At 64.3% G+C, this 57671-nt stretch carries 56 protein-coding genes (1 of these 56 running past the window's edge); 41 read left to right on the top strand and 15 right to left on the bottom strand.

All coding sequences use genetic code 11. The features are described 5' to 3' along the window. The 16 genes from WEA80_05010 to WEA80_04935 form a co-directional block, all read left to right on the top strand. On the top strand, positions 1 to 169 hold the end of the coding sequence (locus WEA80_05010; GenBank protein ID MEX1185929.1) for a hypothetical protein. It extends 722 nt beyond the left edge of the window; 169 of the gene's 891 nt are visible here — the last part of the coding sequence; its start codon lies off the left edge, out of view; its stop codon occupies positions 167 to 169. 1001 nt (positions 170 to 1170) lie between these two features. Beyond that, on the top strand, positions 1171 to 2352 hold the full coding sequence (locus tag WEA80_05005) for an AIPR family protein (protein MEX1185928.1): 1182 nt from the start codon (positions 1171 to 1173) through the stop codon (positions 2350 to 2352). Positions 2353 to 2966: 614 nt separating this feature from the next. Further along, complete coding sequence (locus WEA80_05000) at positions 2967 to 3602, top strand: hypothetical protein (protein MEX1185927.1); 636 nt, start codon at positions 2967 to 2969, stop codon at positions 3600 to 3602. Then, positions 3599 to 5803: a hypothetical protein gene (locus WEA80_04995; GenBank protein ID MEX1185926.1), complete on the top strand. Its 2205-nt coding sequence runs from the start codon at positions 3599 to 3601 to the stop codon at positions 5801 to 5803. The genes WEA80_05000 and WEA80_04995 overlap by 4 nt, the downstream gene beginning before the upstream one ends. 257 nt (positions 5804 to 6060) lie before the next feature. Beyond that, positions 6061 to 7443, top strand: coding sequence for an Eco57I restriction-modification methylase domain-containing protein (locus WEA80_04990; GenBank protein ID MEX1185925.1), 1383 nt, complete (start codon positions 6061 to 6063; stop codon positions 7441 to 7443). After that, complete coding sequence (locus WEA80_04985; GenBank protein MEX1185924.1) at positions 7440 to 8219, top strand: hypothetical protein; 780 nt, start codon at positions 7440 to 7442, stop codon at positions 8217 to 8219. Before WEA80_04990 ends, WEA80_04985 begins: the two co-directional genes overlap by 4 nt. A 359-nt stretch (positions 8220 to 8578) precedes the next feature. Beyond that, on the top strand, positions 8579 to 9013 hold the full coding sequence (locus WEA80_04980) for a TIR domain-containing protein (protein MEX1185923.1): 435 nt from the start codon (positions 8579 to 8581) through the stop codon (positions 9011 to 9013). 560 nt (positions 9014 to 9573) lie between these two features. Then, entirely contained in the window at positions 9574 to 10923 is a 1350-nt protein-coding gene (locus WEA80_04975; GenBank protein MEX1185922.1) for a tetratricopeptide repeat protein, read from the top strand. 111 nt (positions 10924 to 11034) lie between these two features. After that, on the top strand, positions 11035 to 11445 hold the full coding sequence (locus WEA80_04970; GenBank protein ID MEX1185921.1) for a toll/interleukin-1 receptor domain-containing protein: 411 nt from the start codon (positions 11035 to 11037) through the stop codon (positions 11443 to 11445). Next, positions 11442 to 11834, top strand: a complete 393-nt coding sequence (locus WEA80_04965) for a toll/interleukin-1 receptor domain-containing protein (GenBank protein ID MEX1185920.1) — start codon at positions 11442 to 11444, stop codon at positions 11832 to 11834. The genes WEA80_04970 and WEA80_04965 overlap by 4 nt, the downstream gene beginning before the upstream one ends. A gap of 315 nt (positions 11835 to 12149) precedes the next feature. After that, a complete protein-coding gene (locus WEA80_04960; GenBank protein MEX1185919.1) occupies positions 12150 to 14234 on the top strand; it encodes a DUF4062 domain-containing protein in 2085 nt (694 codons plus the stop codon). Between the two features lie 406 nt (positions 14235 to 14640). After that, positions 14641 to 15210, top strand: a complete 570-nt coding sequence (locus tag WEA80_04955; GenBank protein MEX1185918.1) for a hypothetical protein — start codon at positions 14641 to 14643, stop codon at positions 15208 to 15210. A 202-nt stretch (positions 15211 to 15412) separates the two neighbouring features. Then, on the top strand, positions 15413 to 15931 hold the full coding sequence (locus WEA80_04950) for a hypothetical protein (protein ID MEX1185917.1): 519 nt from the start codon (positions 15413 to 15415) through the stop codon (positions 15929 to 15931). Positions 15932 to 16575: 644 nt separating this feature from the next. Further along, complete coding sequence (locus WEA80_04945; protein MEX1185916.1) at positions 16576 to 17631, top strand: hypothetical protein; 1056 nt, start codon at positions 16576 to 16578, stop codon at positions 17629 to 17631. A 409-nt stretch (positions 17632 to 18040) separates the two neighbouring features. Then, complete coding sequence (locus tag WEA80_04940; protein ID MEX1185915.1) at positions 18041 to 18319, top strand: DUF2283 domain-containing protein; 279 nt, start codon at positions 18041 to 18043, stop codon at positions 18317 to 18319. A gap of 34 nt (positions 18320 to 18353) precedes the next feature. Next, a complete protein-coding gene (locus WEA80_04935) occupies positions 18354 to 18569 on the top strand; it encodes a type II toxin-antitoxin system HicB family antitoxin (protein MEX1185914.1) in 216 nt (71 codons plus the stop codon). 63 nt (positions 18570 to 18632) lie between these two features. Here the strand turns inward: WEA80_04935 and WEA80_04930 are convergent, their stop codons facing one another. Further along, positions 18633 to 20258, bottom strand: a complete 1626-nt coding sequence (locus WEA80_04930) for a hypothetical protein (protein ID MEX1185913.1) — start codon at positions 20256 to 20258, stop codon at positions 18633 to 18635. 483 nt (positions 20259 to 20741) lie between these two features. On the opposite strand from WEA80_04930, the gene WEA80_04925 reads away from it, so the two are divergent. After that, positions 20742 to 20942 (top strand): hypothetical protein, encoded by a 201-nt coding sequence (locus WEA80_04925; protein MEX1185912.1) that lies wholly within the window; start codon positions 20742 to 20744, stop codon positions 20940 to 20942. Between the two features lie 124 nt (positions 20943 to 21066). Here the strand turns inward: WEA80_04925 and WEA80_04920 are convergent, their stop codons facing one another. Then, a complete protein-coding gene (locus WEA80_04920; GenBank protein MEX1185911.1) occupies positions 21067 to 21342 on the bottom strand; it encodes a DUF2442 domain-containing protein in 276 nt (91 codons plus the stop codon). Between the two features lie 225 nt (positions 21343 to 21567). Here WEA80_04920 and WEA80_04915 point away from each other — a divergent pair, with 225 nt between their 5' ends. Together WEA80_04915 and WEA80_04910 are read left to right on the top strand one after the other, a co-directional pair. Continuing rightward, a complete protein-coding gene (locus tag WEA80_04915; protein ID MEX1185910.1) occupies positions 21568 to 21789 on the top strand; it encodes a hypothetical protein in 222 nt (73 codons plus the stop codon). Next, a complete protein-coding gene (locus tag WEA80_04910; protein ID MEX1185909.1) occupies positions 21786 to 22364 on the top strand; it encodes a hypothetical protein in 579 nt (192 codons plus the stop codon). The genes WEA80_04915 and WEA80_04910 overlap by 4 nt, the downstream gene beginning before the upstream one ends. A 21-nt stretch (positions 22365 to 22385) precedes the next feature. On the opposite strand, the gene WEA80_04905 is transcribed toward WEA80_04910, so the two are convergent. Continuing rightward, a complete protein-coding gene (locus WEA80_04905) occupies positions 22386 to 22853 on the bottom strand; it encodes a hypothetical protein (GenBank protein MEX1185908.1) in 468 nt (155 codons plus the stop codon). Further along, positions 22850 to 23233, bottom strand: coding sequence for a ribbon-helix-helix protein, CopG family (locus WEA80_04900; GenBank protein ID MEX1185907.1), 384 nt, complete (start codon positions 23231 to 23233; stop codon positions 22850 to 22852). Before WEA80_04900 ends, WEA80_04905 begins: the two co-directional genes overlap by 4 nt. Before the next feature lie 313 nt (positions 23234 to 23546). Between WEA80_04900 and WEA80_04895 the strand changes: the two genes are divergently transcribed. The 5 genes from WEA80_04895 to WEA80_04875 all read left to right on the top strand — a co-directional run bounded on the left by WEA80_04895 (position 23547) and on the right by WEA80_04875 (position 27695). Continuing rightward, the gene (locus WEA80_04895; protein MEX1185906.1) at positions 23547 to 26066 is read left to right on the top strand and encodes a glycoside hydrolase family 9 protein; all 2520 of its coding nucleotides are present in this window, start codon (positions 23547 to 23549) and stop codon (positions 26064 to 26066) included. Positions 26067 to 26174: 108 nt separating this feature from the next. Beyond that, entirely contained in the window at positions 26175 to 26369 is a 195-nt protein-coding gene (locus WEA80_04890; GenBank protein ID MEX1185905.1) for a type II toxin-antitoxin system HicB family antitoxin, read from the top strand. 3 nt (positions 26370 to 26372) lie between these two features. Continuing rightward, positions 26373 to 26585 (top strand): type II toxin-antitoxin system HicA family toxin, encoded by a 213-nt coding sequence (locus WEA80_04885; GenBank protein ID MEX1185904.1) that lies wholly within the window; start codon positions 26373 to 26375, stop codon positions 26583 to 26585. Positions 26586 to 27087: 502 nt separating this feature from the next. Then, on the top strand, positions 27088 to 27387 hold the full coding sequence (locus tag WEA80_04880; GenBank protein MEX1185903.1) for a type II toxin-antitoxin system RelE/ParE family toxin: 300 nt from the start codon (positions 27088 to 27090) through the stop codon (positions 27385 to 27387). A gap of 2 nt (positions 27388 to 27389) precedes the next feature. Then, positions 27390 to 27695, top strand: coding sequence for a HigA family addiction module antitoxin (locus WEA80_04875; GenBank protein MEX1185902.1), 306 nt, complete (start codon positions 27390 to 27392; stop codon positions 27693 to 27695). 13 nt (positions 27696 to 27708) lie between these two features. Here the strand turns inward: WEA80_04875 and WEA80_04870 are convergent, their stop codons facing one another. Beyond that, positions 27709 to 28035, bottom strand: a complete 327-nt coding sequence (locus tag WEA80_04870; GenBank protein MEX1185901.1) for a hypothetical protein — start codon at positions 28033 to 28035, stop codon at positions 27709 to 27711. 67 nt (positions 28036 to 28102) lie between these two features. Beyond that, on the bottom strand, positions 28103 to 28786 hold the full coding sequence (locus WEA80_04865; GenBank protein MEX1185900.1) for a nucleotidyltransferase domain-containing protein: 684 nt from the start codon (positions 28784 to 28786) through the stop codon (positions 28103 to 28105). 195 nt (positions 28787 to 28981) lie between these two features. On the opposite strand from WEA80_04865, the gene WEA80_04860 reads away from it, so the two are divergent. The 7 genes from WEA80_04860 (at position 28982) to queD (ending at position 35321) form a co-directional block, all read left to right on the top strand. Then, a complete protein-coding gene (locus WEA80_04860; protein ID MEX1185899.1) occupies positions 28982 to 30928 on the top strand; it encodes a CocE/NonD family hydrolase in 1947 nt (648 codons plus the stop codon). 88 nt (positions 30929 to 31016) lie between these two features. After that, positions 31017 to 31499, top strand: coding sequence for a DUF4440 domain-containing protein (locus WEA80_04855; GenBank protein MEX1185898.1), 483 nt, complete (start codon positions 31017 to 31019; stop codon positions 31497 to 31499). Between the two features lie 101 nt (positions 31500 to 31600). Next, entirely contained in the window at positions 31601 to 31810 is a 210-nt protein-coding gene (locus WEA80_04850; GenBank protein MEX1185897.1) for a hypothetical protein, read from the top strand. Then, positions 31789 to 32355 carry a hypothetical protein gene (locus WEA80_04845; protein MEX1185896.1) on the top strand — a complete coding sequence of 189 codons (567 nt, stop codon included), beginning with the start codon at positions 31789 to 31791 and terminating at the stop codon, positions 32353 to 32355. The genes WEA80_04850 and WEA80_04845 overlap by 22 nt, the downstream gene beginning before the upstream one ends. A 62-nt stretch (positions 32356 to 32417) precedes the next feature. After that, positions 32418 to 34217, top strand: coding sequence for a gamma-glutamyltransferase (gene ggt / locus WEA80_04840; GenBank protein ID MEX1185895.1), 1800 nt, complete (start codon positions 32418 to 32420; stop codon positions 34215 to 34217). A gap of 7 nt (positions 34218 to 34224) precedes the next feature. Next, positions 34225 to 34944 (top strand): SDR family oxidoreductase, encoded by a 720-nt coding sequence (locus tag WEA80_04835; protein ID MEX1185894.1) that lies wholly within the window; start codon positions 34225 to 34227, stop codon positions 34942 to 34944. Positions 34945 to 34958: 14 nt separating this feature from the next. After that, the gene (gene queD / locus WEA80_04830) at positions 34959 to 35321 is read left to right on the top strand and encodes a 6-carboxytetrahydropterin synthase QueD (GenBank protein ID MEX1185893.1); all 363 of its coding nucleotides are present in this window, start codon (positions 34959 to 34961) and stop codon (positions 35319 to 35321) included. 51 nt (positions 35322 to 35372) lie between these two features. Here the strand turns inward: queD and WEA80_04825 are convergent, their stop codons facing one another. Genes WEA80_04825 through WEA80_04815 form a run of 3 tightly spaced genes read right to left on the bottom strand, consistent with a single transcriptional unit; the run spans position 35373 to position 39701 of the window. Next, on the bottom strand, positions 35373 to 35984 hold the full coding sequence (locus tag WEA80_04825; protein ID MEX1185892.1) for a hypothetical protein: 612 nt from the start codon (positions 35982 to 35984) through the stop codon (positions 35373 to 35375). An 11-nt stretch (positions 35985 to 35995) separates the two neighbouring features. Then, the gene (locus WEA80_04820) at positions 35996 to 36949 is read right to left on the bottom strand and encodes a DNA/RNA non-specific endonuclease (protein MEX1185891.1); all 954 of its coding nucleotides are present in this window, start codon (positions 36947 to 36949) and stop codon (positions 35996 to 35998) included. A 28-nt stretch (positions 36950 to 36977) separates the two neighbouring features. Continuing rightward, positions 36978 to 39701 (bottom strand): hypothetical protein, encoded by a 2724-nt coding sequence (locus WEA80_04815; GenBank protein ID MEX1185890.1) that lies wholly within the window; start codon positions 39699 to 39701, stop codon positions 36978 to 36980. Between the two features lie 177 nt (positions 39702 to 39878). Between WEA80_04815 and WEA80_04810 the strand changes: the two genes are divergently transcribed. The 4 genes from WEA80_04810 (at position 39879) to WEA80_04795 (ending at position 42208) form a co-directional block, all read left to right on the top strand. After that, on the top strand, positions 39879 to 40382 hold the full coding sequence (locus WEA80_04810; GenBank protein MEX1185889.1) for an HXXEE domain-containing protein: 504 nt from the start codon (positions 39879 to 39881) through the stop codon (positions 40380 to 40382). 5 nt (positions 40383 to 40387) lie between these two features. Then, on the top strand, positions 40388 to 40936 hold the full coding sequence (locus WEA80_04805; protein MEX1185888.1) for a GNAT family N-acetyltransferase: 549 nt from the start codon (positions 40388 to 40390) through the stop codon (positions 40934 to 40936). Positions 40937 to 41050: 114 nt separating this feature from the next. Then, a complete protein-coding gene (locus WEA80_04800) occupies positions 41051 to 41347 on the top strand; it encodes a DUF4286 family protein (protein MEX1185887.1) in 297 nt (98 codons plus the stop codon). A 42-nt stretch (positions 41348 to 41389) separates the two neighbouring features. After that, positions 41390 to 42208 carry a class I SAM-dependent methyltransferase gene (locus tag WEA80_04795; GenBank protein MEX1185886.1) on the top strand — a complete coding sequence of 273 codons (819 nt, stop codon included), beginning with the start codon at positions 41390 to 41392 and terminating at the stop codon, positions 42206 to 42208. A 12-nt stretch (positions 42209 to 42220) separates the two neighbouring features. Here the strand turns inward: WEA80_04795 and WEA80_04790 are convergent, their stop codons facing one another. Further along, positions 42221 to 43327 carry an alpha/beta hydrolase-fold protein gene (locus tag WEA80_04790; GenBank protein ID MEX1185885.1) on the bottom strand — a complete coding sequence of 369 codons (1107 nt, stop codon included), beginning with the start codon at positions 43325 to 43327 and terminating at the stop codon, positions 42221 to 42223. A 37-nt stretch (positions 43328 to 43364) separates the two neighbouring features. Here WEA80_04790 and WEA80_04785 point away from each other — a divergent pair, with 37 nt between their 5' ends. Genes WEA80_04785 through WEA80_04775 form a run of 3 tightly spaced genes read left to right on the top strand, consistent with a single transcriptional unit; the run spans position 43365 to position 45983 of the window. Continuing rightward, entirely contained in the window at positions 43365 to 43724 is a 360-nt protein-coding gene (locus WEA80_04785; protein ID MEX1185884.1) for a DUF1428 domain-containing protein, read from the top strand. Beyond that, positions 43675 to 45291, top strand: a complete 1617-nt coding sequence (locus WEA80_04780; GenBank protein ID MEX1185883.1) for a DEAD/DEAH box helicase — start codon at positions 43675 to 43677, stop codon at positions 45289 to 45291. Before WEA80_04785 ends, WEA80_04780 begins: the two co-directional genes overlap by 50 nt. Then, entirely contained in the window at positions 45288 to 45983 is a 696-nt protein-coding gene (locus tag WEA80_04775) for a hypothetical protein (protein MEX1185882.1), read from the top strand. Before WEA80_04780 ends, WEA80_04775 begins: the two co-directional genes overlap by 4 nt. Before the next feature lie 84 nt (positions 45984 to 46067). On the opposite strand, the gene ybaL is transcribed toward WEA80_04775, so the two are convergent. Next, a complete protein-coding gene (gene ybaL / locus WEA80_04770; GenBank protein MEX1185881.1) occupies positions 46068 to 47873 on the bottom strand; it encodes a YbaL family putative K(+) efflux transporter in 1806 nt (601 codons plus the stop codon). 209 nt (positions 47874 to 48082) lie between these two features. On the opposite strand from ybaL, the gene WEA80_04765 reads away from it, so the two are divergent. Beyond that, complete coding sequence (locus WEA80_04765) at positions 48083 to 50404, top strand: protein kinase (protein MEX1185880.1); 2322 nt, start codon at positions 48083 to 48085, stop codon at positions 50402 to 50404. Positions 50405 to 50462: 58 nt separating this feature from the next. Here WEA80_04765 and WEA80_04760 read toward each other — a convergent pair whose 3' ends face one another. After that, entirely contained in the window at positions 50463 to 50960 is a 498-nt protein-coding gene (locus tag WEA80_04760) for a DUF2231 domain-containing protein (protein MEX1185879.1), read from the bottom strand. Positions 50961 to 51177: 217 nt separating this feature from the next. On the opposite strand from WEA80_04760, the gene WEA80_04755 reads away from it, so the two are divergent. Beyond that, positions 51178 to 51720: a helix-turn-helix transcriptional regulator gene (locus WEA80_04755; protein MEX1185878.1), complete on the top strand. Its 543-nt coding sequence runs from the start codon at positions 51178 to 51180 to the stop codon at positions 51718 to 51720. 89 nt (positions 51721 to 51809) lie between these two features. On the opposite strand, the gene WEA80_04750 is transcribed toward WEA80_04755, so the two are convergent. After that, on the bottom strand, positions 51810 to 53945 hold the full coding sequence (locus tag WEA80_04750; GenBank protein ID MEX1185877.1) for an MMPL family transporter: 2136 nt from the start codon (positions 53943 to 53945) through the stop codon (positions 51810 to 51812). Between the two features lie 7 nt (positions 53946 to 53952). Then, positions 53953 to 55470, bottom strand: a complete 1518-nt coding sequence (locus tag WEA80_04745; protein ID MEX1185876.1) for a hypothetical protein — start codon at positions 55468 to 55470, stop codon at positions 53953 to 53955. A 124-nt stretch (positions 55471 to 55594) separates the two neighbouring features. Here WEA80_04745 and WEA80_04740 point away from each other — a divergent pair, with 124 nt between their 5' ends. Further along, on the top strand, positions 55595 to 56851 hold the full coding sequence (locus WEA80_04740) for a TCR/Tet family MFS transporter (protein MEX1185875.1): 1257 nt from the start codon (positions 55595 to 55597) through the stop codon (positions 56849 to 56851). A gap of 65 nt (positions 56852 to 56916) precedes the next feature. Here WEA80_04740 and WEA80_04735 read toward each other — a convergent pair whose 3' ends face one another. After that, the gene (locus WEA80_04735) at positions 56917 to 57465 is read right to left on the bottom strand and encodes a hypothetical protein (GenBank protein MEX1185874.1); all 549 of its coding nucleotides are present in this window, start codon (positions 57463 to 57465) and stop codon (positions 56917 to 56919) included. Positions 57466 to 57671 lie beyond the last annotated feature (206 nt).

The raw sequence follows: 57671 nt of genomic DNA, 5'->3' as shown, positions 1-57671 counted from the left end.
CATGTTCAGCGAAGAGGAGAGACATCGCGTCGATGGCGACGGCAGGATTTTCAAAAAGACAGGCATGTTTTCCGAGGAAGAAATGGGGCACGTCTCCCAGGATGGCAGCATCTTCAAGAAGACGGGCATGTTTTCGGAAGAGGAGATCGGCCGGGTCGAGGATGCTTGATTGGCCGCTCCCACCGGGCGACGTCAAACGGGGCGATGCACTTGAGCGCCGACGTTAGCCAGACCAGACACTCGGGGACTCCGGCAAACACGTCGCCAGCGAACCCGCGATCAATCTCGGAGGTAGTGATGTTGCTTAGAGGGTACGTTCTCGCAATGGCAGTAGTCATCCCGCTCGCTGCAGCGGATTGTTTAGCACAGATGCCGCCGCGAACCTTCCGTGAACGTCTCGCGCGCGCCATCACAGACACCACCGTAGAAACCCGCTCTCGTGTCGTCCTGGCCGCTTACTCTAGCGGCATTTGGCACGTGGATGGTGACTATCGCGATGAAGCGGGGCGCCTTTATCAACTCGGTGGGTACGCCTCCATGGTCATGGACCCTGACTCGCCCATTTCCGTCAGCGCCCCCGGCATGGTTGTCGCTTTTCGGCTACGGCCGCGGTCGGGCGGTCGTGAACTCTGGCTCGGTGGCCGGCTTATATGCTCGGCAGTCGTATCACCGTATCCAGGCGAGAGCGTAAACCGACGCTGTCACTTTTCAGAAGGTGCACCTTCGCTCCTGAACCTGAAGCTTGAGTTCCCCGCATCAACGATGGACGCCGCAGAAACAGCAGTCGTGAACATCTTCGCGCGCGACGACACTCCTACGGCACGTGCTTCAGAACCGCGCCCGCGGGGGCAGTTTAGCCTCGTCCCCGCGTGGCCTTAGCACCTGTTCGTCTGAAGCAGGATAGCAGCGATCACTGTACAGGCGTAGAAGTGGCTAGGCGCAATGATCAGTGTGCAGCACTCTCGCTATGAGACAGCCGGGTGAAATCCATATACACTGGCGCGACCAGAAGTAACCGGTTCTGACCAGAAGGGTTGACACATGGTCACCGATGATTTATCAGTTCACAGACCTCACTTCTGCGCTTGGTGCACTTCGGTACCAGCGAAAGATGTGTAGGTCGAGCAATCAGGCGGCCTTCTCATTGCGAGAGGTTTGCCGGGAGAAAACATGTCGACCCTTCGATTCCCCACCAAGCAGTTCCGCTCCATTCCGTCGCCGACCGGGATCTCCCGTGTCGGTGTTTTTTATGTCCCAGCTTCGAGTCTTCCCCGGGATCTTTGGAACTGGCGCGACGTGAACCCGCGCGAGGTCAATCGGCGGAGCGCCGTGTACAAGGCCATCATGCAAACGGTCACTCAGGAGCCGGAGCGTTTCCACGAGCGCAATCGCGGAATCACCATCGTCGCCGAGGACATTTCCTTCGACGACAAGCGCCATGAAGTTATCCTCACCCTCGATGACGCAAAGCTGCACGGAGTCGTGGACGGCGCGCACACCCTGGATGCGGTCCTGGAGGCGCAGGCGTCACCGCCAGAGAATGGCTGGCCGGCGTTCGTCTTTATCAAGGCTGTAGTCGGCGTGGAAGCCGACCAGATTGCCGAGATTGCTGGTGGCTTGAACACGAGCCAACAAGTTGATCTTAAAAGCCTCGAAAACTTACGGGAGCATTTTGAAGATCTTCAGAAGGCTATCGCCCGTGAGAGCTACGCCGATCAGATCGCGTATCGAATGAATGAGGACAAGCCCGTTGATGTCCGGGAGATTCTCTACTACCTCGCCGTTTTCGACTGCAGTGTGTACGATGACAAGCGGCACCCTGTTGCACTGTTCGGGCGAAAAGAAGGAATTGTACGACGATTTGCCGAGCAAGCAGCAGATGCCAAAGTCGGTGAGAGCTTTCGGATGCTTATCAGTCGTGCGCCCGAGATTTTGCGTCTGCGAGACTTGATCGAGAAAAAGGCTCTTGATCAGCCGATTGGGCGATACAAGGCTGGCAAAGCCGCCCGTGTCCGCAGCGAAAGCAACCGTGGAAACCAGCTCATCTTCTTGGGCGAAACTGTCGACGGAAGGATCCCGTTGGGTTGGGTGATGCCCCTCTTGGCGGGGTTTCGCGCCAACGTGATTTGGAACAAACCGAAAGGCAGCTTCTCTTGGAAGGTCCCAATAGATGAACTGTTGGACCTCTGCATCGAAGAACTCGTTCTCGGGATCAAGGAGGTGCATGAACGCGAGAACAGCCGTCCAGAGTATGTTGGCCGGAATGCAATTGCGTGGCGAATCAGCTACAACGCGGTTTCCCAGGCCATTCTTCAGTGGGAACTGACGAAGTCTCGCAGCCGTGTTGGCTAACTGACCGGCTCGGGGGTACCGCTTGCATCGCCTCGCCGGTTCACTGGAAAAAACTCCACGCCCTGTCTTGCCAGAACTTGAGAGAGATACTTGGAGGGCCTGATTATCTACCTGTTGCTGCTGGCAGAAGTGTCTGCAGCGACGCGATGGCGCGCCCCGTTGAGTTCGCCCTCCATTAGCATGGCCGGCCGGAGCTATCGGGTCGGCTCACGAACATGATCAACATTCACGATGGGAGGTACGAATGGCCGGAGAAATCAGTATAAAAGGTCAGAAGGCCCGGAAGGGTGAGCGAATGACAAGGGGCAAGGGATGGAGGCTCGCAACCGTGAGCGGGCGGAAACGCGTCTTCGTTGGTACCCTCCTGCAAACCATGAATTTCGGGAAGAAGCGCCTAGCCATCTTCAGCGTGCCGAAGTAACGGGCTACCCCGCCTTGGCGGCATTGGCGCCTTTGCTACTACCGGGATACGTCCACGATATCCACGACAACGAGATGATCCTGGAACTATGTCAGGGCACCGGGTCACGTACAAGTAAACCAACGATACAGGGTCGCTTATCGATGAATGCTGTCGCAACTGACTGAACATTCGCTGACTTAAAGACTTAGGAATGCCGGATTTCCCGAATCGAGAACTTGCCGTCTATGTCCTCAGCCTCTTGGGCGGAGAGTCTAAACGCGTCCACACAGAGGACATAGCCGCCAAGTGCCATGAACTGTTTCCGGCGTCGTTTTCCTGGACGAGATATACACATTTCCCGGATAAGGATATCGTTCGCGTAGCTCTAATCGACGCGCGGAAGGAACAATGGGGCGCATTGGTGGAGGGGCGCTCCGGAGAGGGGCGTGGGCACGCAACGAAGACAAACCGCGGTCCTCTGCTTGATGGCTGGATGCTCACCGAAACCGGCGTTCAATGGGTGCGCGACAACTCGAGTAAGTTCGAGTCTCTGGAGGAAAAGCCGCGGACCAAGCCACACCGTCAGAGAATTCTGAAGGAGTTGGCGCGGCTGCGTTCGCACCCGCTTTTCGGCACGTACTCATCGGAACCGAGCGCGTTCTCCCCCTCGCTCGGTGAGCTCGCGGAGTTTCTCCGTTGCCGCGTCGACGCTCCGGACGAGGTGTGGATGAACCGGTTCGACGGTCTCCGTGGGAAAGCGACCGTCGCCGACCAAACCGACGTCCTCGAATTCCTGCTCGCGTGCCGGAAAGCTTACGGGGCATCGCACACCAGGGCCGATAGGTGACCACAATACCCGAGCAAGGGAAATATGTCGTAGGCGATCGGCGCTCAGTGATGCAGCAGGCGCGTCTCGCTATTCGGGACGTTTACGACGCCATCGTCGAGCTCGTCACCAATGCAGATGACCGCTACCAGAAGCTTGGAACAGCGGGCCGGATCGAGATAGTGATTGAGCGAAGCAAATCACAGCGGCTGCTGCAAGTGCGCGATTTCGCTGATGGCATGACCCTGGTAGATATGGATAACAAGCTCTCCAGAACCGGAGGGCGGGTGAGCGGTCTTGAAGCAGGGCTCAGCGTTCGCGGCACGAATTCACGCGGAGCAAAAGATATCGCGGCGCTCGGCTCTGTACGATTCGAATCGATCGCGGCCGCCGACGGCAAGTTACATATTTCTGAAATCACCGACGGCTTTGTCTTCCGCACCCACGGGACGCACGAAGCCACACCCGTTCGCCGTTCAAGCGTGGGAATTACCGATGGATCGGGGACGGTTGTCTCCCTCAGCGTTGGACCGAATCACTCTCTCCCTCAGCACGAAACGCTGCGCGCTCGCATCCAACACATGGTGGCACTCCGAGACATCCTGAGCGATCCCAAACGCACCGTCGTTCTGCGAGACTCGAGTCGTCCAAAACCCGTGCAGTTGAGCGCACCGCAGATCGGTAGCACCGATCGCGTAAAGGAAACATTCTCGATACCTGGTTATACGGGCGCGCAAGCCAAACTTGTGATCGCTCGAGCACCGACGCCGTTTGAGCGTGAATCCAATCGTTTCCGCCTCGGCGGCATCCTGGTAAAATCCCGACACGGCGTACACGAGGCCACCTACTTTGATCCCGAACTCGAAACTGATCCACATGCGCTCTGGTTTCATGGAAGACTTACTTGCGCATACATCGACGACCTGTGGAACGAATTCGACGACCGCTTCGAGCAGGATCTTCAGCCGGATAGCGCTAACGCGATACCGATACTGGACCCCTCCCGGCAATCTGGATTAACTCGACAACATCCGTTCGTCCAGGCCCTGTTCCGCGAAGCGTTAAAACGGCTGCGCCCGCTTGTCGAAGAGGAGCGGCAACGAGAAGAGCGCCAGCGAGCCACGATAGAAAGCGATGCCACTCGCCGGCGTTTGAATGCGCTGGAAAAGGCGGCGGCAAAGTTCATGCAAGATTACGGCGACGACGAGGACGTCGCCCGGGACCCTGAGGGGTACCAAGCAGGAAGTCAATTCAGGACGCGGGGATACTTGCTCAGCCCGCCGTTCGCACAGATGGTCCTGGGACGTTCTCAAAGGTTCTGGCTGACCGTGAACCAAGAAGTGTTTCCAGAGATTGAAAGCGGCGCGAGTGTGCAGATCGAGTGCCTCACTGCGGACGTTCAGTCGCACCAACGGTTGGTCACATTGCATCCTCACCCGCAGCAGGACGGCGTCTTGAGGGCAATTTGGACCGTCAAGGCAGTTAACCAGACATCCGCATCCGGCGTGCGGGCTCGCATTGGGCCCGTTGTGGCTGAAAGCGTGATTGAAGTGTTCACAGAGGAAGCCGACAGATTCAGGGATGTCGACACTCTGCGCTTCGCGAACAAGCGATACCGTCTCCATACGGATGGCTCAAGAAAGCGGCTTCGTATTCTCGCGCCCATCAGTGCGTTTCCAGAGCCGGCGGAATTGCAGGTAGCGGTTTCAAGCCGTCATTTCAAGTTATCCGGTCCACGAATCATCCGTCCGAACGAAAAGCTGCGCATCGCCCAGGGCGAGCTCGTGTTGGTATCCGATGGCGTGCCCACCACGGGAACCATCACCGTCTCAGCTGCGGGAAGCGAAGCCATGGCCGAACTCGAAGCCGTGCACCCGCCCGGTGCGGAGCTGTCAATCCAGCTTGAGGACATTGATCTGAAACACCAGCGTTCCCGCTGGCGGAATAATGTGTTGGAAATCGCCGCGCGCCATCCGTCGCTGTCACGATACCTAGGTGCTAAGGCGGCAGGGTTCCCAGGCCAGGAGCAAAAGCACTTCCGTATTCTTGTCGCTGAGATCGTCGCTGATGCTGTGTGTTACCGATTGGTGCGGCAGAATATCATAGCAAATCCAGAAGATTACGAAAATGCAGACTGGGATCTCTACTACGCTGATTACACGAAGTTTTTCTCTTTGTTTCTGCCGATCGCACACAAGCTCCAGTGCCCCGAGGAATCGTGAGCGAGCGATAGGTGAGATAAGAGTGAGAAGCTGAGCAGTGCGATCCCAGGACCAGCGCCTCGTGCTTAAACGCGCGATGGTATCTACTGCGTAAAAGAAAGGGAGCGAACCGCCGTAACAGGCATTCGGCCGCGGTCGGCGCAAAACGATGGCTGCGCCGGAACGCGGCGACACCAGTATCATTGATGAATGATTTTTCGCTTGACGCCTGACGCACTCGCACTCTACAGGAATCCCCAGCGGACCCAGCCGTCCTCATGAAAGGCTACGCCCTAACTCCACCCGCAGTCGTCGACCTGATGGTCGAGAAGCTTTTTCGAAATGGGCCGCCATCGCCCGGCTCCACCGTCCTCGATCCCGGCTGCGGTACAGGCGTCTTCCTCGATGGCGTCGTCCGCTGGTGCGCGAGCCGCGAAGTTCCGCTCCCCCGTCTCATTGGCGTGGACTCTGACCCCGCCCGCGTTGCGTTCTCCCGGGATCGGTTCGCCGGAATTGATCAGATCGAGATTCACGAGGCCGATTTTCTTCTGACGGCAACAAATCCTTGCGACTACATCATCGGCAACCCACCTTACGTTGCCATCACCGGACTCTCCCCGGTCGAGCGCACCGAATACCGGAAGCGCTACGCGACAGCACAGGGCCGGTTCGATCTTTACCTGCTCTTTTTCGAACGCGCCTTGAGTCTGCTGAACCCGCGCGGCCGGCTTGTCTATATCACGCCCGAAAAATTCCTCTACGTCCGGACCGCGGCGCCGCTCCGGAGCCTTCTCCACGGCAACACTATAGAAGAGCTGCACTTCCTGGACGAAGCTACGTTCGGCAACCTTGTCACGTATCCGCTGGTATCCACCGTCGTCAAGGAGCGGCCGCGCGCCGAAACGCTGGTTCGTCTTCGGGATGACACCGCCCGCAGGGTGCGGCTACCGTCCGATTCAAGCTCCTGGCTGCCTGCCGTACTCGGCGCGGAGCATGACGCCGACACCCTTACGCTCGGCGACATCTGTCTTCGCATCAGCTGCGGCGTCGCGACCGGAGCGGATTCCGTTTTCGTCGTGCGGAATTCCGAGCTGGACGAAGGGCTTAAGGAATTCGCGTATCCCACGATTGCCGGGCGACATCTCGAGCCAGATCGCCCGCCGGTCGAAAGTCATTCGATGCTCGTGCCATACGACCGAAACGGGAAGCTGCTCCCCGAGCATAGGCTCGGCGAGCTGGGAGGTTATCTGGCGGAGCCCGCCCGCCGCGCACAGTTGCTCGCGCGCACCTGTGTCGAACGAAAGCCATGGTATGCGTTCCATGAGACGCCCCCGCTCGGGGACTTGCTCCGTCCCAAACTGCTCTGCAAGGATATTGGAGTCGCCCCGTATTTCGTCCCCGACGAACAAGGGCGGATCGTGCCCCGCCACTCGGTCTACTACATCGTCCCGGCCGATCCGAGCCGGATCACGGAGCTCGCGGCCTATCTCAATGCGCCCCCGGCACAGCAATGGCTCCGCGATCACTGCCAGCGCGCAGCGAAAGACTACCTCCGGATGCAGTCGCACATCCTCAAGCGCCTGCCCGTTCCGGAGACATTCGCGCCCGCAATCCAGGACGATCTCTTCGAGGCTGGCCCCGCCCACAAGCTTACCGCGTGACCACGCCGTTCGACGAGGCGATCGTCGCGGTTGCAGAAGCTGGCTACCACAACCACCGGCTCGAAGGGCATTCGGACGTCGTCAGCAATGCACTTTACAAGGATCTGTTGGAGCGCTGCGCGCCGCTGAAGTCGGACGTGGACGCCGGGATCGTGAAGGTGTGGATCAATGTTCGCTCGCCCGGCGACCGGCTGCGGAAGATTGACCTTTTCGTGGGAGAGCCCGGGCCGGCGGGAGAGCTGCACATCCCTGGCGTCAGAATCGCACTAGAAAATAAGTCGGTAATCACCGCGCACCGGAACCGGACCAACAGGTTCGACGACCTCAGCAAGGTACTCGGAGCCATTCACTCCGCTCGCCCCGAAGCGCTCCTTGTCGCCACTGTTCTGGTAGGTCTAGCCCAGCGGGTGCTGAACATCCCCGACCAGGTCCATCCGTTCTTCAGAGATCGCGAAGACGAATTTGTCGCGAAGGTTCTTCCCCGCCTCTCATCCGGCGATGAAACGCTATGGACCGAATTCTCCTGGGCGATTAGCCGGAATTCCGCGACCGACGCGGCAAAGACAATCTCCATGCTCCAGAAGCTTCCCACGCGAAAGCCAGGTCACACGCACGTCGCTGGATACGACTTTGTGCTGCTCGTGCCGGTGAACATAGACAACGTCAACCCGCCCTCGATTCCGCGTCCCAATACTTGCGGAATTGATGTGGACACGGAGTACGATCGCATGCTTAACCAGTTGTGTGCTGCGTACACGGCGCGCTGGCACATGTAACATCCTGATCTGTGCCGTGCGAGCGTGAACCCGACTCTTGGAATCATCGTCAACGAATAAACAAAATCCTTCCGGACATCGTGCCGGTCGAGATCGCGGCGAAGAAGCAGCGAACGGCGGCGAAGAAGTCGAGTCCGCCGCGGCGGAGGAAGGCGTCGGGGGAGTAGGCTAAGGCAGGACTACTACTATTAGTAGTTGACGACCGCCTGAAAGGGCGGTCGTTTTGTTTGGATGGCGATGGAGCAAGCGCCAGCGATGCGCCGAGTATACTCACAATTAGGATGCTTCGCCGCAGTTCATTGGTGCGGCGGCACGTCACACGGGCGAGGTATATCGATTTGCAGCACTAACATCTAACGGTGAACGAGGTGACTGAAATGGCAAAGCAAAAGGTATTCGTTAGCTACGACCACTCCGACGACGCTCACTACAAGCGGCTACTTCTGGCATGGAATGCGAACCCTGAGTTCGACTTCGAGTTCGACAGCCGCGGTCCGGATGTGGCTATCGACAGTACCGATGCCTCCGTCGTGAAGCAGTCGCTCACGCGCATGATGAAAACGTCGACACATTTGCTCGTACTTGTCGGAGAGAAGAGCCACAAAAGCAAGTGGATGACGTGGGAAATCGATCGATCTAAAGAGTCCGATATTAAGCTGAGACTGGCGGGCGTAAAGCTGGGAAAGGCGAACGTCACTCCGCCGGGTCTCCTCAATGTCGGCACCGCGTGGGCCACAAGCTTTGAAAGAGACCGCATCGTGGAAGCACTTCGCGCGGCGAAGAATACCTATTGATGTCCAGCGTAGTTGGCGTCGCTGGCCGCAGAATCGACGCCGAGGGCGCCCGCATCGCCCGGTTTCCTTTAAAATCCGTTCCGAAAGTAGAAACAAAACTGGAGCGGCACTTCGCTGCGTGGAAGCCGCATCGCCTAGTATCGTCAGCAGCCTGCGGAGCCGACCTCTTAGCTCTCACGCTAGCCGAACGACGGGGAATAGGGAGCACGATCGTTCTCCCATTTGCCCCAGCTCAATTCAAGAAGACTTCAGTAACTGACCGGCCGGACGCCCGATGGGGCCCGATGTTCGATAGCGTCATATCATCGGCGGAGGCAGCAGGACGGCTTCATGTTCTAAACTGCGAAGGCGACTCCGTCGCGGCTTATAGGGCTGTAAATGATGCTATTTGGCGCGAAGTGATGGCCTTCGCTCAAGTAAGTCAGGCCACACCGCTGGCAGTAATAATTTGGGAGGGCGCTAAGCGAGGAGATGAGGATCTCACCGCCGAGTTTGCCGACGCCGCCCAGCGCCTAGGTGTGCAAATCGAAGTAGTGAACACACTCTAACGGGGATCGCGCGTGGCGGCTGCGGATTACTCTCGCATTTGCTTCGTGGTGATGCCCTTCGGTAAGGTCGAGATGGGGGCAACTCTGCGGCGCTGGTATCGGCCTTGGCGCCGGCCTCATGTGGTCGACTTCGACTTCATCTACGAGAATGTGTTTCGGCCTGCTATCGGCGCGACGCCGCTCCCGGAACCAGGCGCGGGCTACCTCACGCCGCACAGATGTGACCAAGAATTTGTGAGTGGCATTATCACGGCGGAGATGTATCAGCTACTCGAGTACTCCCGGTTTACGCTAGTCGACATCACCGGACTAAGCTTCAACGTGGCATATGAGCTCGGCCATCGTCATCGAGCGCATGCAAGCGGCACAGCGATATTCCGGCAACCTGACACCGTAATTCCATTCGATATCGGACAAACCCGTGTATTTTCGTACGATTCTGAGCCGAGTGATCGAGCAGATGAGTCACGCCAACTAATTACCCGAGTTCTCACAGAATCTCTTCGAGAGAATCGGCTCGACAGCCCGGTGCAAGCCGCGTTGCGCCAACAGCAGGCCGCACCTGCGTTCGTCGAGAACGGTGTGAGAGACGCCGAGAATGCAATCCGTCAGCGCGACTGGGGCCTGGCACGAGTGAGACTTGAAGATGCGATTCGAGAGGTTCCTGATAACGCTTTCTTGTGTCTACGGCTAGGATTGGTGTTCAAAGAACAGGGCGATTGGACCGCCGCTCTTCAGATGTTCGAACGCGCTGTAACACTGGCACCCACGTATGCGGAGGCTTACAGAGAACTCGGGATCGCGGAAAACAAGCTACAGCGCGCTTCCGGTCCTGATCAGCTTCCTGGCGAACAGTCGCTGATGAGAGCGTTGGAGCATCGCCCATCAGACTTCGATGCACTTGCCTCACTCGGCGGGATTCTGAAGCGGGCGGAACGCTATGACGAGGCACTAGCCGCCTACACGGCCGCAAGCGACGCATCGTTCGGCCATGCGTACCCACTCATCAACCAAATAATCCTGCAAGCGCACATCGCAGGAGTTCTCAAATTGAGCGTGCAACAACTCTCGGCGCTACGTCGGGCTGACCGAGTCTCGGCAACACAAGCCTCGGCTCGCCCGCCATACAACGCTCCGTGGAGTCATTTTGACCTTGCCACCGCGCGGCTCCTGCAAGGCAATTACGTTGGGTTCGGGGAAGCCATAGAGAACGCCTTGGAGTGGTGTACAGCCGCATGGCACCCGATGACCTTCAGGAGGACGCTTGAGCTTCTGCCGCCCGAGCTGCTCCGCCAGAAGGAGGTGTCCGCGGCGCTCGCCAGCCTGGACGAATACGTCAGTACACTACCTCAAGACCGCTAGCGCTGAAAGTGTGGCGTAACGTGGATTTGCTGCTAACACGCGGGATCTTTGGTGCGCCTAGACAGGCGTGCAGCGAAACCCGCCGCGTCAAGGCAACTCAGCGGAGATCGTGTGCCATATAAGGTGTTTATCTCTCACGGGGCTGACGATACTTGGCTCGCCGCGCAGATGGGCCATTGCATCGAGGAGGCCGGCTGCACGACTTTCCTGGACGTCCGCGACATCGCCAAGGGAGCCGATTTCAAAGCGGTCGTGAAAGGGGAGCTTTCGCAAAGTGCCGAGCTCGTCGCTCTCTTCACACCCTGGTCTGCTAAGCGGTCGTGGGTCTGGATTGAGCTTGGCGCTGCATGGGTTCAGGGACAGCCTGTGGTCGCGGTTTTCCACGGAATGTGGATCTCCGACCTCAGGGCCGGCGAGCAAGGTGCGGCGATTCTCGAGGACATCAATGCCGTCCGTCTCAACGATTTCGATGCCTACCTAGAGCAACTTAAGGCGCGCGGTACCGCCGGAGGAATCGCGTGAAAAAAGTGTTTCTCTCCTACACTCTCGCGGACGCCGCGTTTGCGCATCAACTCGCAGCTTCCCTGCGACCAGACACAGATGTGATCGACCTGACATCTACCGCAGGCTCCGGGGAGCAGTGGTCGACGCTCCTCCGAGATGGTCTGTCTACCGCTGAGGCAATGGTTCTACTTGTTTCGCGCCGGGCACTGGAGAGTACGTGGCTAAACTTCGAGATCGGAGCTGCGGTGGGCATGGGGAAGCGCGTCGTGCCAGTGTTTCTCGATGACCCCAAGCATATCGACTGGGACCGTGCAGATTTCGTTCTGCGTGGTCTTCGATACGTCGACGTGCACGGAATGTCGGCTGCAGCGGCTGCGGATGCTATTCGCCAGGCAATCGCCGCCTAGCGAGTTGACTAGCGCGACTATATGAAAGTGAAGGTCATCGGTTCTCGCGGTGCGTCGCCGCGAGACGCCGCGAGACGCCCCTTCGCCGGGAACTCGTCCGGAGGCTCGCATGACCTTCGTTGGGCTGGACCTGCGCAAGCGCTATATCACGCTGTGGGCAATTACGAACGGGCACCGTGCTCGCCGAGCTGCGCCGGATGCCCGTCTCGATCGAGGCGCTCATCAATGTCCTGAACGCGCTGCCCGCGCATAACAGATTAAACTAAGCGACGGCACAGTCATTCGCTTGACTGGAAACTCCTACATCTGGGCTACATGAGCGCAACGAAAGTTCCACGCATTCGCGTTTTTATTAGCTCGACGATGGTCGACCTCGCCGCTGAACGAGCGGCTCTGGCTGATTCCCTCGAAAGATTTGACGTTTTCGAAGTATTGCGAGCTGAAACGCTTCCAGCGCTTGAAGATTCTAGTCAGATCGTTTGCCTCTACGAAGCGGAGGCGGCAGACGCGATGGTGCTCGTGATAGGAGATCGATATGGATACGTTCCGCCGGATAACAATCCAGAGGGGCTCAGCGTAACCCATCTGGAATACCGCCAAGCTCGTGCGGCGCACCGGCCGGTGTTCGTTTTCGTTCGGTCATCCGACACCCGAGAAATAGCTACGACCGGGTTTGTTGAAGAAGTTGGGTCGTTTACCCGAGGCGCTTTCTGGAAGGAATGGGAAACCACGGCGACTTTGGTAAACGAAGTAGAGCGAGCGCTGATCAACTGGTTGGCGCGATGTGCGCGTTCTGGTCTTGGACCTAAAATGGCCGCCGAGATGGAAGAAACTGTGCGGCACGTCGCTACAGCTCTCGCACCATTATGGGTGAGTTTCGCCGAAACGGAGAAACACGACGGTTCTGCATACGCGGCGTGGAAACAGACCTGCATAACTACCCTCGAGAGCTTTGCGCGTAGGCAAGTACTGCCGATCCGAATCGCAGCCGGTGACGGTTTTGATCCGCGAGAAGATGCACTCTTTTTGGTCGCAACGCCCAACGATTCGGGAAGTGTAGACTGTAGGATTGTGCCACCCCCAACGGCGGACGGCGCCCTCCCAGGCTTACCGATCGTGATTGACGTCCCAGCTAGCAACCGTGCCGCTATCGCGATTGCTCACATCGTGGCCATGTTCGGCCTATTCAACGCGGACGACGTGGCGCACGGCCTTGAACTTTCGTTGGCGCTTCTCGAGCACCCGGACTTGGATAAAGACGCCCGGACAGAACTGCTAATCCAGATGGCCTTTGCTTCAGTGCTCGAGGAAGGCGCAAGGGCAAGCGACATTGCCCGCGCTGCCATACACCAGTCTCTTGATGATGGCCCAGTCACAACCGCCGTAACCATGGCACTCGTTCAGGAGCGAGCGAGATACGGCCGCAACGGGGCACGCCATGCGGCCGAAGTGTCGCGCTCCGTAGCAGTTGAGCTACTGATACGAGCCCTTACAGCCGGTCGCCTCGCGCCCGATGTTTTGTATAACCTGGCCCGGCAGTTCGTCGACTCGCCTTATGCTCGCCGTTTTTACGACGTTCTCCTTGCAATGCACCCAGAGTATGAGGAGCGGTGGTATGTGCACCGAGATATCGGCCTAACTTTCTATCATGCCAGCGACTTTGCGGCGGCAGCTTTGGCATACGAACGAGCGGCTACCCTCAAACGCGACGACGCCGAATTGTTCCGCTGGGCAGGCGACGCGCTCTTCTACTCTGGGCAGTGGGCAAGATCGCACCCGCTATTCCAACGCGCCCTGTCCATGGACGACACCGAGATGTACTTCGTTGTGGACAAGATACGGTTCGTGGTGGAACGCCTCAGAGCTGGCGTAGCCGAGGAGAAGTACGTAGGCGTTCGGATGCAGGTTAACAGGTGGGTGACCGCGCTGCACAACAGAGCAAGTCAATGGGGACTCATGCTCCCGTCCTGGATTTACGAAAGGGCCCTAAGCGCCTGGTCTCTGACCCCCAGTGCCTCCACGGAGCTCGCCCTCCGTTCGAACAGCGTCGGTCGGTACGCTGCCGCGGTCACTTACCTTCGTCTTGAACTGGCAACAGTACCGGAAAACTGGAGCGCACGGCTCAACCTAGTAGCCAATCTTATTTTCCTAGCTGACGGAGCACTAACCGACGAAGCCAAGGAACACCTGCGAGTCGCCATCTTCCATGGTGGACCTCAAACGGAGCAGCATTTTCTCTCGCGTCTCGTTAATACCTCCACTGCCGAGGAAATAGCCGCGATGTTTCATCCCATTTTGGAGAGCGCCAGGAAGGCGTTCGAAGTCCGCCGCGAGCGCCGCAGTATGGTTAGAAAGCCAGAATATTTTGGAACGACGCTCCATGTTGAGTTGAGCGATTAGGAGTCCTGGGCGAAAACGCCATGCGTCGAGAGATGGCCGGTGCCATCGGATCGAGGTCTGCCACTGACATTCAGACTAGGAAGCGTGCCCCGCGCAAGATCGGGCGAATGTTTGAGCCGCAGGATCGGGACATGACGTCTACAGTTCAACACAAAATAAGTTCTTGACGAGCAGGGAACGTCTCTCACTAACGATTATGCTGGGTCTAGCGATAAGATGATCAAGGAGCTGAAAAACTCTCCAGCGTTCTCAATCCGAAACGCCTGGCACCGATGAGCACAGGCCGTATCCAGCCGACTGATTCGCCTGCGTGCTCTGTCCGAAAGGTAAGATGAATTCTTGGAGGTTAGCCGCGACACATGAACAGTTCACTGTTAGGCGGGACGACCCTGCGTTTCACCGTCTGTTGGTCCTCGCCCGGATCACCAATTCCATCCGCTTTTCCGTCGGCGCAGCCTTCGATAGGCACGGGGATCCCGCACCGGCCTCTAACCGCCAGCGAATCGGCTCGTTTCTATATCTCGGGGCATTGCTATATGAGGCGCTGCGCTTCGCTGACCGACTAGGCGAGCATTTCCGAGATCACGAAACCTTTAGAATTGACTTTGTCCCGCTATTAAACGATCAACGGGTGCAAGACCTTCGTGAAGGTGTACTAAAACGGCTGCGCAACCGAGCCATTTACCATCACGACGACGACGTCATGCCTGAAGGCCTACGCGATCTGGTGATGCCAGAGTACGTCTTCGCCCGCGGCCATGGCACCGGCTTCATGGATCTTGATTATATCCTTCCCGATATCCTGATCTCGAAGTTCGCCCTGCCTGAACTGGATGTGACCCGCGCCCTCACGGATCAGCTTGCGCCAGTCCTCCGGGACGTGTTAATGGTTGGACAGCGTTTCGCGCTGGCTGCAGACCGTCTCATAGACGAAAGCACTCGCAAGTGGGGATGGAAGGTCACATCCGAGTTCTAATTATTGCGCGACACGAGCGATGCGCCACTACCAAGTCGCGAAGGCGCCACTTGGCAAGGTTCCGAACTCTTGCTGGCGTTCGGGACGTGACCGGAAAATCAACCGGCCGGCGGCGATGAGTCTAGTGCTAATCGTGCAGAACTCATGCTTGGCCGTGGTGGCGTCAGACGGCAGGGTCTCGCAGCCTCAGCCCGACGAAACAGTGCTGATCGTCGCAGAGGACGTTCCGAAGTTTCTTGTTCTAGACGAGCGAACCGTCTTGGCAACGACGGGACGGAAAGACATCTGTGACGATGTCGACTGCATGGCAAAGCAACTAATCGCCGCCAAAGGACCCGTGAGTGGCCGTTTCGACCCCTTCGTGAATGAGCTCACGCGGATTATCCAAAAGGCGTTTCTGACGTATTCTGATCAGGGCCCACATCTTCGTTTTTCGGCGGCACTAGTAGCTGCGGATGACTCAGCACAGCGCCTGCGTACCGTCGGATGGACCGATGCTACTGGCTTGGCCCCGCTTGAAGACGCTGGTGATCGCTTGCAACTCTATGCCTACGGGCACGATGGGCAACCCGCTGTCGACAAGTTACAGCGAGTGTTGCTGACGTTGGTTCCGCTTGATGAAATCAGCATCACACATGCTATGAGGCAGGTTATATCGGATTGTGCCGTTAGCTGCCCAGGGATAAATGATCGCTGTTTTTTTCACACGATTCGCCTCTAAAGCTGGCGCCGCCCCAGCTGCGGAACCTGGACAAGCGACGTCGTGACGATGGAGCGCCAATCGCACGGATTTCGCGGCCGTGGCTGCAGTCCGGAGGGGAGCGTGAACGCCGCCCATCTTTCTGGCACCCGTATGGTCACAATAAGCGATGCAGTCAGGAGACACCTCGGTGGAGCTTGGGGGATGAAGTGTTTTTGATCGTAGATGCGTGCGTGTTGAGTCATTGAGATGCGTTCCCCAGGTCGCCTTCCTTGTTTGCGCCATTGCGCCGGCAGTCACGCTCGCGCAAGCCCCGCACCGGGCGCTCCTACCGATCGCCTTCGAGCACTCCGCCGAATGCACATGGCTTCGGAAACCGGTCCTCGCCAGCCGCACGCTCGACGGCATGACGCGACCCCACGCGTGGCGCTCGACGGGAACCGCCGCCGTCACGTTTCCCACCGAGGCACGCCTCAATGGCATGCGTGTGCTGCGTGTCGACATGCAGATGTTCCGCGACGCGCCCGCGCCGACGCGCAGCCATCCACTACGTCACGCTCGCCAACAATCAGTGGACGCAGGTGGTGTTGGAGATCGACGGATAGTCCAGCGACTACTACCATTAGTACTTGACGGCCGCCTAAAAGGGCGGTCGTTTGCTTGCGATGGCCGGCATTAGCCCAATCACCGGAATCGCGGCCGCGCTGCTGCTCGCGCCGGCTGCCTGGGCGCAGGACACGACCCGCCCGCCCCCGCTCGTCATTGCCGGTGTCACCGTCGTGGACGTGCGCGCCGGTGCCCTGTTGCCGTCGCGCACGGTCGTGGTCGAGGACGGCCGGATCGCCCGCGTAGTCCCGGCCGAAGCTGCAGTCGCGCCGCCGGGCGCGATCGTCGTGGACGGGACGGGACGATTTCTCATCCCCGGCCTCATAGACATGCACACCCATCCGCAGCCGCGCGACTTCCCACTGTACCTGGCGGCGGGAGTGACGACGCTCCGCGTGATGGCGGGCAACAGGCAGCAGCTCCGCCTGCGCGAAGAAGTGCGTACGGGCCGGCGTCTCGGACCCACCCTCGTCGTCGGCGGGCCCATCGTCGAGAGCCCGCCGCCCGCCGGCTACGGCTCGATAGTCACCGCGAGCCGCCGCCACGTAACGACCGCCGAAGAAGGCGCCCGCGAAGTCGAAGCGCAACGCGCCGCGGGCTTCGACTTCATCAAGATCTACAACCACCTTTCGGCCGATGCCTACGCCGGGATCGTGCTCGCCGCGCGTGAGCGCGGCATGGACGTCGTCGGGCACGTGCCCTTCGACGTGGGGATCGAAGGCGTCCTCTCCAACGGCATGCGCACGATCGAGCACGGCCGCGGCTACCTGCACATGCTGCTCCCGCGAGAGATCAACGCGGCGACGGGGCCCGACCTGCAGTCGCGCATCCTCGCCTGGCGCCACGCCGACACGCTGAAGATTCCGGAGATCGCGCGGCTCACCGCGGCGGCCGGCGTCTGGAATTGCCCGACGTTCGTCGTGGACCGGATGCTCTGGCCGTCGGAGCGCATGATCCCGTTCCTCGCCGGGCCCTACGCGCCTCTGCTGAATCGCCCGCGGCAGCAGATGCTGATGAACCGCTCGCGCGTCCAGTGGGCGTCCAACTTCAGCGAGGACGACTTCCGCGCGGCCGACCACGCCTACGCCGTCAATAGCCGCATCGAGCTGCAGTAGTTCATCCTCCTCCGCAGCAATGGAATGGCTGCCGAAGGGAGGCCTTGATTCCGCTTTCAGGGTCAATCGCTGTATTCTCCGGCATCCAGGAATCCGAGCTATACCGGCGTTAGAGAGGCTCGTGCTTGGCCCTACTCAGGAAACGCGAGATGTCCATGAATAGGCGGCTTGCCTGGCTGGCGTGGGAACTGGAGCTCAGCCCACACGCAGTCAAGCGCATGGCCGACCGCGACTTCACAGAACTCGATCTTCGTGGTATGCTCCAATCAGGGACCCGCGTCCGGAGAAGCCTCGAATCGGGTCGCTGGATCGTCTCTGCCCGACTCCGGCGCCGACGGTGGGAAGTCATCGTTGAGCCGGATGCGGAGCTGGAACGATTGGTCATCATCACCGCCTATCCTCTTACGCCATGAGCGCCACGAACGGATCGTACCTCGAAGTCACATTCCGGCATGGCCGGGCCTTGGCGGCGTATCTCTACCTGCCCCGACGAGCTCGCGACCGGAGCGCCAGGACGCGCCGCGTCGAGCCGGGCCTGGTGATAGACATGGCGGCTGACGGTCGCGCGATCGGGATCGAAATCACGGCGCCAACTCGTGTGACGGTCACCGCGCTCAACCGTGTCTTGCGCGGACTCGGCGCCGCGCCCGTGACGCGCGCGGACCTCGCACCCCTCCGCGCAGCGTAGAAAAATATTTCGAGATGCCCCGCTCCAGCCGATGATGCCTGAGCACCGGTACGAAGTGATTCTCTACTGGTCGGAGCCGGATCAGGCGATCATCGCCGAGGTACCGGAACTCGCCGGGTGCGCCGCTGACAGGCCGACTTATGAAGCGGCCTTGCAGGCCGGCGGGGTGGCGATCCGCGCGTGGATTGATTCGGCGCGCGAGCTGGGCCGCCCCATCCCCAAGCCGAAGGGTCGACTCCTCTTCGCGTAAGCTGCAAAAGGAGAGCGACCAAAAGGTTCAGCGCGGCGTAGGGCGCCTGACGTCCTCAGTCTGTCAGAACCTCGACCCAGCCAGCACCACGTCCGCCCCGCGCCACCCCGCGGCCAGCCGCGCGTCCACCGCGGCCGCTTCCGCTGCCTTGCCCTGCGCCCGCAGGCTCGCGGCCAGCCCGTGCAGCGACCAGCCGTTCTCCGGGAAACGCCGCAAGTCCTCCATGTAAACCCGCTCCGCGTCCGCCGGCCGGCCTGCCTTTAGCAGCGCGGCGCCAAGTGCTCGGCGGATCGGCGTCGCCCACTGCGGGGGCTCTACATAGTTGAAGCTGTCCTCCAGCTCCGCCGCCACCGTGAAGTGCGCGACCGCGTCCGCGAAATCGCCACGCTGATATGCGATCTCCGCAGTGAGCGCGTGCATCGCGATGTCCATGATGATCTTGTTCTCACCCGCGCCCGACGACATCGCCGTCCGGTCCGCCGGAGACGTGCCGCGGGCGATCGCCGTCACGGTGTCGAGCGCAGCGGCGGCGGACGCCCAGTCCCGTTTCGCGGCGAACGCGATTCCCCGCGCGTACTGGGCGAGCCCGAACGACAGGCGTAGATCCGCCGGCGGCACCGGCTCGCGCAGCACCTCGTCCCACATCCCGAACGTGGCGAGCATCTGGTGCGTGTACGGAATCAGCGGCTCCAGCGGCGGCACCGCGCGCGCGACGTCCACGGGCACCCGATCGCGGAGATTCCGCGCGGCCTCGATGGTCTGCGCGCTCCGCCCCGCCATCATCGCCGCCATGGCGAGAAAATGGTAGTTGTGCGGGTAGTATCCCACCGGGTAAATGCCCGACGGCTTCTCGCCGGCGATGTACGTCTCGTCGGCGTGCGTCGCGTGGATGTTGCTCTCGATCGCGTCGTTGTAGCGACCCACTCTGATATAGATGTGCGCGGGCATGTGCACGATGTGCCCCGCGCCCGGCATCAAGGACGCGAGCCGCTCTGCGCACTGCACGGCCTTCTCCGGCGCGACGGCCTCGACGGCATGGATATAGTAGTGGCACGCCCCGGGATGGTCCGGATTCCTCCTCATCACACGCTCGAGCTGCGCGAGAATCGTGGTGGTGCCCGGGTACGGCTCACCGTCTTTCGCCCAGTACGCCCACGGCCGCAGGTCCATCAGCGCCTCCGCGTACAGCGTCGCGACGTCGAGATCCTCCGGGTAGCGGGCCACCACTTCCGCCATTGCGCTGGCGTACGCCGAGTCGAGCGCGCCGCGGTCGGCGGGCGGCGGCGATGCGTACCTCCCGGCCAGTGCGTCTATCAGCGCGCGTTCGCGCGGAGACGCTTTGTCCTGGAGCGCGATGGCCATCTGGAGATGTGCCCACGCAGCCGCGCCGCCCGCGGAGTCCATCGGCGCGTTGATGTTCGGACCGTAAGCGAGCGCGGAGCCCCAGTGGCAGATCGCGCAGTCGGGATCCAGCCGGGCGGCCTCCTCGAACGCGCGGACGGCCTCGGCGTGGTTGAAGCCGTACACCAGGCGCATCCCCTGATCGAAGTACCGCTGCGCCGCGGGCACCTGCGTGCTGATGGGCATGTGGTGCGCGCCGAGGTCGGTGTACAGCGGGACCGAGTCGGCGTGGGGAGTCGTTGCGAGGACGGCGGGGAACAGCAGCGGCCAGATCGCGCTGGTAATCATGACGCACTTCCAGGGGGGCGGAGGGAGCCATCTCTTCCAGGGAATGCGACGAGATTATCGATTTCGGGTGTTCCGGTCAACCAGCCGGACCTGGCGTCAAAGTACGTACGATCGAAGTCGAACGCTTGTAGTAAATCGCCTGCAACAGCGCTTCTTGTCGGATGCTCCCGATAACTGCTTCGGGCTCCAGCATCCTGACTCTTCGATGAACGTTCGCTTCTACATCGATCCGGAAACGGGCCGGCCGCACATCCACCGCCACCACGTCCGTGAGACAGAGGCCGAAGATGTTCTCCGGCGGCCGATGGAGGACCGCCCGGGACGCGACGGCTCTCGGGTCGCAATCGGTCAAACGCGGGCCGGGCGGTATCTTCGAGTGATATACGTTGCGGACCCGGCGCCAGACTCCGTATTCTGTATCACCGCATTTGACCTCGGCGCAAAGGCCCTGCTGGCCCTAAGGCGCCGCCGCAGGAAAAAATCATGAGCGATTCCAGCTTTCCCAATGGATGGAATGCAGACCGGGTTCGCCGCGTGCTCCAGCACTACGAGGAGCAGTCGGCCGAAGAGGCGGTCGCCGAGGATGAGGCGGCATTCGAGCCCCCGACGCACACCGCGATGGAAGTCCCGGTGGAGCTCGTCCCCGCCGTTCGCGAGCTGATCGCAAAACGAAAGGCGGGGTGACGCACAACCATCAGCGCTCGACCCAGAATTGGCGGCGGAGTTTCCCGATTCGCGCTCGGTGAGTCGTGCGCTCAAAGCGTATCTCAAGATCAGGCCGAAGAAACGCACAGCGTAGCTTCGATGCTCATGACGCACTTCCAGATGGACGGTGGGCCGGCGTTCCTTCGAGCATCCCTCGGACGCTGATGTCCTCGTCGATCTCCGGCCAGCGTATTCCGTGGCCTTCGTCGAGAATCTCGTACTTGCGACGCTGCTCCGGGGTCGCGTCGGACAGGCGCCAGGACCAGGCGAGCGGCACACTGATCCTGCGGCCGTCCGCAAGCCGGGCGGTGATCAGCTCATCAGTCACTTCGACGGATTGAACAGCCGCGTCGCTACTTCGCTTTGTCGCAGTGCTCACGCCATGCCTCCACAATTCGGTCCCCAGGGATTCCCCGAATGGACGGCACAATGGACGATGCAAATCGCAGCCCCCATCTGCATAGCCGTTCTGCTTCATGCATTGTCTTGATTACGCAACGAAAGATGGTTCGCGTCCCGCTGCCGTATGGTGGCCGGGGACGCTGCGCCGGCATTCCTTCGAGCATGCCGCGGAAGCCGCTGGAAATGTTAGCTTAACGATATCATGCGCGCATTGGATACGTCCGTGGAAGCAGCGTCGCTGCAACACCACCTGCACCAGGCACTCGGAACCGAAGCCCGCTTCGCTCTCGCAATGAGCATGAGCGAGCTGGCGAGGGAGTTCGCCAAGGCGGGCCTGCGCGACCGACGCCCGGATCACTCGGAAGACGAGCTGCTCCGCGAGCTGACGCACAGACTGCACGGACGTTTGATCGGCCCCAGGTGACGGGCCACGATTTTCTGCGGCGGCTCGTCACCGCGTTCGATCAAATCCGGATCCCGTACATGGTGACCGGCTCCTTCGCCAGCTCAGCCCACGGCCGCGTCAGGGCGACAGAAGACATTGATGTCGTGATCGCCCCGACGCCGCAGCAGCTACTCGATCTGCTCGATGAATTCCCCGCAGACCGGTTCTACGCGGACAGGGACGCCGCACTGGCAGCCCTTCGACAGCAGTCGCAATTCAACATCATTGATGTCGAAACCGCATGGAAGGCCGACCTGATCATTCGCAAGGAGCGCGAGTTCAGCCGAACGGAGTTCCAGCGGCGGCATGCGTATTTGATCGATGGCCTGCGGGTCTACCTCGCAACGGCGGAAGATGTTCTGATCGCCAAGCTCGAGTGGGCTCGCGCGGGCGGCTCGGAACGCCAGATCGAGGACGCCGCCGGAATCATCGAAAGCCAGGGTGGCGGCCTGGATACCGCGTACGTCGAACGGTGGGTACGCGAGCTCCGGCTCGACGACGAGTGGCGGAAAGCACGCGAAAGCACGCGAGACGCTGGTCGGGGACTTTCCTGAACCGGCGTGTGAGCGAGTGGTTCAGCCGTTGCGCGCGCGCAAACGCTGGATCTCCTCGAGCACTTCTATATCGGCCGCGTCCTGTAGCCGCCCGGTACGCTTGGACGCGATCAGATGCTCGATGGAAGCGGCGGGGACTTTCACTCCCTCGATCTCGAATATCGCGGCGGTCAGTGCAGCCTCGGCATAGCTGACATTCCATGCGCGGGTCAGAATATCAACATTCGGCGAGTCGCCGATCATCGTAACCGGCCGGCTGGCAACCTCCTCGGCGAGCAGCTCACCGGCGAGACCGAAGCCGAGCGCGGCCAGCGCGCGAAGCACGCGGCGCGCATTGGCGACGGTCGGCTCGATCAGGATGTCCACATCACGGGTAGCACGGGTGCTGCCCCATAGCTGGAGCGCGGCCGCCCCGACCACGACGTATCGGGCCTTGGTCACGTTGAGCTGGTTGCAGACGAGCGCCAGCTGTGTGTCGTACCGCTTCATCCCAGTGCGCCCTCGACGCGCTTCCAGTCGAGATAGTCTTCGTAGCGATCGAACACGATTACGCGCCGTACCGCTGCGCGCCGTGGCCGCGGTACCGCCCGCGCAGTCCGCTCGGCGGCGCGGACCCGCTGTTCAGCGGTGAGCCGCAGGTCGGCAACGAGCTGGGCCCGGCGAGAGCTGCCCAGGCCCGCGGCCTCGGCCGGCGGAGCCGGCGCCAGCGAGTCACGGTCGGACGCCTGCACCTGGGCGTACCGGCGCACGGCTTCGGCGATGATCCAGCTCCGCGGCCGGTCCTGCTCGCGCGCTATGTCGTCCGCGGCAGCTAGATCGGGCGCGGGCAGCGTAATCGCGATCCTGGCATAACGCGGGCGCTTGGGCATATTCAATAATACTGGATATGCCATCGACCACAACCGATGCCTTGCCGCTTTTTGGCAGTTAATGGCAACATTATTGGCAATGACCACCTGGCCCGCGGCGCGAAGGATCGTTCATGTCAGGAACGTCGCGACAGAACGGAGGATGAAAATGCTTCGGCGGGCATGTCTTCTCACGATGGCCTGTTGTGCGACTTTGGCCGGGCCAAGCGTAGCGCAGACTCAGCAACGCGCGCTCAGCCCCATTCCGCTCGAGCACTCCGCCGAGTTCGCGTGGCTCCGAAAACCAGTCCACGCTTCGCGCACGCTCGACGACATGACGCGCCTGGAAGCCTGGCGCTCCTCGGGCACGGCCACCGTCACCTTCCCCGCTAAGCCCCGCCCCGGCAACATGCGCGTCCTTCGCGTGGACATGCAGCTGTTCCGCGACGCGCCGGCGCCCACGCGCAGCCGGCTGTCGTCCGTCAACCTCCGGCGCGCGTTCGACGGCGAGGACTGGCGCGCGTACAACCGCCTCTCCCTCTGGATCAAGGCCGAGGTCCGCGGCTTTCCGATGCTGCCGCTGGCGATCGTCCTGCGGAACGACGGCGCTGAGAAAGTGCCGGACCGCTACGGCCGCGAAGGGACCCACCACGTCACGCTCGAGAACGACAAGTGGACGAACGTCGTGTGGGAGATCGAGCCGCTCGCGCGCGACCGCGTCACGGCGATCGAGATCGGCTACTGGGTCAACAAGATGCTCGCGCTGCCGGGCGACACCGTCGCGTTCGAGATCGGCCGCATCGAGCTGCAGCAGGTCACGCCGGACCACCACACAGGCTGGAACGTCGCGCCGGGGAAGATCGCGTTCAGTCACACGGGCTACCTCCCGCATTCGCGCAACACGGCGATCGCAAGCGATGTCACCGCGGCCAGGTTCGAGCTCGTGCGTCTGCCCGACGGGCAGCGTGGGCGCGCGTTCGCCAGCTTCCCCGTGCGCCCGGTGCAATCCCGCCTCGGCACATTTCAGGAGATGGATTTCTCCGGCTGGAGACTGCCGGGCACTTACGAGATTCACGTCGGCGACAGAAAGTCGCGCGCCTTCCGCATCGGCGACGACGCGTGGGACGGCACGATCTGGAAGACGCTCAACTTCTTCTACGGCAATCGCTGCGGCTTCGACGTGCCCGGCTCACATCCCGTCGACCACCTCGACTGGTTCGCCACGCACGGCAGTGGCAGCATCGTCATGAGCGGCGGCTGGCACGACGCGGGCGACCTGTCGCAGGGCACGGTCAACACCGGCGAAGCGGTGTACGCGATGTTCGCGCTCGCGGAGCGCCTGCGCGAGCGCGGCGGCGATCCCGCGCTGATCGCGCGCGTGCTCGAGGAAGCGAAGTGGGGGCTCGACTGGGTGATGCGCGTGCGCTTCCCGGGCGGCTATCGCCTGTACTTCGCCAGCCACAACCTGTGGACCAACAACGTCGTCGGCGACGAGGACGATCGCACGCGCGCCGCGCGCAACAATCCCAACGTCAACTACATCGCGGCGAGCGCCGGCGCGATCGCGTACCGCGTGCTGCAGGACAGCGAGCCGACGCTCGCCGTGCGCGCGCTCGCGATGGCCGAGGACGACTGGAGTCACGCGATCGTGGGACTGGAATCGCGCGAGACGCGCGACACGCCCGCGTTCGCCGCGACTCCGGTCGAGCTCGCCGGCATCGGCGCCACCGCGTCGCTCGAGCTGTACCGCGCGACGGGCAACGATAAGTACGCGGACAAGGCGGTCGAGCTGGCGCGCGTGATCGTCGCGTCGCAGCAGAAGACGCCGGTCGGCTCGGCGTTCCCGCTGGCGGGCTTCTTTTGGACGGGGCCGGACCGTGACACGCTCTTCCACCAGTTCCACCGCGGCAATGACCAGGCGCCGGTCGTGGCACTCGTCCAGCTCGTCGAGACACTGCCCGATCACGTGGACTGGATGAGCTGGTACGCCGCGGTTGCGCTGTACGCTGAGTACCAGAAGCGGAGCGCGACGACGACCGCGCCGTACAACGTGCTCCCCGCGTACGTGTACCGCGTGGGCGACGAGGTCCGCGAGGTGCCGGACTCCGGCGCGATCCACGGCGCGACACGGGCGGCGTACCGCGCGCAGGTGCTGCAAGGGATGGAGTTGGGTGACGGCTGGTATCTGCGCGCGTTCCCGGTCTGGTTCGCGCGCCGCGGGAATTACGGCGTGCTGTTGTCGCAGGCCAAGGCGCTGTCCGCGGCCGCGCGTCTCCGGGGGGACAGCGCCGGGATGGATCTCGCCTACGCCCAAGCGCAGTGGATCGTCGGGCGCAACCCGTTCACGCAGAGCACGATGTACGGCGAGGGGTACGACTGGGCGCAGCAGTACAGCGTGTCGTCGGGCGATTTCGTGGGCTCGCTACCGGTGGGGATGCAGAGCCGCGACACGACCGACCTGCCCTACTGGCCGTCGCAGAACATGTACGTCTATAAGGAAGTGTGGGTGCACCCGAGCAGCCGGTGGCTGTGGCTGATGTCGGATTTGCTGGGCGGGCCGGTGGCGTCACCCGCGCGTTCGGGGTTTGACGTCAGTGTGACGTCACATGCGCGTCAGCAGCTGACGATCCGTGTGACGGTCAGGGATCCGGCGGTGCGGACGCTCGAGCTGCGGTCGGACGGGTTGGTCGTCAGCCGGCCGTCACGCCGAGTGACGCGGAGGGGACGCGGGCCGGGGGTGGTGGAGTGGAGGGTGCGGCGGGTGGATCCGGGTGCGGTTTGGCTGGCGGTCGTGATCCCGGACGGCGACGTCTCCCGGCGGCGGGAGGTGCCAGTTACTGCGCCTGCACCGTAACCACGTGCCCACGGCCGCGGATTGCTTGCTGTACTCGCATTATGATGGCGCTTTTCTCCCGATCGAGGGTATGTTGGTGGGAGCCCTTCCCGTAGTGGAGATTCCCTCGTGAAATACAAAATTGCACTTCATCGCTCGGACGAAGGCTTTAGCGCTTCAGTGCCCGGCCTGCCCGGCTGTTGGTCACAGGGAAAGACCGAAGCTGAGGCTCTGAAAAATATTCGCGAGGCGATTCGCGACTATCTCGCTGTCCGCGACGATCTCCTTCAGGATGCCGATGTGCGCGAGGTAGAGGTGGCCTGACAAGTGCCGCGCATCCCGGGCGTCAATCATCTCGACGCCGTCCGGGCGCTCGAGAAGGTCGGCTTTCGAATCGCCCGCCAGGGCAAGCACATCGTCATGACGAACGATCAGCGCATCCTTACGATTCCCCGTAATAATCCGGTGAATGCTTTTACCATGGGCGGTATTGCGCGCGACGCCGGATTAACGCCGGAGGAATTTCGAAAACTCCTTTGAGGCGGGAAAGACGCCCTGTGTGGCCCTGAAAATCATGAGCGATTCGAGCTTTCCAAACGGATGGCGGGGTAACACGCGAATCATTGGCGCTCGGCGTTACCCGTCGAGAACGGTTCAGGTATGAAGAAGGCTGCTAAGAGAAGTCCCGCCAGGAAAAGCGCGCGCAAGGCGGACACGGGCGATGGGCGGCCGGTGTATGACTTCGGCGGCGGCATCCGCGGTAAGTACGCCGGTCACTATGCCGAAGGGACGAATCTCATCCTGCTAGACCCCGAATTGGCTGCGGTGTTTCCTGATTCGCGGTCCGTATGTCGCGCCCTCAGGGCGTATCTCAAGACCAGTCCGAAACGACCCACCGCGTAACCGCGATTCCCGTCCCCGAATATGGCCACCCTTCGATTACGGCAGCCATGTAACGCTTTCGGCTTTGTAGTCCAGTGTGGCTAGGGTGCGCCATGCCTCCCAGCCTTGCGTATAGTAACGTCCCGCGTTATTATCAACCGTGATCCGGAGCTTCGCCGACCGGGATACCGAACGGCTGTTTCTGCGCGAGCCGGTTCGCCGGTTCCCGCCGGGCCTGCTCAGGATCATGCTCCGGATCATGCTCCGGAAGCTGCTGCTGCTCGAAGCGGCTGAAGCACTTCAGGATCTCCGGGTTCCGCCGGGGAACCGGCTCGAAAAGCTTCGCGGGCGTCGCGCTGGGCAGTTCAGCATCCGGGTCAACGATCAATGGCGAATCTGTTTCCGCTGGTCGGACGCAAGCGCCCACGACGTCGAGATCGTGGATTACCACAGGGAGTAGGCATGCCTGCACGAAGGATTCCACCCATACACCCGGGCGAGATATTGCTGGAGGAATTCCTCGAGCCACTTGGACTTTCCCAGTATCGGCTGGCCCACGACATCAGCGTGCCGCCGCGGCGTATCAACGAGATCGTGCACGGCAAGCGGGCCGTTACCGCCGACACTGCCCTGCGATTGGCTCGTTATTTCGGCACCACCGATCGGTTCTGGCTGAACCTGCAGACGCGCTTCGATCTCGAGCGGGAGCTGGACCATCTGGGCAATCGGCTGGAGAAGGAAGTCCGGATCCTGAAGCGGGCCAGCTAGTGAACATGCCCGCCTAAGCGGGTCTTTGCTCCAACAGGGCCGCCGCCCATGTGCCGTACGAGTCGGCAACCTCCAGCAGTTGCTTCCCCTGCGCGAGAGAATAGTAGGACCCCTGATACGATACGGTGTCCTTCAGCAGCAGCACTTTCCGGAGCTGCTTTGCCCGCGTTTCCGGCAGAAGACTGCCGAGAATCGAGCGCAACGTCTCCACGGCTTTCGTGTGCTCGTCCGCGCTCCTCTTCTCGCCGTACGCGATCGAAAGGGCGTCCGTATAGCTGATCGTCGCGTGGATCGCCAGCAACGCGATCGCGTTGCCGTACGGGGCATCGTCGTCGGCCACATCGGAGAGAGCTCTCGCGCTCGCCAGAAATACGCGCCCGGTATCGGCGTATTTCGGCGCCTGAGCCCTATCGGTTCTTCGTGTCGTTGTGCGTTTTACCATTGCAAAGCTCCCGCGGGATCTCGCCCATGATCATTCTGGCGGAACGTATTGCCCGTCTCAAAAACCTGTTGTCCTTGCGGAGCTGCGTAGCGACCTGCTCTCGCGCCATTACAACGGGCCGCACGTCGGCGCCGAACTCCTTTCGCCAACCAGCCACGTTGTCAGCGATAGCCTCGAGAATCCGCTGCACGCCCTCGTCATCGCTGGTCAGAACAAAAAGGTCGATGTCGCTTCCCGGTTTGTCCTCGCCCGTAGCCGCGCTTCCAAATAACCAGGCAGCGGTCACATGAGCTCGACCTCCGGAGACGATCCCGCCTTTCTGCTCGACGGCAGTCAGGCTGGCCCTGATCGTGTCGAAAAACGTGGCGGGCCAATGCGATTCGTCACGGAAGAGCCGCTTAAACGTCTTGAAAAGCCTGTGGTCGCGGTTCGCCCGGCAAAGAAATTGGCGGCCGGAAATCTCACGGTGAATGAGCCCCAGCTTGGCCAATTCATTCACGGCGGCGAGCATCGCCGGGTTCGTGCTCCCGGTCAGGCGCGCGGCTTCACGCGCGGAGACTGTGCGATCCTGCTCGACAAGAAGGCGAAGCAGCCGGACCTTGCTTCTCGACCCGAATGCGCTGTCCAGAGGCGTGGTAAGGAATCCCATGGCCAAATCCTCCCTATGACATAATAATATATCATCTGACATATTTCTATGTCAAGGGACATACTATTATATCAGAAAGGTGCCCTCCGTCTCCTTTCCGACCACCAGTAAGTAGCTCTCTTCCGCCTCGGCCGCCGGGGGCGGAAATTCCACGTGAATGCACGCTTTCATCATAGCCGCCTTCCAGGAGCGTATATGCGCCTCCGTATCGCACTCACCGCCTCTCTCGCATTCCTCGCCGCCCCCGCCTTCGCGCAGGGCCGCACCCCACAAGAGCTGCAGGCGCTCCGCGCGCAACGCGACTCGCTCGAGCGGGAGCTCCAGTCCATCGCCGTAGTCGAGCGCAAGATCATGCTCCCCATGCGCGACGGCGCGCGCATGCAGCTCGACGTGTACCGCCCAAAGAACGCGGCCGCAGGCGTCCCCGCCGTCTTCGTGCGCACGCCGTACAACATGAACTTCTGGGACGTCACCACCGGCGCGCCGGCGGACATGACTACGCAGCTCACCGCCGTGAAGCGCGGCTACGCGCTCGTGCTCGGCAACGAGCGCGGCCACTTCTTCTCCGAGGGCAACTACGACATCCTCGGCCCGCCGCTGAGCGACGGCGTCGAGGAGATCGAGTGGATCGCGTCCCGGCCATGGTCCAACGGAAAGGTCGGCCTCATCGGCTGTTCGTCCACGGCCGAGTGGCAGATGGCGGTCGCGGCCCGGGCGCCGAAAGGATTGGCGGCGATCGTCCCGCAGGGGTTCGGCGCCGGCGTGGGCCGCGTCGCGCCGTACTTCGAGCAGGGGAACTGGTACCGCGGCGGCGCGGTGCAGCTGCTGTTCGTCTCCTGGATCGCGGGCCAGCAGAACCAGGTCCGGCCCATGTTTCCGCCGAACACGTCGCAGGAATATCTCGTTCGCGCCGCGCGGCTGTTCGATCTCGCCCAGCGCGCCGCGCCGATCGACTGGGCGAAAGCGTTCTGGCATTTGCCGACGCGGGACCTCATCGAGAACGCCGGTGGCCCGCGCGGCATCTTCGCCGACTCGATGCCCGTTCCTACGGGCGGCGCGATGATCCAGCGCGCGCCCAACGATCCGGCGTGGTACCGCGGCGGGCTCTTTCACGACAACATGAAGATCAACGTCCCGGGACTCTGGTTCATGTCCTGGTACGACGTCAGCACCGGGCCCAACCTGGCGACGTTCAATCACGTGCGCCGCACCGCCGACCCCGCCATCGGCAACCGGCAGTACGCCTTCATCGCCCCTACCCTGCACTGCGCGTACAGGAGAGCGACGGAGAACACGGTCGTCGGCGAGCGGAGCGTGGGCGACGCGCGCTACGACTACGACGCGCTCACCTACGGTTGGTTCGACCACTTCCTGAAAGGAGAGAACAACGGCCTGCTCGACACGATGCCCAAGGTCCGCTACTACACGATGGGCAGCAATAAATGGCAGAGCAGCGACACGTGGCCGCCGCGCGGCGCGCAGCCGATGACGTTCTATCTGAGCAGCGGCGGCAGGGCCAACACGCTCAATGGCGACGGCGTGCTCATGCTGCGGCCGCCGGCGCGGGACAGGCCCGACTCCTTCACCTACGATCCCATGCACCCGGTGCCCTCGCTCGGCGGCAACGTCTGCTGCCAGGGAAACGCGCTCACCGGCGGCGCGATGGATCAGCGCAGGATCGAGGAGCGCCCCGACGTGCTGGTGTACACGTCCGAGCCGCTCGCGCAAGGGCTCGAGGTGAGCGGGCCGATCGACTTCACCGTGTACGTGTCGTCGGACCGCAGGGACACGGACATCACCGTGAAGCTGCTCGACGTGTATCCGGACGGGCGCGCGTACAACCTGGACGAGACGATTCAGCGGCTGCGCTATCGCGACGGCTACGACAGGCAGGTCTTCATGCAGCCGGGGCGGGTGTACAAGGTGGCGTTCCAGCCCATGACGACGAGCAACTGGTTCGCTCCGGGGCACCGCATCCGCATCGAGGTGTCGAGCTCCAACTTCCCGCGCTTCGACCGCAACCTGAACACGGGCGGCAACAATTACGACGAGACGGCGGGGCTCGCCGCGCGGAACGTGGTGCACCACTCGCGGACGTATCCGTCGAGCCTCACGCTGAGCGTCGTGCGCAACCGCAGGTGAGCCAGGCGACTCGGCGCTACTCGTCGATCAGCACAGATAGAGTCGGACATAACGAACCGCCAATGCCAACATTCACAATGGAGAACCCATGCGTGCCCCAGCCATAGCAGTCGCCGCTGCCTTGCTGTCCGTCGCCTGCGCGTCCGAGCCGAGCCTGGACACCGAGCGCAATGCCATACTCCACGCGGACAACGCGTGGCTGGCGGCGGCGGCGAGCCGCAACGTGGATTCGACGCTCAGCTTCTGGACCGACGACGCCAGGGTGATCAGCCCCGGTGAGCCCCCGATCGTGGGACGCGACGCGATCCGCAAGATGCTCACGGACGCATACGCCCTCCCCGACTTCACCGTGTCATGGCATACCGACGAGGTCATCGTCGGGCGTGGCGGCAACATGGCGTACTCCCTCGGCACGAATCAGTTCACGATGCCGAACCCATCGGGCGGAATCGACACGCTTCGCGGCCAGGGTGTGGTCGTCTGGCGGAAAGGCGACGACGGCCGCTGGCGCTCGGCAGTCGACAGCTGGACGCCGGCACCGGCGCCGGCGCCGGCGGGATCGCCCCGGTAGGCGCTCCGTGGTCTTCCATCCGCTGAAGCGGGAGCGGACGCGCTGGAACATGCTGCAGGCGGAGAGTTTCGGGGGATGAGCCGAACGGTATATTCATCCGCGTGAAACCGAGCCGAAGCCACGCGGTCTACCTCGACATCCTGCGGCGCATGTCCCCGGAGGATCGCTTGCGAAAGGCGTTCGAGCTTTCGGATCTCTCCAAATCGCTGTTCGAGCACGGGCTCCGGCGGACGTTCCCCGACCTCGAGCCCGCGGAGCTTCGCGCTCTGGCCCGCCGCCGGCTCGACAAATGTCACAACAGGATTTACTGAAGCGGGTCGTCGCCGCGCTGGAGCGGATCGGGATCGATTACATGATCACCGGCTCCGTCGCATCGAGTCTCCAGGGCGAGCCTCGCGCGACGCATGATCTGGATGTGGTGGTCGAGGTGGACGACAGCTCGGTGCCGGCGCTGCTCGCTGCATTCCCGACTCCCGAGTTCTATCACGACGATTCCGCGGTGCGGGAGGCGGTGCGGGATCGAACCGGTTTCAACGTGATCGAGACCGCTGAGGGAGACAAAGTCGATTTCTGGCTCCTCACCGATGACGCGTACGACCGGAGCCGCTTCGCGCGGAAATACGAGGAGGACGTGTTCGGCACGCGCCTCAAGGTTTCGGCGCCCGAGGACACGATTCTGCAGAAGCTCCGCTGGGCGAGCCTTTCCGGCGGGAGCGAGAAGCTGTATGGCGATGCGCTTCGGGTCTACGAGGTTCAACACTCCCGCCTCGACCAGGATTATCTCGCCGAATGGTCGACCTTCCTCGGCGTCGAGCAGGAGCTGGCGCGGATTCGGCGCGAGTCCGAGCCGGTCTGAGATGAGGATTAGACCTTGATCGGCGTACGGAACCGCCGAAATCCGCTATCATGAGACTACCGATGCGAAAACTTGCACTGTTCTTCCTCGCGTGTGCCTGCGGCGCGCTCGTCGCCACGGGCGCGTGCTCCGGCAACCTGCGCCCCTCGGACACGACGCTCGCGCCCGCCGGCTGGGCATTCCCCGCCGACCAGGTAGTCCCGACCTACGGCACCGACGGGATGGTCTCCACCACCGACCGCGTCGCGAGCGAGGTCGGCGCCGAGGTGCTGCGCCGCGGCGGGAACGCGGTCGACGCCGCGGTGGCGACGCACTTCGCGCTCGCGGTCGCGAATCCGGAAGCGGGCAACATCGGCGGCGGCGGCTTCATGATCGTCCGCCTCGCGGACGGCACGACCGCGGCGCTCGACTTCCGCGAGAAGGCGCCGCTCGCCGCCACGCGCGACATGTACCTCGACTCGACCGGCGCGGTGAGCGAGCGCGCACTCGTCGGACATCTCGCCGCCGGCGTGCCCGGATCGGTCGCGGGGATGTGGGAAGCGCACAAGCGCTTCGGCTCCCTCCCGTGGGCCGAGCTCGTGCAGCCCGCGATCAATCTGGCCGAGGGGATCGTCGTGCACGCGCGGCTCGCGCGCTCGCTCCAGTCGAACGTCGAGGATCTCCGACGCTTCCCCGCCACCGCCGCGATCTTCCTCGTGGACAGCCAGCCGCCGCGCGTCGGCGACCGGCTCGTGCAGCGCGACATGGCGGCGACGCTCCGCCGCATCGCGCGCGACGGCAAGGACGGCTTCTACCGCGGGGAGACGGCGGAGCTGATCGAAGCCGAGATGCGGCGCGGCGGCGGCATCATGACCCGGGAGGATCTCGCCGCGTACGACGCACCCTGGCGCGATCCGATCGTGTTCGAGTACCGCGAGCACACGGTCATCTCGATGCCGCCCCCGTCGTCCGGCGGGATCACGCTCGCGCAGATCCTCAACACGCTCGAGGGCTTCGACCTCCGCTCGCTCGGCTACCACTCGCCCGATCACGTGCACCTGTGGACGGAAGCCGCGAAGCGCGCGTTCGTGGACCGGAACGAGTATCTCGCCGACCCCGACTTCGTGCCGCAGCCCACGCGCGAGCTGATCTCGGAGGAGTACGCGCTGCGGAAGCGCGCGGAGATCGACATCGATCGCGCTACGCCTTCGGCGCGCGTCCTTCCGGGACTGGGCCCGTTCGCGCGGACCGCGCGCACTGCCCGCCGCGAGGGTGAGAACACCACGCACTACTCGATCATCGACCGCGGCGGCAACGCGGTCGCCGTCACCACCACGATCAATTCGCTGTACGGCAATCTCGTCACCGTCGCCGGCGCGGGCTTCCTGCTGAACAACGAAATGGACGACTTCGCCGCGCTGCCTGGCACGCCGAACCAGTTCGGGCTCGTGCAGGGCGAGGCCAACGCCATCGAGCCGGGCAAGCGCATGCTCTCGGCAATGACGCCGACGGTCGTGCTCGATCCCGCGGGGCGCGTGAAGCTCATCACCGGCTCGCCCGGCGGACCGACGATCATCACGACGGTCGCGCAGATCATCTCGAACGTCGTGGACTTCGACATGGACGCCGGCAGCGCCACCGCCGCGCCGCGGCTGCACCACCAGCACCTGCCGGACACGCTCTTCTACGAGCGCGCGGGGATACGCGAGGAGACGGTGGTCGAGCTGCGCGCCCGCGGCCACGCGGTTCGCACGCGCTCGGGCTACCAGGGCGACACGCAGACGATCATCGTGCTGCCGGACGGGAGGCTCGTGGGCGTCGCGGATCCGCGGCGCGGCGGGGCGGCCGTCGGTGTGCGCGCGGCACGCCAGGTGGTACAATAGGAGAGCGATGACTCTCCAGCTCGATTCGACGACCGCCGTGGTGACCGGCGGCTCTCGCGGCATCGGGCTCGCGATCACCGCCGCGCTGTTGAACGCCGGCGCCAACGTCGTCATCTGCGGCACAAATCAGTCGCGCCTCGATGCCGCGCGCCGCACGCTGCGAACGGGGGAGAAGCGGCTCGAGACCGTGCGCGCCGACGTCCGTAAGCGCGCGGACGTGGATCGGCTGATCGCCACCGCGGTCAGCCGCTTCGGCGGGCTCGACATCCTGATCAACAACGCCGGCGTCGGCATCTTCGCCAACGTCGCCGATACGAGCGATGCGGACTGGCAGCGCATGCTCGACACGAATCTCACCGGCGTGTTCTACTGTTGCAGCGCGGCGATCCCCAAGCTGCGAAAGCGCGGCGGCGGGTGGATCATCAACATCAGCAGCCTCGCGGGGAAGAACCCGTTCGTCGGCGGCGCGGCGTACGGCGCGTCGAAGGCGGGGTTGAACATGTTCAGCGAGACGCTGATGCAGGAGGTGCGGCACGACGGGATCCGCGTCTGCTGCGTCCTGCCCGGCTCCGTCGCGACGGAGTTCCGGACGCCCGGCGCGAGCGACACGAACTGGATGCTCACGCCGGATGACGTCGCGCGCGTAGTGATGGATCTGCTCGCACAGCCGGACCGCAGCTTGCCGAGCCGCGTGGAGCTGCGGCCGTCGCGCCCGCCGAAGAAGTAGAGCGAAATCCTCGCATGGAGATCTTCAAGGAGTTCGGCTTCGAGGCAGCGCACCGGCTGCCGAACGTGCCCCCGGGGCACAAATGCTTCCGGCTGCACGGCCACTCGTTTCGCTGCGAGGTTCACGTCAGCGGACCGCTCGATCCCACGCTCGGCTGGGTACTCGACTTCGCCGAGATCAAGACGGCGGTGAAGCCGATCGTCGACCAGCTCGATCATCGCTACCTGAACGAGATCGAGGGGCTGGAGAATCCCACGTCGGAGAATCTGGCGATCTGGATCTGGGACCGGCTGCGCCCGTCGCTCCCGGGGCTCTCGCGCATCGTGATCCGCGAGACATGCACATCGGGGTGCTCGTATACCGGCCCGGGGGGATAGTGACGTCAGGGGCGTGGCTACGAGCGAGGTTCAGGCATCCCTGGAGCAGATTCAGTTTGTGAGCAAGCTGAGGCCCAGTGTTGCCAGCACGAACGGCAGCGGCCGCGCGTACGCGCGGTTCCCGTCCCTGCCCTGAAAGTGCATCGCGATGACCTCCCCGCCGGGGCTGACCCAGAGCGCGCCGGAGTCGCCATGCTCGGTTAGGACGTATTCCTCCGCCGCGTCCGGATCCGGCGCGATCTCGATCAGCGTCTCGCCGGCATAGCTGATCACGCCCGCTGTCAGTCCGGTCTCGGCGCCGAACTTGAGGACGCGCATGCCTTCGACAGCGTCAGCGACACCCCGTATCGGACCGAGCGTCCGGATCTCGGGCGCGACGGGAACGCCGGGGAGTAGCGGCGCGGCAGCGACGTCGAACCGCGCGTTCATCATCGCCAGCCTGGTCAACGCGATCATCTCGCTCGTGAGCTCGCTACCCGGCTGCCAGATCGGCTCGCCGTCGCTCGGCGGCTCGGTCGCACCCCGGGTCCTGCCGAGCACGTGATAACAGCTCACGAGAACATGTTCGTTGCCCGGCCCGACCCCGACGAAGCCGAGCGTGCCAGGACTCCCGGTTCGCCCGTTGACGATCTTCGATCCGCTGACCAGTGGCGCTTGCGGCACGTGATCCTCCGTTACTCGCGCGGGTCCCACAGCGGGCCGGCGTTGTTGATCACCGCCGGCGCCTGGCCGCCCGGCAACTCCGGGAAGAAGGTGATCCCCGCTCGGCGCTGCACCCACGCGACCGGTCGTATGAACTCGTTGAAGTCCACCGTCTTGTCGTACGGCTTGTTGGGAAACACGAACGCGACGGATTCCCAGCCGTCGCCGTCGCGCTTCCGTCCGATGATGATCTTGTACAGGTGCGTCGGCACGCTCACGCCCCTGCCGATCCACTCGTATTCGACGTAGCCGCGCGCAGTCGACGGATCGTCCTCCCGCGGATCCCAGAACAGCGGACCGGTGATCGAGTAGATCGTGTCGCGCGCTTCGGCCCAATCGCGGACGCGCTCCTCCAGCGCGGCCCACGCCTGCCGATTCAGCCGCGAGTTCTGCGGCACCGCGTTCGACAGGAAGAAAGTCTCGTCGCGCAGGCGCTGGCTCCGGCGCTGATTCGCCAACGGCGCCTGATGACCGCGGTCATAGCCCGACCTGGTGTAGTCCTTGTCTACGGCGCGCGCTTCGACGGGCAGCAGCGGGTCGGCGCGAAACTTCACGCGCTCGCCGGTGAGCGGACCCGTTACCTGATACCGCGTGACCCGCTCGCACACCCAGATCGGGATCCGGTCCTTCTCGCTCGCCTCCAGCGCATAGCCGTCGCGCGTGACGATGTACGTAATGCCGAAGTCTTCCGCGCGCCGCAGCCGCGGCTGCCCCAGCGGACACTGCGCGTCCAGCCGAGCCTGATCGGCTGGAGAGAGCCCCGCCTGCTGCTCCGAGTAGGTCGTGCCGATCGCGGGCCGGATGGCGACTGTCGGTTTCGCCGCGGCGCAGCCCCACGACGCGGAGAGCAGCAGCGCGAGGAAGATTCTGCTCGCGCCGGAGCCGGAGCTCCACGCAGCTGCTCGACGGAATTCGAACCCTTTCATGACCACCTCTCGCTGAATGTCATTTCGCTCACGCGCTCGCGATCAGCCCGTTGAGGTGATCGCGCACGTCCGGCGCCGTCTCGTTCCAGTAGTGCGTGTGCGCGCCGAGACCGATGCACATCTCTTCCGTGCCGGATCGCGAGAAGACCTTGATCGGCTCGGGGTACGCGCCTGCATCCGGCGCCGACTCGGTGCGCCTGAACCACTCGTCCTGCCACAGCCCACGCCCCACGTAGTCGCCGCTCCGATAAGCGTTGCTCCACTGCTCCACGCCGAGCGCTACGTGGCTGGGTGTGAGGTTCACCCGCCACGCCTCCTCCGGCGGGAGCGGCGGAACCGGCTCGAGCGCGTTGTCCGGCACGGCCCGCACCCACACATACTGGTGCGGGAAGAACCGGTTGAGCAGCTGCCGGATCGGATTCCCCATGGTGAATAGACGAATGGGAATGGCGGCCGTCGCTTTTCGCTCGCCGAAGCCGAACGCGGCCAGCGCGGGATCGCCCCTTCCCGCCTCGCTCTCGGAGTTCAGGTAGCGCAGCAGGTCCGCGCTGATGAGCGCGCCGAGGCTGTGCGCCACGATTATCACGGAGTCGTACGGCCGGCCGTCGCTCGAGCGGTCGCTCGCGATCGCGCGCAGCAGCGACACGTACCGCTCGGCGATGTGCGCGCGCGGCGTGCTCTCCCGCGGCAGCTCGCGCAGGTAGTTGTCCACGTCCAGCATCACGTCCAGCCCCGAGCCGCCGAACTTCGCCATCCCGAAGAACAGCGCCGCGGCGGACGCGGCTATCACCGAGCCCGTCGTCTGGAGGATCGGCAGCGCCAGCTCCCGGCTCGTCTCGAACAGCCAGGCCAGCGCCGGATACTGCAGCCACCCGTGCCGCGCGGCGCTGTCACCCGCCGCGAAGACGACCAGCACCACGAACACCGCGGCCCACCACACCACGGTCACGATCCGCGTCGCGTCGAGCCCGCGCGACAGCCACAGCCCCACGCGCTCCGACTGCTCGTTGGTGCACGTGCTCGGCGCTTCGCTCTCGAGCCGCACCGAAGGTACGGCCATCCACACCAGCAGCAGCAGGGAGAACATGACGAGCAGCAAAGCGACCGGCAGCCCGGACGTGGTGCTCATGAGCAGGACCGCGCGGAAGTAGCCGTGCACCGTCACGGTGATGCCCGGGCACGAGCGCGTGTCGGGCCAGTCGCCCAGCCAGCGCAGCAACGACTCCGGCGTCGCGATCATCCAGTCCGCGCCGGCGAGCGGCGGGAACATCTCCACCTGCATGCACTCGAAGACATTGACCGAGCTGAGCCCCCACGCGAGTAGGCCGCTCCATACGATGACGATCAGCGCGAGCATGGCGGACGCGGAGAGCGCCAGCGAGAGCCGGCTCGTACGAACCGCTGCGCTGGCGCGGGCCTGCTCCGCTCCGCTGAACGACCGAATCACCGCCGAGCCCGACAGCCAGGCCACGATCGCGCTCGCAATCAGCAGGATCCACATCAAGCTGAGCACGATGAACAGGATCTGCATCGCCCAGAAGGCGGCGTACTCGATCTCCCGCGCCGCGGGTCCGCGGCTCGAGAACGCTTCCACCATCGCCCACGCGAACAGCAGCGCGGTCGCGAGGAACATCGCCCGCCCGAACTTCCTCGCGCCCGGGCGCACCTTGTCGTACTTCCGCAAAATCATCTCGGTGAGCGCGAACGCGATCAGCCACCATTCGGTTATCAGCACCACGTCCGCGCGGCCGATGACGCGGATGCCCGCCACGCCGAGCGCGGCGCCGGCCAGCGCCGCCAGCGCCGGCAGCGGCCACCAGTCGCGCACCCGGGGGCGCGACGGCGGCGCGGCGAATGCGTACATCGCTCCGATCGCGATGACGACCGCGGCGAGCACCACCGCGACGCGCACACCCTGGGCGTTGGCGAGGTCCACGCTCGCCGGGCCCTCTTCTCCGATCGAGCCGCCGAGCACGCGCACGAGGACCGCGCCGAGCAGCGTCACGAGCAGCAGCAGGTTGATGATCGGGATCGGGACCGCGAGCTGCCGCACCGACACCGCCTGGCACCAGAGCAGCCAGCGCCACCGCCGGAAATTCGAGAACTCGGTCAGCCCGTCCTCCAGAGCGCGTCTGCCCAGCTCGGAGAGGTGCAGCACGAGCTGATACAGCGACGAAAAGAACCGGAACGGATCCTTGCCGAGGGTGGAGAGATCGGCCCAGTACATCTCGTACACGTCGACGGTGCGCGCCGACGCTCCGTCGCCGTCCTTGCGGCGTCCCTCGCGCCGATCGGTGTTGTACGCGCGCGCGCCGATCTTCGGCTTGTAGCGCGCGAGCAGCATGCGCATGTATGCCAGTCCGGCATCGAGCCTGCTCGCCGCCGCCTGCTCTTCTGTTGTGACCTGCGACGGTGGAGGTTCCACCGATTGCTGCTCGGCCAGCAGCGTACGGTAACCGACCGGCGACTCATCGAACCAGCCGGTGAGGCTTCGCATGAGCGACGGCCTTTGCTCGAATTCACCCGCCTCATACGCCGCGCGCGTGATGTCCGCCGCCGCGGCTTTGGCGTACGCCGGCTCGAGCGGAACGGAGATCGTGCGCGAGGCGAACGGCTCGTACAGCGGCTGTCCGTTCGCGGCGGTGCTGCTGAGGAGCAGCGCCGCGATTGCGGCCTGCGAGTCGCCCGGCTTCTGGTCGGCGACGCCGTGGACGGCGATGACCGCGACGCGCTTCTCGTGCGCTGAAGGCATGACATCAACGTTGCCTCCAAATCCGCGGGGGCGTAACTACTAGAACTAGTAGGGAGCCCCTCCGAACCAGAGCTTCGCGAAGCGACTGGCTTTTCGGACGGTGGACTGAGGCGCGACGGGCAGGACCGATGCTGGGCCCTCGCCCCGCCGCACGCCACTACCTATAGTAGTGGCGCCATGGCGACCAGCTGGTTTTCACCTCTGCCGTCCACGCCTTTCCATAGGCTCCTCCTCGCGGCGCCGCTCATATTCGTAGCGCACGTCGTCGAAGAAGCTCCCGGCTTCGTCACCTGGGTCAACGCGCACATAGATCGCGACATCACGCAGTCGGATTTCTGGACGGTGAACGTCACCGGCCTTCTGATCACGCTGGCGATAGTGCTGTTCCATTGGATGAGCCGCTCACGCTCCTCGGCTTTCCTGGCGCTGACCTGGATCGGCTTCGTCATGGCCGGTAACGCCGTGCTGCACACGGCGGGCGCGATCGTCGACAAAGGGTATGCGCCGGGCGTGATTACGGCGCTGCTGCTGTACGTGCCGTTCAGCGCCCTCATTATCACTCGCGTCGTGCGAACGCGGCGCCTGTCTCCAACCGCGGTGGCCACCGCGGTGGTGATCGGCGCGCTGCCGATGCTCGCGCACGGATACATGATACTCTTCCGCGGTACCCGCCTCTTCTAATACCGATGCGGATCGTCGATCTCGAGGAAGGGCCTGCCGGTATTCGCGAGCAGGCGGCGGTGATGCTGGTGGACGAGTTCATAGAGCCGCGCGGCTGGCCGTCGATCGAGAAGGCGCGCGAGGAGGTGGCGGCCGTGATTCGCGACGGGTTCGCCCGCGCCGCGATCGAGGGCGATCTCGTCCTCGGGTGGATCGGCGGCCTGCCCGAGTACCATGGCCGCGTGTGGGAGCTGCATCCGCTGGTGGTGCGCTCGGATCGCCGCCGGCACGGGATTGGCCGCGCGCTCGTGGCTTCGTTCGAGCAGGAGGCGGCTCGCCGGGGCGCGCTCACCGCGACCCTCGGCACCGACGACGATTCGGGGATGACGTCGCTGGCGCACATCCGCCTGTATGACGACCTTCCCCGGCACATAGCCGGGCTGCTGGACCTGGGGAGGTCGCACCCGTTCCTGTTCTACCGCAGGCTCGGATACGTCGTGACGGGCGTCATGCCGGACGCGAACGGCCGCGGAAAACCGGACATCTACATGTCGAAAGTACTGGGGGAAGAATGAATCACGAGCACGATGCGAATGGCGCCAAGAGCTCGAAGCACGGCGAACACTACCTCAAGCTTCTCATCATGGCGCTGTTGTGAGCCGCGCAGTCAATCACTGGAACATCATGCGATGCTGACCTACGAGATCACCGCCACTGTTCGCCCCGACCTGTGCGACGAGTACGAGCGCTACATGCGCGAGCGGCACATCCCCGACCTGATGCGCACCGGAGCGTTCGTCGCGGCAAGCTTCAGCCGCTCGGCGGCCGGCCGCTACCGCATCCGATACAAGGCGCGGAGCCGCGCGGAGCTGGACAGCTACCTCGCCAAGCACGCCCCCCGGCTACGGCAACATTTCACCGATACATTTCCCGAGGGAATCGAGCTCTCACGCGAGGAATGGTCGGTGCTGGAAAGCTGGGAGTAGCATGGAGCAAGTGACGCCGAGACCGGGGTTTCTTCCGCCCGAGTGACACCAGGACATTCGCATCCCTCCCGCGAGCTCGCCGCCGATTACTCGCGGCGCGCGGCCGCGTACGCCCGCTATTGGGCGCCGGTAATTCATCCGATGGCGCATCCACTCTTGCGCGCGATGCCGCTGGCGGATGCGAGGACGATACTCGACGTCGGCACGGGTACCGGGGCGCTGTGGCCGTTGATTCAGGCAGCCGCGCCGGCGGCGCGGCTATGGGGCGTGGATGGCGCGGAAGGAATGTTGCGCGCGGGTCACGACTCGCTGCGCGGCCGGGTGGCCGTGATGGACGCCGAGCTGCTCGGCGTCCGTCCGGCGAGCTTCGACGCGGTGCTGCTGCTGTACGTGCTCTTCCACGTTGCCGATCCGGTGCGCGCTCTGCGCGAGACCCGCGCGGCGCTGCGGCCGGGCGGACGGCTCGGCATCGTCGTCTGGGGAGATGATCCGGGACTTCCGGGCCGGGAGATCTGGAGCGGGGAGCTGGACAACGCCGGCGCCGCGCCGGATCCCCGCGACGCGTCGGTCATGCGGCAAGCCTGGATGGACACGCCACAGAAGTTGACCGATCTGCTGCGGCGCGGCGGCTTCGTCATAGACCGCGTCTGGAGCAATCGCTTCGTGCACGCCTGGGAAGTCGACCAGCTGCTGGCGACGCAGACTCATTGCGGACTTCCCTCGCGCAGGCTGGAATCGCTGAGCGCCGGCGCCGCCCGCGAATGCACGACCCGCGTACGCGCGCGATTGGAGCAGCTCACGCCGGCCGAGCTGGAATATCGCGTCGAGATTATCTACGGGATGGCGGGGCGGCCGGGATAGCGCTCCTCCTGCTCAGCGCGCTCCGCTCAATGCGCGCGAGAAGAACGGCAGCACCCGCGTGACGATCCGCTCGCGCACCTTGTCCACGTGGCCGCCCTGATAGATCTCCGCCTCGTGCGCGATCCCCATCGCCGTCAACAGGCTGTCCACGGCACGGACGTTGGCGGGGATGTCGGGGAACCCGTCCTGCGCCCCCGCGTCGAGCGCGATCGCCAGCCGCCGCAGCGCCGGAGCTGACCGCGGGATCAGCGCCAGCGGGTCGTTGCGCCAGAGCGCGGCGATCCCGGGAACGAGCCGCAGTGAATCCCCGTCCGGAATCACGGGAAACGCGACATACAGTGGCGGGCGCGCGGTGTCGGGCGAGTAGAACGCCGATCGCGCGATCACGAGCTGGGACCTGAACGGAGCGCGCGCGAAATCTTCCAGCGTCTTCACGGCGGCCGCGCCCCGCCACGCCGCGAGCCAACTGCGCTCGAAGAACACCTCCGAGTCCAGGCAGCACGGGCTCATCGCGTACACCGCGGAATACGTATCCGGATTCCGTATTGCGATGCGGAGCGCGCCGAAGCCGCCCATTGAGCTCCCCGCGATCCCCCGGCCGGATCGCGACCACACTGTGCGGTAGCGTCCGTCCACCCAGCTCACGAGATCGCGGACGATGAAATCTTCCCACCGGCCGGTCACGGGCGAGTTGGCGTAGAAGCTGCCCTCGAATGCGTTCCGCGCGTTCGGCATGACGATGATCATCTCGCGCGCCGCGCCCGCGGCGAGCAGGCTGTCCATCGCGAGTCGGATGTTGAGGCCCTGTCGGATTCCCGAGATGAGCTCGCGATCCGCGCTGGCGAAGCCGTGCAGCCAGTACACCACCGGATATCGCCGGCGCGGCTCGCGCGGGTAGCTCGGCGGGAGATACACCGTCACCTGCCGCCACGCGGGGTCGCCGAGCAGGTTCGCCGCGAGCGACGGCGCGGGCACCGTTTCGATGCGGGTGACTGCCTGCGCCGGAGCGGCTGTGCTCGTGAGCAGGACGCAGCCGGCCGTAAAAGCGGCTCGCGCGAGCGTTTCCGCCAGCCGCGGCTTGCCGTGCCAAATGGTCTTAGGCAGTATATGCTCGGCCATGCGAAGGAAGTTACGGCACTCGAACCCAGGAGAACACATGCCATATGTAGACGGCTTTCTGCTACCGGTCCCGAAAAAGCACATCGCCGCCTACCGGCGCATGGCGCGCAAGGCCGGCAAGATCTGGATCGAGTACGGCGCGCTCGAGTTCCGCGAGTGCGCGGGCGACGATCTCCATCCCAAAGGGCCCGTGCCGTTCACGCGACTGGTGAAAGCGAAGCCGAGCGAGACGGTATTCTTTTCCTGGATCGTCTACAGGTCGAAGGCCGACCGGAACCGGATCAACAAGAAAGTCATGACCGATCCCCGGTTGCAGAAGATGATGGAGCCGGGCGAAATGCCGTTCGATGACAAGCGCATGGCGTACGGTGGATTCAACGTCGCCGTCGATCTCTGACGAGACGCTGCTCTTGAGCGACGCGGGCGAAGCTCCCACGGCGTTCGACGCGCTCGGCGTCTCGCCCGCGCTACAGCGGACGCTGGAAGCGCTCGGCTACGAGGAGCCGACGCCGATCCAGCGGATGGCGATCCCGCCGCTGCTCGAGGGACGTGACCTGCTCGGCCAGGCGGCGACCGGCACCGGCAAGACCGCCGCGTTCGCGCTGCCGCTGCTGCAGCGGCTCGCTGATGAAACCGGCGGCGGCGGACGCTCGGGCGTGCGCGCGCTCGTGCTCGTGCCCACGCGCGAGCTGGCGATCCAGGTCGCCGAAGCGGTGCACCGCTACGGCCGCGAGCTGGGCATGCAGGTCCTCCCGGTGTACGGCGGACAGGACTTTCAATCGCAGCTGAAAGTCCTCCGACGGGGAGTGGACGTCGTGGTCGCGACGCCGGGCCGCGCGCTCGATCACATCCGCCGGAACACGCTCGACCTCCGCAACGTGCGTGCGCTCGTGCTCGACGAAGCGGACGAGATGCTGGACATGGGCTTCGCCGAAGACCTCGAGGCGATTCTCGCCGCCGTGCCGTCGGAGCGGCAGACCGCGCTCTTCTCGGCTACCATCCCGCCTCGCATCGCGAAGCTCGCAGAGAAACATCTCCGCGATCCGAAGCGCATCACCATCGGCCGCGAGAAGGTCGCCGCCGGCGAGCTGCCGCGCGTGCGCCAGCTCGTCTTCATGGTGCAGCGGCGCGACAAGATCACCGCGCTCGGCCGTGTGCTCGACATGGAAAATCCCAAATCGGCGATCGTGTTCTGCCGAACTCGCACGGAAGTGGACGAAGTCGCCGAGAAGCTCGCAGGGCACGGCTACTCCGCCGAGCCGCTGCACGGCGGGATGACGCAGGACCAGCGGTCGCGCGTGATGAAGCGGTTCCGCGAGGGGACGTGCGAGCTGCTGGTCGCGACCGACGTTGCAGCGCGCGGGCTGGACATCGAGCACGTGTCGCACGTGGTCAACTTCGACGTGCCCGCGGCGCCGGACGCATATGTGCACCGCATCGGCCGCACGGGGCGCGCGGGGCGGGAAGGCACCGCCGTGACGCTGGCCGAGCCGCGCGAGCGGAGCATGCTGCAAAACATCGAGCGGCTCGTCGGGCAGAAGATGAAGGTCGAGCCGGTGCCGACGGTGATGGATCTGCGCGCGCGCCGTGTGGGGCTGGTGAGCGCCGCGGTGCGCGACGCGGTCATCGCCGGCGATCTGGACGAGTACGTGATCGAGCTGGGCTCGCTCGCCGGCGATTACGACCTGATGGACATCGCCGCGGCGGCAATGAAGGTCGCGCACGACTCGCTGCTCGGTCCCATCGACGAGAAGGAGATCGCGCGCGTCGTGCTCGAGCCGCAGCGGGAGCGCGCGCCGAAGCGCGACGGCTACAAGAAAGCCACGAAGGCCAAGAAATACGACAAGCCCGCTCGCAAGCGCCCAACAGGGGCAGGATTCGAGAAGAAGTTCGACAGGAAGAGCGGCAAGAAGAAGGGCTACCCCAAGCGCGACACGAGCCGGCGAGGACAAAGACCAAGATGAGTCGCTTCACGTTCGCTGCGCTCTTCGCTTGCGCGAGCACGCTGGCCCCCGGTATTTCCGCGCAGCAGGCCGTCGATTCCTCGTTTCATCCGCGCGTCGAACGCCCGGTCTATCCCGCGGGTACAGGCCCGGTCGTCCTGTTCGACGAGGCGCACAACAGCTTTCATTCGCTGGGCCGCTCGTTCCGGCCTTTCGCCGAGCTGCTGCGCCTCGACGGATACCGGGTGGCGCCTCTCGCTGCGAAGCTGAGCGCCGCGGCGCTGACGGACGCGGACATCCTCGTCATCGTGAACGTGCTCGCCGCCGAGAACGTCGGCAACTGGAAGCTCCCCACGCCGTCGGCCTACACTCCGGACGAGATCGAGGCGGTGCGACGCTGGGTGAACGATGGCGGCTCGCTGCTGACGTTCCGCCCCGGGATAATCACATACGAGCCAACAGTCGCGTGGCAGTTCGATGGTGTGCCGGCGGGCTCGGCAGCGGGGATGCTGCAAGGAGCCGCGCGCGTGCTCGCCGCCGGCCGTGTCGTGGTGCTGGGAGAAGCGGCGATGCTCACCGCGCAGGTCGCGGGCCCCAACCGGCGGCCGATGGGAATGAACGCGCCGGTCGCAAGACAGAATCAGCGGTTCGTGCTGAACCTCATGCACTGGCTGTCGGGCGGACCCGAGCGCGTGGACGGGGAATCCAAGTAAGGAGGGTGGCAGTTGGGAGCTGTGAGTTTGGAGTTACCAGCGTTCCGGCAACTTCAAACTGCCAACTCCAAACTACCACACTCCCTACTTGGATCCCCCATCAGCCTTCCCGGAATCCGCAGACTTCCGCGACGAGATCGTGTCATAGGTAGCCACCCCTTCCCTCGCCCACTCCACCGCCGCGTCGGCCTGGTCGTCCGTCTGACCGAGCGACACGAGCGCGTAATGTGACATCGCCAGCGCGGTCTCGCGCTCGCCGAGCACCGTGCGCCCGACGCCGATCGCATCGAGATACTCCTGTTCGGTCGAGCTGTGTGTCCGCACGACGGTGTCGAGATTCGGATTCAGCCGCCCCGCCAGCTCGAGTACCTGCCGTGCCTGGTAGGCTCCCGGCGCGGCGAGGATGAGTAGCCGCGCGGTCTCCGGCGCGGCGAGCGTGAAGATCGCCGGCCGCGCGGCGTCGCCCCAGACCGCGCGCACTCCGTCGTTACGCGCGGCCTTGGCCGCGGAACGGTCTGTCTCGATCACCACGAATGGAAGGTTCTGCGAGGCCAGCGTGCCGGCGATCGCGCGGCCCACGCGCCCGTAGCCGACGAGGATCGCGTGTCCCCTCAGCGGCTCTTCGCCCGGCGGAAACGCGATCGACATCTCCGTCGTACGCTCCAGCGCCTCGATCATGCGCGGCTGCCCCTTCGTCCACCGGTCGAGCCTGCCCGCAAGCGCGAACATGAGCGGATTGAGCGTGATCGAGAGGATCGCGGCCGCCAGAATGAGGTCGCGTCCGGTAACGGAGAGCAGGCCGAGCGTCACGGCCAGACCGGCGAGAATGAAGGAGAACTCGCCGATCTGCGCGAGGCTCGCCGCGACGATCAGCGACGACCTGATGCGATAGCCCAGCAGCAGCACGATCGCGATCACGACCAGCGACTTGCCGACCACGACGATTCCGAGCGTGCCGAGCACCGCCAGCGGCTCGCGCACGATGATCTCCGGATCGAACAGCATCCCGATCGAGACGAAGAACAGCACCGCGAACGCGTCCTGCAGCGGCAGCGCTTCCGCGCCCGCCTGGTAGCTCAGGTCGGAGCCGTTGATCACGACACCGGCGAAGAACGCGCCGAGCGCGACCGAAACGCCGAACAGCACGGCAGATCCGAGCGCGATGCCCAGCGCGGTCGCGAGCACCGCGAGCGTGAACAGCTCGCGCGAGCCGGTGTGCGCCACGTGCTCGAGCATCCATGGAACGATCCGGCGGCCGGCAATCAGCACCAGCGCGAAGAAGGCTGCGACTTTCGCGAGGGTGATGCCGAGCGTCAGCAGGAGGCTGCGATCTCCCGCCTCGCCGACGAGTTCGGGCGCGGTCCCCATGGACGCCGCGAACGCCGGCAGCAGTACCAACGCCAGCACCATCACCAGATCCTCGACCACCAGCCATCCGACAGCGAGCTTGCCATCGAAGCTGTCGAGCCCGCCCCTTTGCTCGAGCGCGCGCAGCAGCACGACCGTGCTCGCGACCGACAATGCGAGGCCGAACACCAGTCCCTCGCCGAGCGGCCAGCCCCACAGCCTGGCGATGACCGCGCCGAACCCGGCCACGATCACTATGAGCCCGATGGCGCCGGGGATCGCCACCCGCTTCACCGACAGGAGATCCGTGAGCGAGAAGTGCAGCCCGACGCCGAACATCAGCATGATCACGCCGATCTCGGCGAGCTGCCCCGCGATCGCGATGTCGGCGGTGAACCCGGGCGAATGCGGGCCTACGAGTACCCCCGCCAGCAGATAGCCGACGATCGGCGGGAGCCCGACGCGCGTGACGAGCAGGCCGAGGAGAAATGCCAGTCCCAGGCCTGCGGTGATCGTCGCGATGAGCGGTGCGTTGGGAACCATGGCTCGGTCGGCGGAGTCAGGGTGAGGTACAGGAGAATCTACTCCAGCGACTGGCCGGAGCTAACTGCGGACGCGGTCTTACCTTGGACTGCCGGCGTCGCGCGGCGAAGCGCGGAATTTCGCATTTTCCGCCCCCGCGCGCCGTTCCCGTCAACTTCGCGTGCTTTGCGCCCCGCATGGCAGCATCCTATCTTGGCGGCGGGAGTCCTATGTCAGACTTGCAGGGCCAGCTCGATCGCAGCTTTGCCGGACAGTATCACATCGGGCGCGAGCTCGGCAGCGGCGGAATGTCTCGCGTATTCACCGCTCGCGAGGACGCGCTCGACCGCGACGTGGTCATAAAGGTCCTTTCCGCCGACCTCGCGGCAACCATCTCGAGCGAGCGCTTTGCGCGCGAGATCCAGCTCGTCGCGGAATTGCAGCATCCGCATATCGTTCCCATCCTGACGGCGGGCGTGACCGACGGCATCCCGTATTTCGTCATGCCGTTCGTGCCGGGCCAGTCGCTGCGCGACTACATGCGGTCCGGGCGCGTTCCGCGCGACGAGGCGTGCAGGATTTTGTGCGACGTCGCGACGGCGCTCGAGCACGCGCACTCCCACGGCATCGTGCACCGCGACATCAAGCCGGAAAACGTGTTGCTCAACGGAAGGACGGCGATAGTCGCGGATTTCGGCATCGCCAAGGCGATCAGCGTCGCGCGCGCGCCGCAGGCCGGCGGCATGCTCACGACTGCCGGCTCCACGCTCGGCACCCCCGCGTACATGGCGCCGGAGCAGGTCACCGCCGACTCCGTGGACGGCCGCGCCGATTTGTATTCCTGGGGGATACTGGCTTACGAGATGCTCGCTGGACGGCACCCGTTCGCCGGCAAGCGATCGCCGCAGCAGATGATGTCGGCACACGTCGTGGAGCGCCCGGCCACGCTGTCGATGGTGCTGGACAAGGCATGGCGTGGTGCGCAGGACATTCCCGACCTCGTGATGCGCTGCCTCGAGAAAAACCCGGATCAGCGCCCACAGTCCGCGAGCGAAGTCCTCCTGGTCCTGGACGGCAGCTCCGTTCGCGCAGAGCGCGGTCCATCCGACCAGGTGGCTTCCGTAGCCGTGCTGCCATTCGCCAACGTCAGCAACGACCCCGACAACGATTACTTCTCCGACGGCGTCACCGAAGAGATCATCGGAGCGCTCGCCCGCTCCCGGCGGCTCCGCGTCGCGGGCCGCGCGTCGTCGTTCTCTTTCAAGGGGAAGGAGGTGGACCTGCGTGAGGCCGGTGAGCGCCTCAACGTGCAGGCGCTTGTTGAGGGAAGCGTCAGGCGCGTCGGGAATCGCGTGCGCGTGACGGCGGAAGTCGTCAACGCAAGCGACGGATTTCAGCTGTGGTCGGAGCAGTTCGATCGCGAGCTGACCGACGTATTCGCCTTGCAGGACGAGATCGCACAGGCCGTGGTCTCGGCGCTGTCCCCCACGCAAGCGGATGCGGCCAACGCGACACCGGTCGGGGCGACACACCGCGTGGACCCGCGGGCGTACGACCTCTATCTGCGTGGCAAGTTCATCCTGAGCAATCAGCTCGTGACCGGCAACGCGATCACGCGCGCGCTGGCGAATTACAGGGAAGCCGTTGCGCTCGCGCCGGACTTCGCGCCGGCGTACGCTGCGCTGGCGGGCGGCTATTTGGCGGCGTCGATATATCTGGCGATGCCGACGGCGGAAGCGATGACCGCGGCGCGCGCGGCGACCGATCGAGCGATGTCGCTGGAGCCGGATCTCGCCGACGCTCACACGATTGCCGGCTACATCTCATTCATGTACGACTGGGACTGGGACGAGGCCGATCGCAGATTCCGGCGCGCTCTCGAGCTGAAGCCGAACGACCCGAGCATCCACGGGCGCGTCGCCATGTTCGAGGCAAGCCGGGGAGCGGTGGCTGCGACCATTCTGCACGCCCGCCGCGCGGTTGAGCTCGATCCCCTGTCCGCCTGGATACGGCACATCGCCGGCGGAGCACTCGTGTGCATCCGCCACTACGACGAAGGACGGGCGTATCTCCAGGAAGCGCTCGAGCTCGATCAGCATTTCGCGGAGGCGCATCGCTGGTTGAGCGTGGTCGCATCGCTTACCGGCGACAGCGAGGAAGCGCTGGCCCGCGCGGAGCAGGCCGCCGCCCTGACCAACCGCAATCCGTGGACGGTGGTGAACATGTGCATCGCGCACGCGATGGCGGGCCGGCGAGCCGACGTCGAGCGGTGCGTCGCTGAGCTGGCCGAGCGCCGCGCCAGCGGGAACGTTGTTCCGCTCGCTCTGGCGTTCGGCCACATGCTGCTCGGTGACGCGGACGAAGCGTTCACCTGGCTGGATAAATCGGTGGATCAGCGCGACTTCTGGCTCCCCATGGCCGCGTTCGGACCGCAGTACGACCTGTTCCGGGGAGACCCGCGCTTCAAGGCGGTGCTGCGGCGGATCGGAACTCCCACCGTGCCTCCTATACCGACGGGCGTAATCCCCGCAATGGTGGCTCCGGCCGTCTGACGGATTCGCGAAGTGCCGGGGAATCCAGGAGCCACTTCGGGTTTCCCGGAACCTGCCTCTAATCGTCGTCATCGTCGATGGAGACAGCGCCTGAAACCGGCGCCGAGTACGCCTGCGCGGCTCCGCCGCCGTATACCAGCCCGCCGCCGGAATGCCCGACGTTGTAGCCCATGCCGACGAGACCGATGGTCGCCAGCGCGACGACCACGCGCGCCGCGGCGCCTGTCCGCCCGCGGATCAAGCCGACACCGGAGAGCAGCAGCACCGCGCCGGCCGCGTACACGAACTGCTCGCCGGCCTCTTCGTGCTCTTCCACGGCGTCCTCATTCACGAAGCGCTCGACTCTGTCTTCCTCGTTCTCACCGGTCTGCAGCGCGAGCCAGCCGCTGCCGAGCAGCAGCGCCAGCATGCCGATCGTCAAGCCCCAGGCGACGGGCACGCGCGCCTTGCGGCGAATGGCGACCAGCGCACCGATCGCGAACAGCGGAATCAGGATCGTCAACGCCATCGGCATGTGAACGATCAATGGGTGCAGCGGAGATGGCAGCGAGAACATGATTTCTCCCGTATATGGGGTGCGACTTCGTGCTTGCCCCGCAATCTCCGCGAAGTCCCGACAGCGCCATATCCGGCATTTGACTTGATTTGACGGGACAATTGTCGCGGTGCTCGGCGCCGGAGCCCCAATGGCCGATCTAAACAGCTCAGAGTCCGAACGGGAGGAGCTCGCTCCCGAATCAGCGTTCCGGGGACCGCTTCCACCGGTCCTGGCCGTGTTCCTCGTTGTCGTCGTGGTGGGCGGAACCATGGACCTCCTCATGGACCGGCCGACGACGCTCTGGTCCTGGCACGTGGCGTTCGAGGCGGCGATGGTTCTCGTCAGCCTGTCCTTCGCGATCGTGCTCTTTACGGGCTGGCGCCGCTCGGCGGGGGCGCTGCGCCAGACGCACGCTACGCTCGCCGCGACGGACCTGGCCCTCACCCGGCGCGAGGCCGAGCGCGACCGCTGGCGCAGGACCGCCGAGGAAGCGCTCGCCGGATTCTCCCGGGCGATAGACCGGCAGTTCGACGAATGGCAGCTCTCGCGCGCGGAACGCGAGGTGGCGCTGCTGATCCTCAAGGGCGAAGGGCACAAGCAGGCCGCCGCGAAGCTCGGCCGGTCCGAGCGCACGGTCCGGCAGCACGCGGTGGAGGTTTACCGCAAGGCGGGATTGCAAGGCCGGGCCGAATTGGCAGCGTTTTTTCTTAACGACTTGATCCTGCCGGGTGGCGGTGGCTCCGAGCGAGATGCAAGGGAATCCAAGTTTGGAGTGTGACAGTAAGGAGGGGTGAGTTGGCAGTCACAGCTCGCTGGTACTCCGAACTCACCCCTCCTTACTGTCACACTCCAAACTTGGATTCCCCGTCAGCTTCTCCGGAGCCACCCGCGCGGCCACCACCAATTGGCTCTTCCCATGAGTCCCATCAAAATCGGCACAAGCACGACCCGGATCAGTGTCGCGTCGAGAGCGACCGCGAACGCCAGCCCGAGCCCGAACTCGCGCGTCGCCGTCAGCCGCGTGAAGCCGAACGAGCCGAACAGCACCACCATGATGAGCGCCGCGCTCGTGATCAGCCCGCCGGTCTGCGACAGCCCCGCGATCACCGAGCCGCGGTTGTCGCCGGTGCGATCGTACTCCTCCTTGATTCTGCCGAGCAGAAAGACCTCGTAGTCCATCGACAAGCCGAACAGGATCGTGAACAGCATCAGCACGATGAACGAGTTGAGTCCGCCCGGGGGCACGAGGTTGATCAGCTCCGCGCCGACGCCGTCCTGAAAGACGTACACCAGAAAGCCGTACGCCGCGAGCACCGACAGCAGGTTCATCGCGATCGCCTTGAGCGGCACGACCAGCGAGCGGAAGGCGATCATGAGCACGATGAACGTGATCGCAAGCACCAGCGGCACGACGCGCTTGAGGCTGCCGAACAGCTCGGCGTCGAAGTCGATCACGGCGGCGGTCATTCCTCCGACCCGCAGATCGAGGCCGGCGGCGCTCGCTGGATCCGCTGCGCTGACGCGCAGCTCCCGCACGAGGTCCATGGCCTCCTCCGACTCCGGCGCGCCGCGAGGCACGAGCACCACCAACGCGTGCCGTCCGTCCTCGCTCATGCCGCCGATCGTCGCGTGCTCGATGCGCGGCTCCGCTGCCAATCGTGCGCGAAGGGCTCCCAAAGCTTGCAGGTCTTCAGGAGAGAGCGCGCTGCCCTCCGACCGCGGCTGCGCCAGCAGCACTATGGGAGCCATCCACCCCCGGGAGAAGTTTCGCTCCAATAGCTCGTAACCCTGGCGCGCTTCCATCTCCTCGGAGATGTCGCTCGCCCCCATGTTCCACGCCCGGAGCCGCAGCGTCGGGGCGATGAAGATCCCGAGAATCACGACGGCCGGAATGAGGTAGCGCCACGGGTGCGTCATCGCCTGACGCGCCCAGCGACCCCAGCGCGAGTCCGCGGCACTGGACTTTTCCCGCGGATGGCGCGGCCAGTTCACCTTCTCGCCGAGCAGGAGCAGCAGCGCCGGCAGCAGCGTCACGGTCATCAGCACGGATGTGAGCACCACCGTGACTCCGCCGAGCGCGAGCGTGTGCAGGAAGCTGATGCGCACGAGAAAGAGCGCGAGAAAGCCGGTGCACACCGCCAGCCCCGAGACCAGCACCACGTGTCCGGCGCGCAGCGTGGCGATCTCCACGGCGTCGCGCACGGTCGCGCCCCGGGCCAGCTCCTCCCGCCAGCGGCTCACCAGGAACAGCGCGTAATCCACGCCGACGCCAAGCCCTACCATCGTCACCGCGTTTTGCGCGAACACGCTCACCGGCATGGAGCGCGACAGGAGGAACAGCGTCGCCAGCGCGACTACGCTCGTTCCCAAAGCGATAGCGAGCGGAAGCCCCGCGGCCAGTGGCGCACCGAACACGACCAGGAGCACGATCAGCACCAGCGGAATCCCGATCTTCTCCGCGCGGATAAGGTCGTCGGACGAATTGACGTCGAGATCGTGAAAGAGCGGGACCATTCCCGTCAGCTTGACCTCCCACTCGGCGCTCAGGGCTGCGCTGGCGGCCGCCGCGCGGATCCGGCCGACGTTGGTCTCCGCGTCGAAGAACGTCGCGGCCCGTGGCGTGACGAGCAGCAGCGCTGATCGCCCGTCGCGGCCGAGCAGCGCGCTGTCCCGCGTGTTCCAGAAGTGCCGCACGTCCCGGACACCGACCGAGTCGATCAGCGCGCGCGCGATCGTCTCCGCTGCCGCGGCGAACGCGGGGTCGGCGACCGCCGTGGACTCAGCGGTGAGCACCGCCGGAAACACGAACGCCGAGCCCTCGCCGAACGCGGCGTTGATGTCGCGCGAGACGAGCTCGGACGGACTGCCGCTCACGGCGTCGGTGCTCCCGCGGAGCGCGCCGCCGAGCCGGAGCGCGAACGGCGCGGCGGCGATGAGGAGCACGAGCCAGAGCGCGATGACGGCTCGCGGGTGCCGGAGAACCAACTGAACGAACGGGCGCATTCGCGGCTCAGGCCGCGGGGAGAAAGCGCACCTGCTTGATCCTGCCGGAGTCGCCGGCGAACGGCCCTTCCCCGATCCGGTACAGCTGGATGTCGGGCACCAGCGTGTCCGGATACTCGCGCCACGCTTCGCGGAAGTCCGCGTTCAGTGACACGAGGCTCGGTACGATCGATTCGGCGAACCGGCGCGCCAGCGCGGCGTCCGGCTCGCGCGAGACCTCGAACAGGAAGCGGGGCCGCACGGCGCCGTCGGGCCCTTCCGCGACCGAGAGGCAGAACGAGCTCGTTATCGCGGCGAGGGCCGTGTCGTTGTACAGGCACTGCTCGATGTCTTCCGGATAGATGTTCGCGCCCATGACGCTGATCGTATGATCGCGCCGTCCGTAGATCCACAGGAACGGAAGCCGGACGTTGCCGTCGCCGCACTCGCGCCGGAGCTGGTCCATGTCCACGCCGAGCGCGGCCAGCTGCGTCTTCATGTCGTCGCTCGAGAGAATGCCGCCCACGTCGTGCACGTTGTACCGGATGCGCGGCGACAGCAGCGAGCCGCGCGTGATCGTGCAGACCAGCTCGCTGTGCTCGTTCACCTCGAAGTGATGCATGATCGGATTGTACTGGAAGACCATGGGCAGACGTGAATCCGAGCCGAACAGCGCGGCCTTCACGTCCTCGCGCTCGCGCGCCAGCCGCCGGATCGCGACCGAGATCGGCGTCTCTCCGGCTATGCCGATCTCGAGATCGGTCGCGCCGTAGCCCGAATAGACTTTGGTGAAGCTGCGCAGCAGGTAGTCGCGCAGCCCTTCCGACATCCCCTCGCCGCCCGCCAGCCCGAAGATGCGATACTCGTCGAAGGGAAACCCTTCTTTCTCGGCGACTTCCATCAGGTGCTTGAGGAACGGCGGATAGCCGGTGATGAGGTAGGTGTAGCCGGGACCGAAGAAGCGCAGCGTGTGCAGGATCTTCGCGATGTCGGGCCCGGTGTTCTTGACGATCCCGTTCCGCTGCAGCGAGATCCCCATGTTGAGCCCGGTCGCCCACGCGCCCATGCTGAAGCCGTTGATAGTGATCCACCGCTCGCGGCCGTAACCGTACGTGGCGAAGTAGCTCACGAAGGTGTGGCTCTGGCGCCGCTCCTTCGCGCTGCGCACCCAGTTGTACGGCGTGCCCGTGGATCCCGACGATTCGTCGATCATCGTCTGGCCGTGGAAGAACGTGCCGCCGATGCAGCGCGCGCCCGTCGCGTACGGCTTGATGTACGACTCCTTGTCCGTCTCGGGGATGCGGCCGTCCGCCCGCGCGAGCGTGAAGTCGCGGTACGCCGGCACCTCGCGCAGCGCGCGATAGTACGCCTTGCGCGCTTTCACGCGCGACGCCCACGCCATGTAGGCGGGGGGCATCAGCTTGAAGACGCCGAGAAACATGGGATACGTCGCGCAGGCCAGCTTGAGCACGAAATCGCACGGTGCCTGGAGGGCGAACTCGAGGCGCTCTCGCGTCGTGGGGCGGATTCGGGGATCGGGGTTCATGAGGGGCTCCGTGAGTCGACTGTAACAACCAGCTCTTCGCCCCCACGATACCCCGGCCAAAGGGGGCTCCGCGCTGCGTCAAATGACGTAGACGAGGGCCTTTCTTCCACTAGGTTTCCGCCCCATGCTCGCAATCCAGCGGTTCGGGGGGCGCCGCGCCGCGCTGGCGTTCATTCTCGTCACCGTGTTCATCGACGTGCTCGGGTTCGGGCTGATCATCCCGGTCCTCCCGAAGCTCATCGTCGATCTCTCCGGCGGCGACACCGCGCGCGCCGCGAGAGTGTTCGGGCTGTTCGGCACGGTGTGGGCGCTGATGCAGTTCATCTTCTCGCCGATCATCGGCTCGCTCTCCGACCGGCTGGGCCGGCGACCGGTCATCCTCATCTCGTGCTTCGGGTTGGGGTTGGACTACGTCATGATGGCGCTCGCGCCGACGCTGGCGTGGCTGTTCGTCGGGCGGATGATATCCGGCATCACCGCGGCCACCATCGCGACCGCGAGCGCGTACATCGCGGACGTGTCACCGCCCGAGAAGCGCGCCGCGAACTTCGGGCTCATCAGCGCCGCGTGGGGCGCGGGCTTCATCATCGGCCCGGCGCTCGGCGGACTGCTCGGCCAGGTGAGCCCGCGGCTGCCGTTCTGGACGGGAGCCGGGCTCGCGCTCGTGGGCGTCGCGTACGGCTTCTTCGTCCTGCCCGAGTCGCTGCCGCCGGAGAAGCGCGCGGCGTTCACCTGGAGGAAGGCGAATCCAGTCGGCGCGCTCACGCTGCTGCGCTCGCACCACGAGCTGCTCGGCCTCGCGTCCGTCAATGCGATCTACCTGCTGGCGCACCACGTTCTGCCGAGCGTTTGGGTGCTGTACACGGGGTACCGCTACGGCTGGAGCACCGGGATGACCGGGCTTGCGCTCGCCGCCGTCGGGCTCGGCAGCATTCTCGTGCAGCTGTTCGTCGTGCGGCGCGCGGTCGCGGCGTTCGGCGAGCGGATCACGCTGCTGATCGGACTGTCGTTCGGCGCCGCGGGCTTCGCGATCTGGGGGCTCGCGCCCGACACGCGCGTCTTCTGGCTGGGTCTGCCGATCTTCTCGTTGATGGGATTGGTCGGGCCGTCGGTGCAGGCGTTGATGACGGTGCGCGTGCAGCCGCACGAGCAGGGTCAGCTCCAGGGAGCCAACAGCAGCATCATGGGACTCACCGGGCTCGTGGGTCCGGGGCTGTTCACGCTGACGTTTGCGTACTTCATCGGCGCGGGGACGAAGTGGCACATCCCGGGGGCGGCCTTCCTTTTGGCAGCGGTCCTGATGATGGTCGCGCTTTCGGTGGCGGTGATGATCAATGCGAGAGCAGCAGCCTACGTGAAGGTTGACGGGGAATCCCCGTAGCCCGCATAAGGGAAAGGCCACCCGACTTCAGGTGGCCTTTCTTGTAGCTCGGACGATGGCAGAGTTCAGTTGATCCCCTCCCCATCATCCTCGAAGTCCTCGAAAGCAAGTCCGCCGCTCTGGCGGAATACCTCGAGTGCTTCGGCCGTGCCTGCGCCCGCGAACACGGGAGTCAGCGAAAAGCTGATCGCGCGCCGCGCGCCTTCGGGCCAGTCGGGCATCGCCAGACCCGCGACGAGCCGCTGGATCACCGAGCCGCATTCGGCGAGGAGCCGGCCTGCGGTGATGCCGAGGATCTCGAGCGGAATCTCGAGATCGCTGGTGTGAAGCTCGCCGGCGGTGTCGCGCCACGCGGCGTCGCCCACGGCGCCGCGCTCCGCCCACACACCCAGGTGCCGGATCGCACCGGACCCACCGCCGCCGGACAGCGCCGTGCGCTGCCCTTCGACCGCGGCCGCCAATGCGAGCGCCAGCGATTCCGAGCTGGGTGCGCCGTACAAGGTCACGATCTCGCGCGGAGGCCGCTCGGAATGCAGCGGCGAAGGCACCGAGTTGACGTGAGCGAGCACGGTCGAGTGTTCCGCGTTCTCCTCTAACATTACGAGTACATCCATCCAGCCTCCTTTGTTTTGGGCGGCCAATAATACACCGGCGGTCAACGTTCGTCCCATGAAGTTTTCTTCATGAACGAGCGAGACCCCTCTCGTCAGTTAGACGAGCCGGGCCGGCAAATGGTAAGGAGGCATAAGCTGTTCCACTCCGCATCTACTAGTGGACTGTAACAATTGCTTCGGTAGTGGTTGACATGTATATTCGCGCA

This window comes from Gemmatimonadaceae bacterium, assembly GCA_040882285.1.
Classification (GTDB): Bacteria; Gemmatimonadota; Gemmatimonadetes; order Gemmatimonadales; family Gemmatimonadaceae; genus JACDCY01.
Note: the sequence above shows the minus strand (reverse complement) of the source record. Positions and strands in the feature narration are given on the sequence as shown.

Bases quoted from the DNA above. Each gene is read 5' to 3' on its own strand.
- WEA80_04765 (MEX1185880.1), top strand. From the start codon at position 48,083: ATGTCAGACTTGCAGGGCCAGCTCGATCGCAGCTTTGCCGGACAGTAT.
- WEA80_04875 (MEX1185902.1), top strand. From the start codon at position 27,390: ATGCCTGCACGAAGGATTCCACCCATACACCCGGGCGAGATATTGCTG.
- WEA80_04790 (MEX1185885.1), bottom strand. From the start codon at position 43,327: ATGGCCGAGCATATACTGCCTAAGACCATTTGGCACGGCAAGCCGCGG.
- WEA80_04835 (MEX1185894.1), top strand. From the start codon at position 34,225: ATGACTCTCCAGCTCGATTCGACGACCGCCGTGGTGACCGGCGGCTCT.
- ggt (MEX1185895.1), top strand. From the start codon at position 32,418: ATGCGAAAACTTGCACTGTTCTTCCTCGCGTGTGCCTGCGGCGCGCTC.
- WEA80_04800 (MEX1185887.1), top strand. From the start codon at position 41,051: ATGCTGACCTACGAGATCACCGCCACTGTTCGCCCCGACCTGTGCGAC.
- WEA80_04745 (MEX1185876.1), bottom strand. From the start codon at position 55,470: ATGAACCCCGATCCCCGAATCCGCCCCACGACGCGAGAGCGCCTCGAG.
- WEA80_04785 (MEX1185884.1), top strand. From the start codon at position 43,365: ATGCCATATGTAGACGGCTTTCTGCTACCGGTCCCGAAAAAGCACATC.
- WEA80_04855 (MEX1185898.1), top strand. From the start codon at position 31,017: ATGCGTGCCCCAGCCATAGCAGTCGCCGCTGCCTTGCTGTCCGTCGCC.
- WEA80_04860 (MEX1185899.1), top strand. From the start codon at position 28,982: ATGCGCCTCCGTATCGCACTCACCGCCTCTCTCGCATTCCTCGCCGCC.
- WEA80_04915 (MEX1185910.1), top strand. From the start codon at position 21,568: ATGCGCGCATTGGATACGTCCGTGGAAGCAGCGTCGCTGCAACACCAC.
- WEA80_04815 (MEX1185890.1), bottom strand. From the start codon at position 39,701: ATGCCTTCAGCGCACGAGAAGCGCGTCGCGGTCATCGCCGTCCACGGC.
- WEA80_04940 (MEX1185915.1), top strand. From the start codon at position 18,041: ATGAGCGCCACGAACGGATCGTACCTCGAAGTCACATTCCGGCATGGC.
- WEA80_04780 (MEX1185883.1), top strand. From the start codon at position 43,675: ATGACAAGCGCATGGCGTACGGTGGATTCAACGTCGCCGTCGATCTCT.
- WEA80_04925 (MEX1185912.1), top strand. From the start codon at position 20,742: ATGAGCGATTCCAGCTTTCCCAATGGATGGAATGCAGACCGGGTTCGC.
- WEA80_04895 (MEX1185906.1), top strand. From the start codon at position 23,547: ATGACGCGCCTGGAAGCCTGGCGCTCCTCGGGCACGGCCACCGTCACC.
- WEA80_04930 (MEX1185913.1), bottom strand. From the start codon at position 20,258: ATGATTACCAGCGCGATCTGGCCGCTGCTGTTCCCCGCCGTCCTCGCA.
- WEA80_05005 (MEX1185928.1), top strand. From the start codon at position 1,171: ATGTCGACCCTTCGATTCCCCACCAAGCAGTTCCGCTCCATTCCGTCG.
- WEA80_04750 (MEX1185877.1), bottom strand. From the start codon at position 53,945: ATGCGCCCGTTCGTTCAGTTGGTTCTCCGGCACCCGCGAGCCGTCATC.
- WEA80_04820 (MEX1185891.1), bottom strand. From the start codon at position 36,949: ATGAAAGGGTTCGAATTCCGTCGAGCAGCTGCGTGGAGCTCCGGCTCC.
- WEA80_04810 (MEX1185889.1), top strand. From the start codon at position 39,879: ATGGCGACCAGCTGGTTTTCACCTCTGCCGTCCACGCCTTTCCATAGG.
- ybaL (MEX1185881.1), bottom strand. From the start codon at position 47,873: ATGGTTCCCAACGCACCGCTCATCGCGACGATCACCGCAGGCCTGGGA.
- WEA80_04990 (MEX1185925.1), top strand. From the start codon at position 6,061: ATGAAAGGCTACGCCCTAACTCCACCCGCAGTCGTCGACCTGATGGTC.
- WEA80_04845 (MEX1185896.1), top strand. From the start codon at position 31,789: ATGTCACAACAGGATTTACTGAAGCGGGTCGTCGCCGCGCTGGAGCGG.
- WEA80_04935 (MEX1185914.1), top strand. From the start codon at position 18,354: ATGCCTGAGCACCGGTACGAAGTGATTCTCTACTGGTCGGAGCCGGAT.
- WEA80_04905 (MEX1185908.1), bottom strand. From the start codon at position 22,853: ATGAAGCGGTACGACACACAGCTGGCGCTCGTCTGCAACCAGCTCAAC.
- WEA80_04760 (MEX1185879.1), bottom strand. From the start codon at position 50,960: ATGTTCTCGCTGCCATCTCCGCTGCACCCATTGATCGTTCACATGCCG.
- WEA80_04740 (MEX1185875.1), top strand. From the start codon at position 55,595: ATGCTCGCAATCCAGCGGTTCGGGGGGCGCCGCGCCGCGCTGGCGTTC.
- WEA80_04775 (MEX1185882.1), top strand. From the start codon at position 45,288: ATGAGTCGCTTCACGTTCGCTGCGCTCTTCGCTTGCGCGAGCACGCTG.
- WEA80_04945 (MEX1185916.1), top strand. From the start codon at position 16,576: ATGGCCGGCATTAGCCCAATCACCGGAATCGCGGCCGCGCTGCTGCTC.
- queD (MEX1185893.1), top strand. From the start codon at position 34,959: ATGGAGATCTTCAAGGAGTTCGGCTTCGAGGCAGCGCACCGGCTGCCG.
- WEA80_04900 (MEX1185907.1), bottom strand. From the start codon at position 23,233: ATGCCCAAGCGCCCGCGTTATGCCAGGATCGCGATTACGCTGCCCGCG.
- WEA80_05000 (MEX1185927.1), top strand. From the start codon at position 2,967: ATGCCGGATTTCCCGAATCGAGAACTTGCCGTCTATGTCCTCAGCCTC.
- WEA80_04805 (MEX1185888.1), top strand. From the start codon at position 40,388: ATGCGGATCGTCGATCTCGAGGAAGGGCCTGCCGGTATTCGCGAGCAG.
- WEA80_04865 (MEX1185900.1), bottom strand. From the start codon at position 28,786: ATGGGATTCCTTACCACGCCTCTGGACAGCGCATTCGGGTCGAGAAGC.
- WEA80_04735 (MEX1185874.1), bottom strand. From the start codon at position 57,465: ATGGATGTACTCGTAATGTTAGAGGAGAACGCGGAACACTCGACCGTG.
- WEA80_04960 (MEX1185919.1), top strand. From the start codon at position 12,150: ATGAGCGCAACGAAAGTTCCACGCATTCGCGTTTTTATTAGCTCGACG.